The sequence below is a fragment of the Candidatus Allofontibacter sp. genome (genome assembly GCF_040404065.1).
In the GTDB taxonomy this organism is placed as follows: Bacteria; Pseudomonadota; Alphaproteobacteria; order Pelagibacterales; family Pelagibacteraceae; genus Fontibacterium.
Map to the genome: position 1 here is coordinate 573,138 of NZ_JBBAJM010000001.1, position 57,671 is coordinate 630,808.

59 protein-coding genes (2 of these 59 cut by a window edge) are annotated in these 57,671 nt (G+C 28.0%); 32 read left to right on the forward strand and 27 right to left on the reverse strand.

From position 1 onward, the window contains the following. Positions 1-306, reverse strand: partial view of an enolase C-terminal domain-like protein gene (locus tag AC8IG9_RS03020; protein WP_507425345.1) — the beginning only. It extends 690 nt beyond the left edge of the window; 306 of the gene's 996 nt are visible here — the first part of the coding sequence; its start codon is at positions 304-306; its stop codon lies beyond the left edge, outside the window. 36 nt (positions 307-342) lie between these two features. Here AC8IG9_RS03020 and AC8IG9_RS03025 point away from each other — a divergent pair, with 36 nt between their 5' ends. Next, complete coding sequence (locus tag AC8IG9_RS03025) at positions 343-663, forward strand: 2Fe-2S iron-sulfur cluster-binding protein (RefSeq protein ID WP_507425346.1); 321 nt, start codon at positions 343-345, stop codon at positions 661-663. Position 664: 1 nt separating this feature from the next. Then, positions 665-1,684 carry an NAD(P)/FAD-dependent oxidoreductase gene (locus AC8IG9_RS03030; protein WP_507425347.1) on the forward strand — a complete coding sequence of 340 codons (1,020 nt, stop codon included), beginning with the start codon at positions 665-667 and terminating at the stop codon, positions 1,682-1,684. On the opposite strand, the gene AC8IG9_RS03035 is transcribed toward AC8IG9_RS03030, so the two are convergent. Both AC8IG9_RS03035 and AC8IG9_RS03040 read right to left on the reverse strand, forming a co-directional pair. After that, complete coding sequence (locus AC8IG9_RS03035; RefSeq protein WP_507425348.1) at positions 1,677-2,507, reverse strand: glycosyltransferase; 831 nt, start codon at positions 2,505-2,507, stop codon at positions 1,677-1,679. The genes AC8IG9_RS03030 and AC8IG9_RS03035 overlap by 8 nt on opposite strands. Before the next feature lie 4 nt (positions 2,508-2,511). Further along, complete coding sequence (locus AC8IG9_RS03040; RefSeq protein WP_507425349.1) at positions 2,512-3,921, reverse strand: glycosyltransferase family 39 protein; 1,410 nt, start codon at positions 3,919-3,921, stop codon at positions 2,512-2,514. A 32-nt stretch (positions 3,922-3,953) separates the two neighbouring features. Here AC8IG9_RS03040 and dksA point away from each other — a divergent pair, with 32 nt between their 5' ends. Then, entirely contained in the window at positions 3,954-4,370 is a 417-nt protein-coding gene (dksA, locus tag AC8IG9_RS03045) for an RNA polymerase-binding protein DksA (RefSeq protein WP_017971965.1), read from the forward strand. Here dksA and AC8IG9_RS03050 read toward each other — a convergent pair. Continuing rightward, positions 4,367-4,993 carry a glutathione S-transferase family protein gene (locus AC8IG9_RS03050; RefSeq protein ID WP_507425350.1) on the reverse strand — a complete coding sequence of 209 codons (627 nt, stop codon included), beginning with the start codon at positions 4,991-4,993 and terminating at the stop codon, positions 4,367-4,369. The genes dksA and AC8IG9_RS03050 overlap by 4 nt on opposite strands. Positions 4,994-5,034: 41 nt before the next feature. Between AC8IG9_RS03050 and AC8IG9_RS03055 the strand changes: the two genes are divergently transcribed. From AC8IG9_RS03055 to alaS, 5 genes are all read left to right on the forward strand, one after another. Beyond that, the gene (locus AC8IG9_RS03055) at positions 5,035-5,631 is read left to right on the forward strand and encodes a 2-hydroxychromene-2-carboxylate isomerase (RefSeq protein ID WP_507425351.1); all 597 of its coding nucleotides are present in this window, start codon (positions 5,035-5,037) and stop codon (positions 5,629-5,631) included. Between the two features lie 12 nt (positions 5,632-5,643). Beyond that, on the forward strand, positions 5,644-6,546 hold the full coding sequence (locus tag AC8IG9_RS03060; protein ID WP_507425352.1) for a P-loop NTPase fold protein: 903 nt from the start codon (positions 5,644-5,646) through the stop codon (positions 6,544-6,546). Continuing rightward, positions 6,546-7,895 (forward strand): TolC family protein, encoded by a 1,350-nt coding sequence (locus AC8IG9_RS03065; protein WP_507425353.1) that lies wholly within the window; start codon positions 6,546-6,548, stop codon positions 7,893-7,895. Before AC8IG9_RS03060 ends, AC8IG9_RS03065 begins: the two co-directional genes overlap by 1 nt. Before the next feature lie 111 nt (positions 7,896-8,006). After that, on the forward strand, positions 8,007-9,104 hold the full coding sequence (gene recA, locus AC8IG9_RS03070; RefSeq protein WP_507425354.1) for a recombinase RecA: 1,098 nt from the start codon (positions 8,007-8,009) through the stop codon (positions 9,102-9,104). Between the two features lie 100 nt (positions 9,105-9,204). Further along, positions 9,205-11,883 carry an alanine--tRNA ligase gene (gene alaS, locus AC8IG9_RS03075; RefSeq protein WP_507425355.1) on the forward strand — a complete coding sequence of 893 codons (2,679 nt, stop codon included), beginning with the start codon at positions 9,205-9,207 and terminating at the stop codon, positions 11,881-11,883. On the opposite strand, the gene AC8IG9_RS03080 is transcribed toward alaS, so the two are convergent. After that, positions 11,880-13,094, reverse strand: a complete 1,215-nt coding sequence (locus AC8IG9_RS03080) for an NADP-dependent isocitrate dehydrogenase (RefSeq protein WP_507425356.1) — start codon at positions 13,092-13,094, stop codon at positions 11,880-11,882. The genes alaS and AC8IG9_RS03080 overlap by 4 nt on opposite strands. Positions 13,095-13,157: 63 nt before the next feature. On the opposite strand from AC8IG9_RS03080, the gene AC8IG9_RS03085 reads away from it, so the two are divergent. From AC8IG9_RS03085 to AC8IG9_RS03135, 11 genes are read left to right on the forward strand one after another with little or no spacing between them, the layout of a single operon-like run. After that, entirely contained in the window at positions 13,158-13,808 is a 651-nt protein-coding gene (locus AC8IG9_RS03085) for a phosphatidylserine decarboxylase (RefSeq protein WP_507425357.1), read from the forward strand. 17 nt (positions 13,809-13,825) lie between these two features. Further along, positions 13,826-14,584 (forward strand): CDP-diacylglycerol--serine O-phosphatidyltransferase, encoded by a 759-nt coding sequence (gene pssA, locus AC8IG9_RS03090; RefSeq protein ID WP_507425358.1) that lies wholly within the window; start codon positions 13,826-13,828, stop codon positions 14,582-14,584. Next, the gene (locus tag AC8IG9_RS03095) at positions 14,581-15,480 is read left to right on the forward strand and encodes a glycosyltransferase (protein WP_507425359.1); all 900 of its coding nucleotides are present in this window, start codon (positions 14,581-14,583) and stop codon (positions 15,478-15,480) included. The genes pssA and AC8IG9_RS03095 overlap by 4 nt, the downstream gene beginning before the upstream one ends. Positions 15,481-15,482: 2 nt before the next feature. Then, on the forward strand, positions 15,483-16,121 hold the full coding sequence (locus AC8IG9_RS03100) for an RlmE family RNA methyltransferase (RefSeq protein WP_507425360.1): 639 nt from the start codon (positions 15,483-15,485) through the stop codon (positions 16,119-16,121). 30 nt (positions 16,122-16,151) lie between these two features. Beyond that, complete coding sequence (guaB, locus tag AC8IG9_RS03105) at positions 16,152-17,606, forward strand: IMP dehydrogenase (protein ID WP_507425361.1); 1,455 nt, start codon at positions 16,152-16,154, stop codon at positions 17,604-17,606. Positions 17,607-17,608: 2 nt separating this feature from the next. Further along, on the forward strand, positions 17,609-18,034 hold the full coding sequence (locus AC8IG9_RS03110; protein WP_507425362.1) for a tetratricopeptide repeat protein: 426 nt from the start codon (positions 17,609-17,611) through the stop codon (positions 18,032-18,034). After that, the gene (gene guaA, locus AC8IG9_RS03115; RefSeq protein ID WP_507425363.1) at positions 18,034-19,596 is read left to right on the forward strand and encodes a glutamine-hydrolyzing GMP synthase; all 1,563 of its coding nucleotides are present in this window, start codon (positions 18,034-18,036) and stop codon (positions 19,594-19,596) included. Before AC8IG9_RS03110 ends, guaA begins: the two co-directional genes overlap by 1 nt. Then, entirely contained in the window at positions 19,587-20,393 is an 807-nt protein-coding gene (panB, locus tag AC8IG9_RS03120; protein WP_507425364.1) for a 3-methyl-2-oxobutanoate hydroxymethyltransferase, read from the forward strand. Before guaA ends, panB begins: the two co-directional genes overlap by 10 nt. Before the next feature lie 5 nt (positions 20,394-20,398). After that, on the forward strand, positions 20,399-21,034 hold the full coding sequence (locus AC8IG9_RS03125) for a tetratricopeptide repeat protein (protein WP_507425365.1): 636 nt from the start codon (positions 20,399-20,401) through the stop codon (positions 21,032-21,034). Then, positions 21,031-22,329: an outer membrane protein assembly factor BamB family protein gene (locus tag AC8IG9_RS03130; RefSeq protein WP_507425366.1), complete on the forward strand. Its 1,299-nt coding sequence runs from the start codon at positions 21,031-21,033 to the stop codon at positions 22,327-22,329. The genes AC8IG9_RS03125 and AC8IG9_RS03130 overlap by 4 nt, the downstream gene beginning before the upstream one ends. 8 nt (positions 22,330-22,337) lie before the next feature. Then, a complete protein-coding gene (locus AC8IG9_RS03135) occupies positions 22,338-23,165 on the forward strand; it encodes a GTPase (protein WP_507425367.1) in 828 nt (275 codons plus the stop codon). Between the two features lie 2 nt (positions 23,166-23,167). On the opposite strand, the gene purF is transcribed toward AC8IG9_RS03135, so the two are convergent. From purF to rpsF, 8 genes are all read right to left on the reverse strand, one after another. After that, positions 23,168-24,619: an amidophosphoribosyltransferase gene (gene purF / locus AC8IG9_RS03140; RefSeq protein ID WP_507425368.1), complete on the reverse strand. Its 1,452-nt coding sequence runs from the start codon at positions 24,617-24,619 to the stop codon at positions 23,168-23,170. A gap of 6 nt (positions 24,620-24,625) precedes the next feature. Further along, positions 24,626-25,174 (reverse strand): CvpA family protein, encoded by a 549-nt coding sequence (locus AC8IG9_RS03145; protein ID WP_507425369.1) that lies wholly within the window; start codon positions 25,172-25,174, stop codon positions 24,626-24,628. Continuing rightward, complete coding sequence (locus tag AC8IG9_RS03150) at positions 25,167-27,620, reverse strand: efflux RND transporter permease subunit (RefSeq protein ID WP_507425370.1); 2,454 nt, start codon at positions 27,618-27,620, stop codon at positions 25,167-25,169. Before AC8IG9_RS03150 ends, AC8IG9_RS03145 begins: the two co-directional genes overlap by 8 nt. Before the next feature lie 2 nt (positions 27,621-27,622). After that, entirely contained in the window at positions 27,623-28,705 is a 1,083-nt protein-coding gene (alr, locus tag AC8IG9_RS03155) for an alanine racemase (RefSeq protein WP_507425371.1), read from the reverse strand. A gap of 6 nt (positions 28,706-28,711) precedes the next feature. After that, positions 28,712-30,151: a replicative DNA helicase gene (locus tag AC8IG9_RS03160; protein ID WP_507425372.1), complete on the reverse strand. Its 1,440-nt coding sequence runs from the start codon at positions 30,149-30,151 to the stop codon at positions 28,712-28,714. 91 nt (positions 30,152-30,242) lie between these two features. Then, positions 30,243-30,701, reverse strand: a complete 459-nt coding sequence (gene rplI, locus AC8IG9_RS03165; protein ID WP_507425373.1) for a 50S ribosomal protein L9 — start codon at positions 30,699-30,701, stop codon at positions 30,243-30,245. A gap of 2 nt (positions 30,702-30,703) precedes the next feature. Beyond that, positions 30,704-30,934 carry a 30S ribosomal protein S18 gene (gene rpsR, locus AC8IG9_RS03170; protein WP_507425900.1) on the reverse strand — a complete coding sequence of 77 codons (231 nt, stop codon included), beginning with the start codon at positions 30,932-30,934 and terminating at the stop codon, positions 30,704-30,706. 50 nt (positions 30,935-30,984) lie between these two features. Further along, positions 30,985-31,317, reverse strand: coding sequence for a 30S ribosomal protein S6 (rpsF, locus tag AC8IG9_RS03175; RefSeq protein ID WP_507425374.1), 333 nt, complete (start codon positions 31,315-31,317; stop codon positions 30,985-30,987). 124 nt (positions 31,318-31,441) lie between these two features. On the opposite strand from rpsF, the gene fabD reads away from it, so the two are divergent. From fabD to gmk, 4 genes are read left to right on the forward strand one after another with little or no spacing between them, the layout of a single operon-like run. After that, positions 31,442-32,371 (forward strand): ACP S-malonyltransferase, encoded by a 930-nt coding sequence (gene fabD, locus AC8IG9_RS03180; protein WP_507425375.1) that lies wholly within the window; start codon positions 31,442-31,444, stop codon positions 32,369-32,371. Further along, positions 32,358-33,098: a 3-oxoacyl-ACP reductase FabG gene (gene fabG, locus AC8IG9_RS03185; RefSeq protein WP_507425376.1), complete on the forward strand. Its 741-nt coding sequence runs from the start codon at positions 32,358-32,360 to the stop codon at positions 33,096-33,098. Before fabD ends, fabG begins: the two co-directional genes overlap by 14 nt. Positions 33,099-33,154: 56 nt before the next feature. After that, the gene (locus tag AC8IG9_RS03190; RefSeq protein ID WP_507425377.1) at positions 33,155-33,394 is read left to right on the forward strand and encodes an acyl carrier protein; all 240 of its coding nucleotides are present in this window, start codon (positions 33,155-33,157) and stop codon (positions 33,392-33,394) included. Positions 33,395-33,399: 5 nt separating this feature from the next. Continuing rightward, positions 33,400-33,999 (forward strand): guanylate kinase, encoded by a 600-nt coding sequence (gene gmk, locus AC8IG9_RS03195; RefSeq protein WP_507425378.1) that lies wholly within the window; start codon positions 33,400-33,402, stop codon positions 33,997-33,999. On the opposite strand, the gene rsmA is transcribed toward gmk, so the two are convergent. Genes rsmA through AC8IG9_RS03225 form a run of 6 tightly spaced genes read right to left on the reverse strand, consistent with a single transcriptional unit; the run spans position 33,973 to position 40,864 of the window. After that, a complete protein-coding gene (rsmA, locus tag AC8IG9_RS03200; protein WP_507425379.1) occupies positions 33,973-34,767 on the reverse strand; it encodes a 16S rRNA (adenine(1518)-N(6)/adenine(1519)-N(6))-dimethyltransferase RsmA in 795 nt (264 codons plus the stop codon). The two genes, gmk and rsmA, sit on opposite strands and share 27 nt — an antisense overlap. After that, a complete protein-coding gene (locus AC8IG9_RS03205; protein WP_507425380.1) occupies positions 34,754-35,728 on the reverse strand; it encodes a PdxA family dehydrogenase in 975 nt (324 codons plus the stop codon). The genes rsmA and AC8IG9_RS03205 overlap by 14 nt, the downstream gene beginning before the upstream one ends. Continuing rightward, positions 35,725-36,342: a SurA N-terminal domain-containing protein gene (locus AC8IG9_RS03210; protein WP_507425381.1), complete on the reverse strand. Its 618-nt coding sequence runs from the start codon at positions 36,340-36,342 to the stop codon at positions 35,725-35,727. Before AC8IG9_RS03210 ends, AC8IG9_RS03205 begins: the two co-directional genes overlap by 4 nt. Before the next feature lie 10 nt (positions 36,343-36,352). Then, positions 36,353-38,683, reverse strand: coding sequence for an LPS-assembly protein LptD (locus tag AC8IG9_RS03215; RefSeq protein WP_507425382.1), 2,331 nt, complete (start codon positions 38,681-38,683; stop codon positions 36,353-36,355). Continuing rightward, positions 38,673-39,773, reverse strand: a complete 1,101-nt coding sequence (locus AC8IG9_RS03220) for an LptF/LptG family permease (RefSeq protein ID WP_507425383.1) — start codon at positions 39,771-39,773, stop codon at positions 38,673-38,675. The genes AC8IG9_RS03215 and AC8IG9_RS03220 overlap by 11 nt, the downstream gene beginning before the upstream one ends. Then, entirely contained in the window at positions 39,773-40,864 is a 1,092-nt protein-coding gene (locus tag AC8IG9_RS03225) for an LptF/LptG family permease (protein ID WP_507425384.1), read from the reverse strand. The genes AC8IG9_RS03220 and AC8IG9_RS03225 overlap by 1 nt, the downstream gene beginning before the upstream one ends. Positions 40,865-40,893: 29 nt before the next feature. Here AC8IG9_RS03225 and AC8IG9_RS03230 point away from each other — a divergent pair, with 29 nt between their 5' ends. Both AC8IG9_RS03230 and ndk read left to right on the forward strand, forming a co-directional pair. Further along, complete coding sequence (locus tag AC8IG9_RS03230) at positions 40,894-42,357, forward strand: leucyl aminopeptidase (RefSeq protein ID WP_507425385.1); 1,464 nt, start codon at positions 40,894-40,896, stop codon at positions 42,355-42,357. Next, a complete protein-coding gene (ndk, locus tag AC8IG9_RS03235) occupies positions 42,357-42,758 on the forward strand; it encodes a nucleoside-diphosphate kinase (RefSeq protein WP_507425386.1) in 402 nt (133 codons plus the stop codon). Before AC8IG9_RS03230 ends, ndk begins: the two co-directional genes overlap by 1 nt. 5 nt (positions 42,759-42,763) lie before the next feature. Here the strand turns inward: ndk and purN are convergent, their stop codons facing one another. After that, entirely contained in the window at positions 42,764-43,342 is a 579-nt protein-coding gene (purN, locus tag AC8IG9_RS03240; protein ID WP_507425387.1) for a phosphoribosylglycinamide formyltransferase, read from the reverse strand. Next, on the reverse strand, positions 43,317-44,369 hold the full coding sequence (purM, locus tag AC8IG9_RS03245; protein ID WP_507425388.1) for a phosphoribosylformylglycinamidine cyclo-ligase: 1,053 nt from the start codon (positions 44,367-44,369) through the stop codon (positions 43,317-43,319). The genes purN and purM overlap by 26 nt, the downstream gene beginning before the upstream one ends. Positions 44,370-44,469: 100 nt before the next feature. Here purM and AC8IG9_RS03250 point away from each other — a divergent pair, with 100 nt between their 5' ends. Next, positions 44,470-45,132: a P-loop NTPase family protein gene (locus AC8IG9_RS03250; RefSeq protein WP_507425389.1), complete on the forward strand. Its 663-nt coding sequence runs from the start codon at positions 44,470-44,472 to the stop codon at positions 45,130-45,132. On the opposite strand, the gene AC8IG9_RS03255 is transcribed toward AC8IG9_RS03250, so the two are convergent. Continuing rightward, positions 45,125-45,988, reverse strand: a complete 864-nt coding sequence (locus tag AC8IG9_RS03255; protein WP_507425390.1) for a ribonuclease D — start codon at positions 45,986-45,988, stop codon at positions 45,125-45,127. The genes AC8IG9_RS03250 and AC8IG9_RS03255 overlap by 8 nt on opposite strands. A 39-nt stretch (positions 45,989-46,027) precedes the next feature. Here AC8IG9_RS03255 and aspS point away from each other — a divergent pair, with 39 nt between their 5' ends. After that, the gene (gene aspS, locus AC8IG9_RS03260; protein ID WP_507425391.1) at positions 46,028-47,818 is read left to right on the forward strand and encodes an aspartate--tRNA ligase; all 1,791 of its coding nucleotides are present in this window, start codon (positions 46,028-46,030) and stop codon (positions 47,816-47,818) included. Here aspS and AC8IG9_RS03265 read toward each other — a convergent pair. Further along, positions 47,815-48,651, reverse strand: coding sequence for a TSCPD domain-containing protein (locus AC8IG9_RS03265; protein WP_507425392.1), 837 nt, complete (start codon positions 48,649-48,651; stop codon positions 47,815-47,817). The genes aspS and AC8IG9_RS03265 overlap by 4 nt on opposite strands. Positions 48,652-48,777: 126 nt before the next feature. Between AC8IG9_RS03265 and AC8IG9_RS03270 the strand changes: the two genes are divergently transcribed. Next, positions 48,778-49,137, forward strand: a complete 360-nt coding sequence (locus AC8IG9_RS03270; protein ID WP_507425393.1) for an NADH:ubiquinone oxidoreductase subunit NDUFA12 — start codon at positions 48,778-48,780, stop codon at positions 49,135-49,137. Here the strand turns inward: AC8IG9_RS03270 and accC are convergent, their stop codons facing one another. From accC to aroQ, 3 genes are read right to left on the reverse strand one after another with little or no spacing between them, the layout of a single operon-like run. Next, on the reverse strand, positions 49,138-50,478 hold the full coding sequence (gene accC / locus AC8IG9_RS03275; RefSeq protein ID WP_507425394.1) for an acetyl-CoA carboxylase biotin carboxylase subunit: 1,341 nt from the start codon (positions 50,476-50,478) through the stop codon (positions 49,138-49,140). Beyond that, complete coding sequence (locus AC8IG9_RS03280; RefSeq protein WP_507425395.1) at positions 50,479-50,916, reverse strand: acetyl-CoA carboxylase biotin carboxyl carrier protein; 438 nt, start codon at positions 50,914-50,916, stop codon at positions 50,479-50,481. Beyond that, positions 50,913-51,356, reverse strand: a complete 444-nt coding sequence (gene aroQ / locus AC8IG9_RS03285) for a type II 3-dehydroquinate dehydratase (protein ID WP_507425396.1) — start codon at positions 51,354-51,356, stop codon at positions 50,913-50,915. Before aroQ ends, AC8IG9_RS03280 begins: the two co-directional genes overlap by 4 nt. A 45-nt stretch (positions 51,357-51,401) precedes the next feature. On the opposite strand from aroQ, the gene thiS reads away from it, so the two are divergent. Both thiS and AC8IG9_RS03295 read left to right on the forward strand, forming a co-directional pair. After that, on the forward strand, positions 51,402-51,605 hold the full coding sequence (thiS, locus tag AC8IG9_RS03290) for a sulfur carrier protein ThiS (RefSeq protein ID WP_507425397.1): 204 nt from the start codon (positions 51,402-51,404) through the stop codon (positions 51,603-51,605). Next, positions 51,606-52,376, forward strand: a complete 771-nt coding sequence (locus AC8IG9_RS03295; protein WP_507425398.1) for a thiazole synthase — start codon at positions 51,606-51,608, stop codon at positions 52,374-52,376. Here AC8IG9_RS03295 and AC8IG9_RS03300 read toward each other — a convergent pair whose 3' ends face one another. Beyond that, positions 52,377-54,281 (reverse strand): Rne/Rng family ribonuclease, encoded by a 1,905-nt coding sequence (locus tag AC8IG9_RS03300; RefSeq protein WP_507425399.1) that lies wholly within the window; start codon positions 54,279-54,281, stop codon positions 52,377-52,379. 174 nt (positions 54,282-54,455) lie between these two features. Here AC8IG9_RS03300 and prfB point away from each other — a divergent pair. Both prfB and AC8IG9_RS03310 read left to right on the forward strand, forming a co-directional pair. Beyond that, a protein-coding gene (gene prfB / locus AC8IG9_RS03305; protein WP_507425400.1) for a peptide chain release factor 2 occupies positions 54,456-55,551 on the forward strand; the annotation gives its coding sequence in 2 pieces (ribosomal slippage) (positions 54,456-54,521 and positions 54,523-55,551; 1,095 coding nt in all). Continuing rightward, positions 55,551-57,671 carry the 5' portion of an AsmA-like C-terminal domain-containing protein gene (locus tag AC8IG9_RS03310; protein ID WP_507425401.1) on the forward strand. Its footprint extends 180 nt past the window's final position, so 2,121 of the gene's 2,301 nt are visible here — the first part of the coding sequence; it begins with the start codon at positions 55,551-55,553; the stop codon falls past the right edge of the window. The genes prfB and AC8IG9_RS03310 overlap by 1 nt, the downstream gene beginning before the upstream one ends.

Below are 57,671 nucleotides of genomic sequence, written 5' to 3' on the forward strand. Positions count from 1 at the left end.
ATTTTTTGAGTGAAGTTGCGTAAAAGCCAATTGTAATGCTGACCTAAGTGATAAATATTTAATTTCTTCAAATTTTTCTTGTCTTATTAGTTGTGTAATTTCAAAATTTTTTTCTAGTAGGTAATTAAATATTTTTAACTGACTCTCACCATATCTTTTATAGGGGATGCATTCTGCAAAACCACTTCTATAACCTTGTGATAACTTTATTATTATTGCTTTTACAATTGTTTTACTGTCTCTGGATATTTTAAAAGAATCTTTTAAAAAGAATTTTTTTTTAACAAATTGTAATTTCAAAAACATTAATTCACTGTTATATAACTCTTAGTTTTTAATTTAATGCCAAAAATCATTTATATAGAATTCAGTGGAAAAGAGCATCACATAGAAATGCCTGTTGGTTATTCAATTATGGAAGGCGCCGTAAAGAATTCTATTCCGGGCATTGATGCGGATTGCGGAGGATCCTGCGCATGTGCAACATGTCATGTTTATGTTGATGAAAAATTTATAGACAAAATACCAAAGGCTCAGGAATCCGAACAAGATATGATAGACTTTGTTGTAAATCCAAAAAACAATAGCAGACTAAGTTGTCAGCTTATGATTACGGATGAACTTGATGGTATAGTTGTTAGAATGCCAGAAAAACAAAGTTAATATGACTATAAAAACAGATACAGTCGTTATCGGCGCAGGACCTGTTGGATTATTTTCTATTTTTGAACTCGGTATTTTAGGCCTTAATGCACACGTTATTGATAACTTGGATAAAATAGGAGGCCAATGCATAGAACTTTATCCCGATAAACCAATCTATGATATTCCAGGAATTCCAAACTGCACTGGGGAGAGTTTAATTAAAAACTTATTAGATCAAATAGAACCTTTTAAAGCACAATTCCATCTTAATCAGCGAGTAAATGAAATAAAAAAAAATAATAAATTATGGCAGGTTATAACAAGCGATAATGAAATTTTTGAAACACCAAATATTATTATTGCAGGTGGAGTCGGTTCTTTTGAGCCAAGGAAATTAGATCTTAAAGATATTGAAAAGTTTGAGGGAAAAGGTTTTTATTATTCAGTTAAAGACAAATCTAAATTTAAAGATCAGACGATTGCTATATTTGGCGGAGGTGACTCAGCTTTAGATTGGACTTTAGAATTATCAAATATTGCCAAAAAAGTTTATTTAATTCACAGAAGAGATGATTTTAAAGGAGCACCTCATACATTAAATAAAATTAAAGAGATTTCAAAATCTGGTAAAATTGAAATTAAAACTTTTTATCAACTTAAAGGAGTTAATGGAGATAAAAAATTAGAAAGTATTGATATACAAAAAAATAGCGATGCAATCGAAAATCTAAAAATAGATTCTGCTATTGCTTTTTTTGGACTTAAAATGGAATTAGGCCCAATTGCTAATTGGGGTCTGAATCTAGACAATAAATGCATTTCAGTTAATACAAAAAATTTTCAAACAAATGAAGAAGGTATTTTTGCTGTGGGTGATATTTGTACATATCCAGGAAAGCTTAAGCTAATCCTTTCAGGATTTCATGAGGGGGCTTTAGCAGCAAGAGAGTGTTTTTCTAGAGCAAGACCGAATGAAAATTTTGTATTTCAATACACCACTTCTTCAACGCAGATACATAAGCGTCTAGGGGTTAAATAGTGTTTTTTTGGTATAGATAAAAAGTAGTAAAAATAATTAATATATTAATTACTGCAATAGGGATCATAAGTACTAAAAAAATATTTTTAGTATAAAGAAAAGAAAAAATACCGAATAGAAACATAAGTAATGACGATCTAAGCAAAACTTCATATTTAAAAACAGATAAAATTAATAAAGAGTGCCTAACAAGTTTTAAAAAACTCATTTTGGTAGGACCGTGATATCTAATTCCTCGTATTGAAGGAATCTGTTGCTTGTCTTTTATAAATTTAGAAATAGTTCCTGAAAAACTTACAAAAAGATTCTGGTTGGATGATAGTGAACTTAATTCTTTTTTAGGAATGCACATAAAATTTCCAAATTTTATTGAGTGACCTGTTAATACTAAGGTTAAAATTTTGTGCAAAATATAGAAAAATTTAAATAAAATACCCTCGGAGCGTTTAATTCGATTTGCGGTAATGGTTGATAATGGAAAAGCAATAGACTTTAATATTAACTGTTTTATTTCTTCTGGACGATCTTCGCCATCGCCATCCATAACAATTAAGTAATCAAAATCACTTTTATTGCTTAGATATTGTATTCCATTAGCAATACTTTTTCCATGTCCAATATTTTTAGCATTCTTAATTATTTCAATATCATTAAATGAATTAAAGTTAATTTTTTTATTTAATATTTCTGTCGAGCAATCATCGATTACTAAAATTTTAATATTGCCGAATGCATTAAGTTTAAGATCATCAATATTGCTTAAAAGAGTCGATAAAGATTCCCAGTCATTGAATACAGGAATTAATATTCTATAAGTTTTCATCTATTTAAAAAATAAAGCATACATCATGATCGCTTATTTTTTTATACATAATATTTTTAATATTAATATTTTTCTTATTACATAAGTTTGGTCCAATATCTTTTGAAATAATGACAGCAGTTTTTTTATAAAAATCATCTTTTTCTTCTAAAAAAACCTTCGGCCTATTACTCAAATGATAAGATAAATTTCCAGCATACCATTCTGAAAATCCTACATTGGAAATATTATCTCTAGATACTAGCTTCCATTCTTTCTCAATTTGAGCTGCTATTTTCTTTCCTTCATATCCTGTTCTGCTGTCAAAATATATTGATCTTAAGGAGTATAAAGTTGGAGATAAAATTAAAAATAAAATTAACAATATATTAAAATTTCTTACTTTTTTAAAATTAATTTGATTTTGAAATAAATATATAAAGAATATTCCACTCATAGAATAAAACGGAATCATCCACATAGTTTTTATTTTAGACCCTGTAATAAGCGAGGTTACTAAAATTAATATAAACGGTAGTAAAAAAGTGAATATTAAAAAAATAAACTTTTCATCCTTTAAAAAAAATTTTAATTTTAATCTTTCTACTAACGAATAAATTAACAATAAAAATGGGATGAGTATTGTTAATTGACTTGTTATAAATTTAACGGGATTTAATAAATGATTGTAAATATTAAAATCATTTAAACCTCCTCTTTTAAGTGCGTATTGAATAGTTACAAAATCGTTTTGTTTTAACCATTGCAAATGTGGAGTTATTAATAAAATAAAAATTAATAATGCATACAAACAATTTAAATTAAATTTATTTTTTTTATAAAAAATAAAAATTAAATAAGCAAATAATGATAATAATAAATATGCAAATATATATTTTGTTAAAAATCCTAGTGCAGAAAATATACCTAAAAAAATCCAATCGGTCATTTTGTTATTTTTTGTGCACTTCCAAAAAAAATATATTGTAATTATCCATAAAGGTATCTGGCAAATGTTCACGTTAAATTGAGGAGTTTCAAAACTGAAAAAAGCAATCCCCTCTAAAGAAATTACAGATAAAAGTATTTCAGTTTTTTTCTTTAAGAAAATTGATGAAACCTTCCATAAAAATATAAAAGAAATAACAATAAATAACTGGCTTAATAAATAATAAACCCAATCTTTATTAGCAAAAATTTTAAAAAGCAGACCTGGTATCCAAGCACTTAATGGCGGATGTTTATTGTAGCCTAAATCAAAATCTTGTCCCCAAGCCAACGCTTCAATAATATCTAGTGGTAAATTTTTATTCGAAAAATAGGGAACTATCGTCCAAAGAATCAGATGGTAAAGACATAATAGATAAAAAATTTTTTTTTCTTTACTAGGTTGTATCATTAATGATGATTTAATTGATTCAATGCAACTTGACACTATAAAAAAGGCTCTTATATTCCCCCATCCTGATGGCTACAAAGTTACCAAAGAACTACACACCTAGCGCTAAAGAAAAGTACATGTGCGCAAAACATAAAGAATATTTTAGAAGAGTTCTTGAGGATTGGAAAAAAGAATTAACCCTTCAGAATGATAAAATACTTTTTAATGAATTAGATGATAACGATACGTCTGCTGATGTTGTGGATCAAGCAACTTCACAAACAGGAAAAGCCATTGAGATGAGAACTGTAAATAGAAATAAAAAACTTATTTCTAAGATAGATAAAGCCGTTAAAAAAATTAAAGATGATACTTATGGTTATTGCGAAGAGACTGGAGAGGAAATAGGATTAAAGAGACTTATGGCTAGACCAATTGCAACTTTAACTGTTGAAGCCCAAGAAAGACACGAAAGAGAAGAGAAAATTTTCGCTGACAGTTAACTAATAAGTGGTATTTTTTCTCCCAAATTTTCAGGATCATAACCTTTAATAACAGCTTTTCTTTTAGAAATATCTTCATACCATCTTGATAGGTTTTTATATTTTTTAATACCCACATCATGCCATTCGTGGCGACACAACCAAGGGAATGTGGCGATGTCTGCAATAGTATATTCATTACAAGCTAAATATTTATTTTTTTCAAGTTGCTTATCTAAATATTCGTAGATTTTTTTTGCAAGATCTAAAAATCTATTTTCAGCAAATTCACTCTTGCCTTTATTGAATTTATGAAAAAAATGAAGCTGTCCTAGCATAGGACCTACAAAACTAACTTGAACCATTAACCATTCGTTAATTTTTTTTTCATATTGAAGAGGATAAAATTTAAAATTATTTTTTTTTGATAAATAAATTAATATTGCTCCCGATTCGAACACAGTTTCACCGCTATCAATAATTAATGGTATTTTATTTAAAGGACTGATTTTTGAAAATTTATCTGAAAATTGTTCATTTTTAGTTATGTCAATTTTTGTCAGTTTGTATTTTAATTCTAGCTCTTCTAGCAAAATAGAGATCTTTCTTCCATTTGGTGTGGGGTAATAAAATAATTCAATCATAAGAACTACAGGTTTTATTTAAATAGTTTATACAAGTACATATGAAAAAAATTTTATATTTTTACAGCGTTGTATCTCCCTATTCTTATTTAGGAACAAAAAAATTGTTAGAGATTTCAAAAAAATATTCAGCTGAAATAATAGAAAAACCAGTTAATTTGGCAGAAAAAGTTTTTCCAGCAACAGGAGGAGTTCCTGTACCGCAAAGGCATATATCTCGTCAGCTTTATAGAAATGTAGAGCTTGATAGGTGGAGTTCGCATTTGAATATTAAATTTAATAAAAAACCAAAGTTCTGGCCACCGAAAGATCCTCATACTCCAGCACTTTTTCTTATAGCAAGTATTGAAATGGGAAAAAAAATGGATTTTGGATTTAAAGTATTGGAACATATCTGGGCTAAAGAGAGCGATATTTCCAATTTGGATACAATGAAGTTAATAGCAAATAATTTAGAAATTAATTTTGATGATTTAAAAAAATTAGCAATGTCTGAAAAAATTAAAAAGATTTATGAAGATAACACTCAAGAAGCAATTAATCTAAATGTGTTTGGTGTTCCTACTTATATTTATAAAAATGAAATGTTTTGGGGTCAGGATAGATTAAGTTTTTTAGAAAATTCATTGAAAAACTAAAGTTAGTTAATAATGAATCAAGAATTAATTTTAGAATTTAATGAATTAAAAAAAAAACTTTTTATAAAGGAAAACTTAAATAAAATTTTTAAAAATATATACTTAAAATTAGCAGAAATTATTTTTTTAAAAAAAATAAATTTAAATAAACCAATTATTATAGGCCTTTCAGGAGCGCAAGGGTCTGGCAAATCTACATTTTCTCAATTTTTAAAATTAATTTTAGAAAAAAAATACAATTTAAAAACAACCGTTGTCTCTATCGATGATGTTTATAAGACTAAAAAAGAAAGAATTAGAATATCAAAAAAAATTAACAAACTTTTTATAACGCGGGGTGTCCCAGGAACGCATGATATTAATTTTTTAGTTAATTTTTTTAAACATTTTATCAAAAAAGATAATAATACTTTTTTAATTCCAAAATTTGATAAATCATTTGATGATCGTTTTTCTAAAAAGTTTTGGTATAAGATCAAAAATAATAATGATGTATTTATTTTAGAAGGCTGGTGTGTTGGTGCTAGACCTGAAAATATTTTTCAAAATTTAAAAAAACCAATTAATAAATTAGAAGCTTTAGAAGACAAAAAGTTTACATGGAGAAAAAAAGTTAACGAACATTTAAATAAAGATTATAAATATCTATTTTCTTTTATTGATTTAATGATTTATTTAAAAATCCCTAATTTTAAAAAAGTTTTAGACTGGAGAACTTTGCAAGAAAATAAGATAAAATATTCAATACAAAAAAGATCTAGTAAGCTTAAAATAATGACTGTTAATGAAATAAAAAGATTTATAATGTTTTATGAGCGGATAACTAAAAAAATGCTCATAGATATGCCTAAATTTGCTGATATAATCGTGCCTATTAAACCAAATCATCAACCTAAGAAAATTATATTAAATTAATGGTTATTTTTATAAAATTTTTATTCTTATTTATTTTTTTATTAAGCAACAATGTTTATGCTGAAGAAAATATTGTTAAATCTCTAAGTTCTGCTTATTTAAAGAATCCAAAATTAAACGCTGAACGAGAAAGAGCCAAAGCAGTCGACGAAAATTTAGTGCAAGCTTCTAGTGCTTTTAAGCCAACCATAACTATTTCTGCCTATAAAAGTGATACTGATAATCAAGGAATCACAACAGCATCCGGAGTAAGCTCTCCATCAACTAACGCACAGACAACGGGAAAATCTCTTACTATAGAGCAAAAGATATTTAATTTTAATGACATGTATAATTATGAAAGAGAAAAGAGCTCAGTTCAAATAGCTAGATATAATTTACAAAAAATTGAACAGGATGTTTTATTAGAGTCTGCAGATGCTTATTTAGGAACGTTATTAGCTCAAAATAAAGTTGATATTTTTAAAGATATTTTAAATTTATCAGAAAAACAAGTTGAGTTGGACAAAAGTAGATTAGATAGAGGAATTATTACTATAGCTGATTTAGCTCAATCAGAAAGTGCACTTGCAGCAGTTCAGTCTTATTTGTTAAGTGCTGAAAATGATTCTTTAATTATTAAAAAAATTTTTAAGAATGCAATAGGTTACGAGCCTGTAGACTTAAAAGAAGTTGAAAACTTAACTTTAAATTTACCTAAGTCTTTAGAGGAGACAGTTAATTATTTGCAAAAAGATAATCCTATTTTAAAGATTGCGGAGTTTTCTCTTAAAAAAGCAGAAAGCGATTATAAGTCATCTGTTGCTGAACTTTCTCCTACTTTTAGTCTTTCTTATAATATTACAGATTATGATGGTTACACCACATCTCTTGATAAAACAAAACAACAAGTAGCAAAAGCACAAGCGTCAATTCCTCTTTATCAAGGAGGAAAACAAACTTCAGTTATTTCACAAAAAAGAGCTTTATTAGATGGAGCTGATCTGGATTTGCAAACAACAAAAAATACAGTTGATAAAGATGCGTATGCAGCATGGTCTAGTTATAAGTTAGCATTAAGTAATTTTGAGTTATCAAAATTAAGACTCAAAGCATCAGAAATGGCTTATGAAGGAATTTCTCAAGAATACGAATCTGGATCAAGATCAAGTTTAGAAGTAATTACATCACGAGCAGCGCTTCTAGATTCTAGAATAAATTTTGCAACTGCTGATAAAGAAAGAATTATTTCTCAATTTAGATTGTTAACTTCAGTTGGAATTTTAACCGCTAAAAATTTATCTTTAGAAGGTAAATTGTATGATGCTGATGGATATTCAAAAAGCAGCTGGATAAGACACTTATTTTAGTAAAAAATACATATATTTCATATACTTATCAATATAATTGAATAAAAGAACAAAATGTGTACATTGGTTTTATTGAGTCGTTATAAAAAAAACTAATTAAAAAGGAATAAAATGACAAAAAATACTCTTAAAGTTGTTAATACAGAAAAAACTGAAGATAAAAAAGAAAAGCAAAAAGCATTAGATGCTGCAATAAGTCAAATAGATCAAAATTACGGAAAAGGTTCTGTAATGAGATTAGGGCAGTCCCGAGTTCTTGATATAGAGTCTATATCGACGGGATCTTTAGGGTTAGATCTTGCACTTGGTATTGGAGGTCTCCCAAAAAGTAGAATTATAGAAATTTACGGGCCAGAGTCATCTGGCAAAACAACACTGTCATTACAAGTTATCGCAGAAGCACAAAAAAAGGGTGGAATTTGTGCATTTATTGATGCCGAACATGCTCTTGATCCTGTTTATGCAAAAAAATTAGGAGTTAATACAACTGAATTACTAATCTCACAACCTGATACAGGGGAGCAAGCACTTGAGATTGCTGATACTTTAGTAAGATCTGGATCTATATCTGTTTTAGTTGTGGATTCTGTAGCAGCTTTAACCCCAAGAGCAGAGTTAGAAGGCGAAATGGGAGATCATCATATGGGTTTACAAGCAAGACTAATGAGTCAGGCTTTAAGAAAATTAACCGGATCAGTTTCTAAAACAAACACCATGATTATTTTTATAAATCAAATAAGAATGAAAATAGGAGTTATGTTTGGTAGCCCGGAAACTACAGCCGGAGGAAATGCTCTTAAATTTTATTCATCTGTTAGATTGGACATTAGAAGAATAGGAGCTATTAAAGACAAAGAAGAGATAATAGGAAATCAAACAAGAGTAAAAGTTGTAAAAAATAAAGTAGCACCTCCATTCAAAGTTGTTGAGTTTGATATTATGTATGGAGAAGGCATTAGCAAAATGGGCGAGCTTGTTGATCTTGCTGCCAAGGCAAATATTATTGAAAAATCAGGTGCCTGGTATGCTTACAAAGGCGAAAAAATAGGTCAAGGTAGAGATAATGCTAGACAATACCTTAAGCTAAATCCAAAAATTGCAGCTGAAATTGAAATGGCAGTTAGAACAAATGCTAAAATAATTTCAGAAAAATTAAGCGACCATTCAGTAGAAGAAGAAAAAGAAGTTAATACTCCTGAAGAAAAGTAAGCTTAATAAATTATAATATTCCCAATACGTTAATTTAAGGCGCCTTTAAAGGCGCCTTTACCATTCTAGACATATATAAAAAAAGTTGTATCTATAAGTAATGGGTACAAAAACACTAACTGAATGCAGAAGTGCATTTAAGGAATTCTTTTTAAAAAACTCACATCAGGTTTTAGATTCTAGCCCTCTGGTTCCTCAAAATGATCCAACATTAATGTTTACCAATTCTGGAATGGTTCAATTTAAAAATGTTTTTACTGGTTTAGAAAAGCTACCCTTTAATAGAGCAACTACCTCACAAAAATGCGTAAGAGCGGGAGGAAAACATAATGATTTAGAAAACGTTGGTTATACACCAAGGCATCATACTTTTTTTGAGATGCTAGGAAATTTTTCTTTTGGAGATTATTTTAAAGAATCGGCAATACAATATGCCTGGGAATTAATTACTAAAGAATACGGAATATCAAAAGACAAGATAACAGTAACAGTTTTTCATGAGGATGATGAGGCGTTCAATCTTTGGAAAAAAATATCAGGTTTGCATGACAGTAAAATTATAAGAATTAAAACAAATGATAATTTTTGGTCTATGGGCGACACTGGACCTTGTGGACCTTGTTCGGAAATATTTTACGACCACGGAGATCATATTAAAGGCGGCCCTCCTGGCTCAATAGATCAAGACGGGAATAGATTTGTAGAAATTTGGAATTTAGTTTTCATGCAATTTGAACAAGTTTCTAAAGATAAAAGAATAAATTTACCTAAACCTTCAGTAGACACAGGAATGGGCCTAGAAAGAATTGCAGCAGTCCTACAGGGCACCTATGATAATTATCAAATAGATTTATTTAGAAACATAATTAAATCTGCAGAAAATTTTATTAACGTAAAAATTTCAAAAAAAAATATACCCAGCTATAGAGTTATTGCAGACCATCTTAGAGCAACTGCTTTTTTAATAGCAGATGGAGTATTACCTTCAAATGAGGGCAGAGGTTACGTCCTAAGAAGAATAATGCGTAGAGCTATGAGGCATGCTTTTACTTTAGGTTCTGACTTACCAATTCTTTATAAAATATTACCAACACTTGTTTCAGAAATGAGCTCTGAATATCCAGAACTCAAAAGAGCAAATTCTTTAATAACTGAAAATTTAAAATTAGAAGAAGAAAGATTTTCTTTAATGCTTAAAACTGGAATGAAAATTTTAAATACAGAGATTACTGGTATAAAAAATAAAAAACTTTCAGGAGAAGTTGCTTTTAAATTATATGATACATATGGATTTCCATTAGATCTTACGCAGGATTTTTTAAAAGATAAAAAAATTTCAGTTGATGAAGATCAATTTAATAATTTAATGTTAGTAAGTAAGAAAATTGCACGAGCGTCATGGAAAGGGTCTGGATCTGACAAAACATCAAAAATATGGTTTGAACTTAAAGAAAAATATGGCTCAACTGAGTTTTTAGGATACAATTCAGACACTTCTCAAGGAGTTATTTTATCAATAGTTGATAATGAAAAAGAAGTTAACAATTCAAAAGAAAATTCTGAAGTAGCAATCATTTTAAATCAAACAACATTTTATGGAGAGTCTGGAGGTCAGGTAGGTGACAAAGGTTATATTTATAATAATAATTTTAAATTTGAAGTAACGGATACAAAAAAAATGTTTGGCGATTTTTATATTCATTATGGAAAAGTTGTTTCAGGAGAAGTTAAAAAGGGGGATCAGGCTGATCTTAAAATTGATGTAGCCAAAAGACAGAATATAAGAGCTTACCACTCAGCAACGCATTTGCTTCATGAGGCTTTAAGAAGAACGCTAGGTAGCCATGTTGCACAAAAGGGTTCATATGTTGGACCAGATAGGTTGAGATTTGATTTTAGTCACAACAAACCTATTTCAGATGAAGAAATTTATAAAATTAATGAATGTGTAAAAAAAATTGTTGAACAGAAGTCAGACGTGCAGACACGACTTATGACACCAAAAGCTGCTGTGGCAGAAGGAGCACTGGCATTGTTTGGTGAGAAATATGGAGAAGAAGTAAGGGTATTAACAATGGGTATTGATGGTAATAAGCCTTTTTCCATAGAATTATGCGGAGGAACCCATGTAAGAAATACCTCTGAGATAGGAGAATTCTCAGTCATCGGCCAATCTCCTGTGGCAGCAGGAATAAGAAGAGTGGAAGCTTTAAGAGACCTTCAATTAAATGAATATTTAAAAAATAAAGGCCGCGAACAACAAGAGGTTAATCAAAGCAAAATAAAACAAGTAAATGAGTTAGAAAAACGAATAAAAGATTTAGGAGGAAGTATTAATGAAATTAAAGAAAGTGAGCCTTTAACCAGAACTGGTCTTTTAAAGAAAGTTTTAGAAGATTTAGAAATTAAACAAATCTTATCAGATAAGAATAAAAACGTAACGAAGGATGTTAATCATAATAAAATTAGTATTAGATTTCAAAAATTAACAGATTATCCAGTCAAAAGAATTCAGAACTTTATTGAAGAGCAAAAGAAACAACTAAATAAAAAAATGATTATTTTATATTGCTTGAATGAAGAAAAAGTCACTATTGCGGTTGGAATTACTAATGATTTAATTAATGAATATGATGCTTCTAAAATAGCTAAAGAAATTGGAATAATTTTAGGAGGAAAAGGCGGCGGCGGAAGAAAAGATTTTGCTCAAGCAAGCGGTGGATCAAATAGCTCTAAAATCGAATTTTCTTTTGAAGAAATTTTAAAAAAAATTAATTAATTTAACTCTTTTTTAAGGTTGGAATTTATAGTTTCCAAGAAATCAGTCGTAGTTTGATATTTGGCATCTTTATTAATTAAAATAGATAAATCTTTTGTCATGTAACCTTTTTCTACACTCGTGACACATACTTTTTCTAAAGTATTAGAAAATTTTATTAGTTCATCATTACCATCTAATTTTCCTCTATGAGCCAAACCTCTAGTCCATGCAAATATTGATGCGATAGGATTAGTAGAGGTTTGCTTTCCTTTTTGATGCTCTCGGTAATGTCTTGTTACAGTTCCGTGAGCGGCTTCCGCTTCAACAGTTTTTCCATCTGGCGTCATTAGTACGCTAGTCATTAGTCCCAAAGATCCAAATCCTTGAGCAACTGTATCTGACTGGACGTCACCGTCATAGTTTTTGCAAGCCCAAACATATTTTCCGCTCCACTTCATAGCACAAGCAACCATATCATCTATTAATCGATGCTCGTAAGTAATTCCTATTTCATTAAATTTATTCTTAAATTCTTTTTTAAAAATTTCTTGAAACAAATCTTTAAATCTACCGTCGTAAGCTTTAAGAATTGTGTTTTTTGTAGATAAGTAAACAGGCCATTTTCTTAAAATTCCATAATTCATACACGCTCTTGCAAAATCTCTTATAGAGTCATCAAGGTTATACATTGCAAGCGCAACCCCTGGACTTTTAAAATCAAATACTTCATGTTCAATTTTTTGCTGACCGTCTTCTGAAGTCCATTGAATTTTAAGTTTTCCTTTACCAGGGATTTTAAAGTCAGTAGCTTTATATTGATCTCCAAATGAGTGTCTTCCAATAACGATAGGATCAGTCCAGGAAGGGACTAGTTTTGGAATATTCTTACAAATTATTGGTTCTCTAAATATAGTCCCACCTAATATGTTTCTGATAGTACCGTTTGGAGATTTCCACATTTGTTTAAGGTTAAATTCTTTAACTCGAGCTTCATCGGGAGTGATTGTCGCACACTTAACGCCAACACCATATTTTTTGATAGCATTAGCAGAATCAATTGTAATTTGATCGTTAGTTTTGTCACGGCTTTCCATGCCTAAATCAAAATATTTTAAATCTATATCAAGGTAGGGAAGAATAAGTTTTTGTTTGATAAAATCCCAAATTATCCTTGTCATTTCGTCGCCATCAAGCTCAACAACAGGATTTTTGACTTTAATTTTTGACATAGTTTTTTTTGATATTAATAAAAAATATTTTTATATAGTATGTTTTTAACTAATTAAATAATTATGTTAGATATTATTTTTCCACCACTGCATAGAGAAGGTTACAGAATGTTAGCTATAGCTGTAATAATTACCATGCTGCTAATGTTAATTAATAAAGCTTTGGGCGTTGCAGGATTTGTGCTTACAGTATGGGTGTATTATTTTTTTAGAGATCCTGAGAGATACCCAATTAACGACGATAGCTATTTAGTTAGTCCAGCAGATGGAATTGTTAGTTTAATTTCCACAGTTAGAGGACCAAAAGAATTAAACATGGAAAATAATGAATACCAAAGAGTAAGTGTTTTCATGAACGTTTTTAATTGTCACGTTAACAGAGTGCCTGTTTCTGGAAAAATAGATGAAATATTTTATAAACCAGGAAAATTTATTGATGCTTCTTTAGATAAAGCCAGCGAAGACAACGAAAGAAATTTAATAAAGTATTCTAATAATTCAGGAAAAAATTTTGCAATTGTTCAAATAGCAGGTTTGGTTGCTAGGAGAATTATATGTGAAGTTAAACAGGGGCAGAATTTAAATCAGGGAGATAGAATTGGGATAATAAGATTTGGAAGCAGAGTAGATTTGTATTTTGACAATGACTATAAGTTATTAGTGAGAGAAGGTCAGACAGTGGTTGCGGGAGAAAGCTTGCTTGCAAAAATTTAAGCTATATTTTTTTTAAAATGATTCATCCAAGATATGTAGTCCCAAGTGTTATTAGCATCCTAGGTTTGTGCATTGGACTTAGTTCAATTAAATTTTCTTTAAACTCCCAATTTGAGTATGCTGTAATAGCAATCACAATAGCTTCAATTATTGATACAATAGATGGAAGAATTGCAAGATTGATAAAAGGAACTTCTAAATTTGGAGCTGAACTAGATTCTTTGATTGATTTTATTAATTTTGGAGTGGCCCCTGCAATTACTGTTTATATTTGGGTGTTAAAAGATTTAGGAAATATTGGTTGGTTATTAGTTTTATTCCATTCGGTGGCCTGCTGTTTAAGGTTAGCTAGATTCAATTTAAATATAGAAAACAAGAATGAAAAATGGAAAGAAAAATTTTTTACAGGAGTTCCATCCCCTGCGGGAGCTGGAATCTTATTGTTACCTTTAATTTTGTCATTAAGTGATTTTAATTCTAACTATAGTTATAAAAAATTAGCTATAATTTTTATAATAGCCTCAACATTTTTAATGATTAGTAAAATTCCAACATATTCTTTAAAGGGAATTAAAGTGGGAAGACCATTTTTAATATTTTTGTTATTATTAATTTCAGCTTATTTTGGTTTTTTAATAAACTACGCATTTAATACGCTCTTAATAACAGGGGCCTTTTATATATTTCTTATTCCAGTTAGCTTTATTCATTTTAAAACTATAAAAAAAAGATCTTCAAAAGAGACTAAAAGCCTTATTTCTGAAGATTTTATATGAACAATAGAGCAATAGTATCTCTAGCCGATTCTAAATATTTTGAATTATTAAATGAATTAGTTGATTCAATTTTAAGATTTAAAGAAAGCAAAGAAGTAAAAGTATGTATTTTGGATGCTGGACTTGAAACCTATCAAATAAAAATTTTAGAAAATAAGGTATATAAAATTGTTAAAGCAAAATGGGATATTCAAGTTCCGGAATATAAAGTACGTGGTAGAGAATGGTTAAAGAGTCAGGTGTCTAGAGCGTTTTTACCAGATTATTTTCCAGGTTTTGAAAAATATTTATGGATAGACGCAGATGCGTGGGTAAATGATTGGAGTTGTTTAGAAATGTATTTTAAAGGTAGTGACAACAATACCCTTTCAATTTCATCTTCAGCAGATAGATCTTACGGTAGAGTTTTAAAAGCTGACTGGATTTTTTCTAATATTGCTTTTATTAGATCGCAAAATTATAAACATGCTAAGAGTTCTGGATTTTCAAATAAAATAGCTAGAGAAGTTGCATTGAAACCCCATTTAAATATTGGTGTTTTCTGTTTAGAAAAAGATTCACTACATTGGGAAGTTTGGCAAAAAAATTTACAGGAAGCTTTAAAAAAAGGAAGAATTTTTGGTTCAGAGCAAATCGCAATGAACATAACAATTTATTGTGATAATATGAAAGTTGAAATTCTGCCAGCGTATTGCAATTGGTTTTTAATAGATAATTTAAAATACGATCAAAACAATTCTACCTTTGTAGAACCTTATCTTCCAAATCATAAAATTGGTATTATTCATTTAGCTGGAAAGACAGCTGATAAATATAGATTTGATAAGAATAATTTAATAGAGGTTAAAACCTTGGACAATCAAACTGTTAAGAAGAATATTAGGTTTATTAATTAATTTTGGAAAAGTTTAAAAACAAAAATTTAAGAGCAAGTTCTAAAAATTGGATTTCTAGACAGTCCTCAGATCCATATGCAAGGCTAGCAAAAAAAGAAGGCTATAGATCAAGATCTGCATTTAAATTGATAGATATTAATAAAAAATTTAGTTTTTTAAAAAATAATTTAAATATAATAGATTTAGGAAGTTCTCCTGGAGGATGGTCACAAGTTATAAGTAAAGTTAATAAAAATGGAAAAAATTTGTCTGTTGATATTTTACAAATGGAAAAAATAAATAATATTTCTTTCTTTAAAAAAGATTTTAACGATAGTGATTTCTTAAAATTTGCTGATGATTTTTTTAATAATTCTAAAGTAGATTTGGTTCTTTCTGATATGGCTGTAAACACAACTGGAAATCGTGATCTAGATGCATTTAAAACAAATTCCTTAGCTTTGGAGGTCGTTAGTTTGTCCAAAAATGTTTTAAAGAATAAGTCTTTTTTACTTTTAAAATTTTTTACTGGGAGAGATGACGATTTATTAATTAAAGGAGTTAAAGATTTTTTTGAAAAAATTATTAGAATAAAACCAGATTCCAGCAGAAAAGATTCAAGAGAAATGTACTTATTATGCAAAAATCTAAAAACAGTTTGACTTTAGTTTTTTTATATAATATTTTTGTACATGGAAATCCCTGAAGCTTTAACTTTCGATGATGTCTTACTAGAACCAAGACAGTCTAGTGTTTTGCCTAAAGAAGCTATTGTATCTACACAAATAACATCTTCTATTACCCTTGGAATACCTCTTATTGCTTCGGCAATGGATACCGTATCTGAATATAAATTAGCTATTGCTGTGGCTCAATCAGGAGGAATGGCATGTATCCATAAAAATATGAAAATAGAAGATCAGGTTAACCAAATTAAAATGGTTAAAAGATTTGAATCAGGAATGGTAATTGATCCAATCACAATAGACTCGGAAGCCAGCCTATTTGAGGCAACCGAATTAATGAAAAATAATAAAATTTCCGGAATCTTGGTTGTCAATAAAGGTCATAAGCTAGTTGGAATTTTAACCAATAGAGACGTTAGATTTGTGACTGATAGAAAAATTAAAGTTAGAGAATTAATGACAAAAAATTTAATTACAGCAAAAGTAGGTACGACTTTATCAGAGGCAAAAAAGATTTTATTTAAAAACAAAATAGAAAAATTAATCATTGTTGATAATAGCTTTAAATGCAAAGGACTAATCACTGTAAAAGATATTCAGAAATCTCAAATTTACCCGGAGGCAGCAAAAGACAAAAAAGGATCACTAATAGTCGCTGCAGCAGTGGGAGCTGGTGATGAAGGCATAGACAGGGCAATTAAGTTGTCAGAAGCTGGAGCTGATACGATTGTTCTAGATACAGCTCATGGTCATTCGTTGTCAGTATTAAAAACATTAGAAAAAATTAAAAAAAATATTAAAGCTTCAGTAATTGCCGGCAATGTTGCCACTGCTGATGGAGCCAAGGCCTTAGTTGATTATGGTGCTGATGCTATCAAAGTAGGAATAGGACCAGGATCAATTTGTACAACAAGAATTGTTGCAGGTGTCGGAGTTCCTCAGTTTTCCGCGATATACAATGTTGCAAAAGCAGTAAAAAATAAAAAAATTAAAATTATTGCCGATGGAGGAATTAGGTATTCAGGAGATATTGCTAAAGCAATAGGAGCGGGAGCAGATGCTGTTATGATAGGATCTTTGTTTGCAGGCACAGAAGAAAGTCCAGGCGATGTTTTTTATTATCAGGGCAGAAGTTATAAATCTTATAGGGGAATGGGATCAATAGGAGCTATGTCTAGAGGTTCAGCTGATAGATATTTTCAAGAAGAGATTAGCGATTCACTAAAATTAGTACCTGAGGGAATTGAAGGAAGAGTGCCTTATAAAGGTCCAGTAAGAACAGTTATTCATCAGCTCATAGGAGGACTAAAAGCTTCGATGGGTTATATTGGTGCAAAAAATATTTCTGAATTAAAAAGTAGGGCAAAATTTGTTAAAATTACAAACTCGGGGTTAAAAGAAAGCCATGTACATGATATACAAATTACAAAGCAATCTCCTAATTATCCCTTTGAAAGTTAATTATGAAAAAAATTAGTCGATTTATAATATTAGTATATTTTATAAGTTTAGATTTTTCAGTTAAAGCTGCAAATACTGATTATTATAATCAGGGTATAAATTTTTTTAATTTGAATAATTATAAGGAAGCAAAATTTTATTTTGAAAAAGACATTGTATTTAATATTAAAAATGAAAAGTCTTACTTATACTTGTCTAAAATAGCTTTAATTGAAAAAGATAAAGTTCAGGAAAAAAACTATTTAGATACAGTATTAGTTATCAATCCAAAAAATGAAGAAGCACTATATTTGAAAATTTTATTAAATGTTGATGAAGGCGATTTTAAAAAAGCACAAGAATCAAATTTAATTTTTGGGAAAGTATGTAAAGATTTATGTTCAAAGAAAAGCGATTTATCGAAAATGATTATTGTCGATAAAAAATAATGAAGGATATTTCCAGTTTAAATAAAATAATTATTGTAGATTTTGGATCGCAAACCACTCAACTAATAGCAAGAAGAGTACGAGAATTAGGAGTCTACTGCGAGATTATTAGTTGTTATAAAACTAAAAATTTAACTAATGAAGATAATTTAAAAGGAATTATTTTATCTGGTGGTCCTTTATCTATTACAAAAAATTTATATTTAGGAATTCCAAAACAAATATTAGCTTTTAACAAACCTATATTAGGTATTTGTTATGGACATCAGTTATTAGCAAGAGAGTTTGGTGGAGTTGTTAAGAATCAGAAAAAAAGTGAATTTGGAAGATGTTATGTTTTTAAGAATAAGCCTTCAGAACTTACAAAAAATTTTTTTGATAAAAAAAACACAACACAAGTATGGATGAATCATACAGACGTAGTTAAAAAATTGCCAAAAGGTTTTGAGGGTATCGCTTCTAGCGATAATTATAAGTATACAATAATTCAAAATTTAAAAAAAAATATATACGGAGTTCAATTTCATCCGGAAGTTATACACACTATTAAAGGCTCTATTTTATTTAAGAATTTTTTATTTAATATTTGTAAATTAAAAAAAAATTGGAATTCAAGAAATCAGATTAGTTATTTAATTAAAAATATAAGATCAGAAGTAAAAAATGAAAATGTTCTATGTGCATTATCAGGTGGGGTGGATAGCAGTGTTTTGGCTGCTTTATTATATAAAGCAATAGGAAAAAGACTTCATTGTTTTTTTATAAACACTGGATTGTTAAGAAAAAATGAAGCGCTAGAAGTTATTAACGTATTTAAAAAGAATTATAAAATTAAGTTGAATTATGTTGATGCATCTAAAGATTTTCTAAATGCATTGCATAATGTTTCAGACCCAGAAACAAAAAGAAAGATTATAGGAAGAGTTTTTATTAGAATCTTTGAAAAAGAATCAAAAAAATTTAAAAATATTAAATATTTAGCACAAGGAACTTTATATCCTGATGTAATAGAAAGTCAGAGTCATCATGGAGGACCATCATCAGTAATAAAATCTCATCATAATGTTGGGGGACTTCCAAAAAAAATGAAATTTACTTTAGTTGAACCATTTAGAGAACTATTTAAAGATGAAGTTAGAAACATTGGAATTAATTTAAAATTATCTAAAGAAATTATTTTCAGACATCCGTTCCCAGGTCCCGGGTTAGCAATTAGAATTCCTGGGAAAATTGATAAAGTTAAAATTAAAATTTTACAAGAAGCTGATAATATTTTCATTAGTGAGCTGAAAAAAAGAAATCTCTATAATAAAATTTGGCAAGCTTTTACCGTTCTTTTGCCTATTAAGACAGTAGGTGTCATGGGTGATTTTAAGACATATGATTTTGTATGTTCTTTGAGAGCAGTAACATCCCTGGATGGAATGACCGCGGACTTTTATCACTTTAAAAATAAAGACTTAGGTGAAATTTCTAATAAAATTATTAATAATGTAAAAGGTATCAATAGAGTTGTTTATGATATCACTTCCAAGCCACCTGCTACAATTGAGTGGGAATAAAATTTATGAAGAAGAAGTTAAGTATAAACAATATCAAACTTAAAAAATTCAAGAAACCACTAATTTGCTTAACTGCCTATACAGCACCAGTTGCAAAAATATTGGACAAATATTGCGATGTAATTTTAGTTGGAGATTCTGTTGGAATGGTTTTGCATGGCATGAAGTCAACTAGAGATGTTAATCTAGAAATGATGATCATGCATGGAAAAGCAGTCAAAAGATCTATCAAGAATAGTTTATTAGTTATTGATATGCCTTTAGGAACATATGAAAAGAATCCAAAAATCGCCTTATTAAATGCAAAAAAAATTATGAAAGAAACAAGATGTGATGCCGTTAAACTTGAGGGCGGAGATAGAATTTATAAAACTATAAATTATTTAGTTAAAAATAATATTCCAGTAATGGGCCATGTTGGTCTACTACCTCAAAGTGTAAAAAAGGAATCCGATTACAGAGTTCAAGGGAGAGATTATTTAAGTTTTAACCAGATTATAAATGATGCAATAAAAATACAGCAGGCAGGAGCCTTTTCTATCGTAATAGAGTGTGTACCTAAAAAACTTGCTGATAAGATTTGTAATGCTGTTAAAATACCTACTATAGGTATAGGAGCTTCAGAAAAGTGCGACGGGCAAGTACTAGTTACTGAGGACATTTTAGGTTTTTCTGAGAAAACAGCTAGATTTGTCAAAGTATACGATGATTTTAAATCTAGAATAGATCTTTGTGTAAGAAAATTTGTAAAAGATTTAAAAACTAATAATTTTCCAAATTCCAAAAACTTATACTAAATATTATGAATGAAATTATTAATGAAATTAATGATGATTTAAAAAAAAATAAATTTTTAAATTTATTTAAGAAATACAAATATAAAATTACTATTTTTTTAATTTTATTTTTTTTTATAATATTTTTTTTTGTAGGAAAAAATATTTTATTTGAAAGCAGAGCTAAAAAAGCTACACAAGAATATGTATTTATATTAAATCTTATTTCTGAAAAAAAGAATGACGAAGCGAAAAAAAGATTAGAAGATTTAAAAAATTCAAAAATTAATATTTATAAAGTTTTAGCAATATCAAAATTATTAGAATTGTCTAAAAATGATAAAAATAAGCAGATTTCATTACTAGATGAGGCTATTTCAGGAAACATTGACAGAAATGATAAAGATTTATTTAAAATAAAAAAAGCTATACTTATTTTTGAATCGTCAGACGAGAATAATTTTTTTAATTTATTAAATCCTAGTGATTTTAAACATTCTCCTTGGAAGATTTTATCTCTAGAAATGCTTGGAGATTTTTATTTAGATAGAGTACAAAAAAATAAAGCTAAAGATATTTATAATCAAGTTTTAAAAATAGAAAATATTCCTGAACTTTTTAAAAAAGAATTAGAAAAAAAAGTAAAGGCCTTAATTAAATGAGATTAATTTTATTATTTGTTATCTTTTTTATTTACTCATGTTCATCTGATAAAGATAATAAAGTTGACCTTGAAACTTTTAAAAAGCAAGGTGAAAAAATAAACGTTTTTGAGTCAAATAATTTATTTGATAAAGAAATAGATTCCAAAAGTATCTTGCAATTTAATCAACCTCAGTTAAATAAAAAATGGAACTATGAGCATTTTTCATCAAATAATTTTTATGAACATTTTGTTTTTGATGGAAAGTTTGATGACATTTTTAAAAAAGATATTGGAGATTATGTTAACAAAAATAATGATGATGGATCGTTAGTAGTCTCTGAAAACTTTATTTTCTTTGCAGATGAGAAAGGAAAAATATATAAATTTGATTTAGTAAATCGTAAGATTGTTTGGGAATTAAAAATATACGATAGTTCTTACAATAATTATCCTAAAAATATTACCATGCTTTTAAATGGAGAATTTTTATATGTTGCGGATAATTTAGGATTTGTTTATTCAGTTAATACTGAAACTGGAAAGACGTTGTGGCAGCAAAATTATGGAATTCCATTTTCTTCTCATCTTAATTATTACAAGAATGTTCTGTACGTAGTAAATCAGAACAGTAGACTTTATGCATTTGATCCTGTGGATGGTCAAAAAATATGGAGTTTTGAATCTTTGTCTGGGTTAATAAAGCCAGCTAAATCAAGTAGCATTTCTATTTACGATAACAAACTACTCTTTTCTAATGATGTGGGAGATGTAACGGCAATCGATTTAGAGAAACAAGTTATTTTGTGGAATAGAAATATTTTATCTCAAAATAATATCTCTACTAATTTAGTTTTTAAAATATCTAATATTTTAATTGATAAAAAGGATGTTTATGTTTCTTCTAATAGTGGTGATTTATTAAATCTTAATATTCAAACAGGTGAAATAAAGTGGTCATATAAATTATCCTCTGTTCAAAATCATATTATTAACGAGAAATATTTGTTTGTTTTAACTGAAAATGGATTTGTAGTAGCTTTTAATAAAAACAACGGAACCATTTTGTGGTCTTTAAACTTAAACAAAATTATTAAAGATCTTAAAGATCCAGTTGAGTATTACGGGTTAATATTAGCATCTAATAATTTACACTTAACATCATCCAATGGAAATATTTTTAAAATAACAGCAGTAGATGGAAAATACGTTATGCATAAAAGAATTAACAGTGAACTATCAAGAGGTCCTATCATAGTTGATAACAATATATTAATTCTTAATCATTCTTCAGAGTTAATTTTAGTTAAATGATGAATAGCATGTCTTCAGGAGTAATTACACTTGCAATAGTGGGCAAACCTAATGTCGGAAAATCTACTTTTTTTAATAAAATAATAAAAAAAGAATTATCACCAGTTAGCGAAGTACCAGGAACAACAAAAGATTTATTTGTTGAGGACATTACATATAAAAATCGAATTTTTAAGATTATAGATTCTGGAGGATTAAAAAGAAAAGGAAAATCAAAATCAGATGAACAGCAGTATATTACTCAAGAAAGTTTAAAAGCTATTTATCAGGCAGATATTGTTTTATTTATGATTGAAGCTGATAAAGAGTTTACAAAAACAGATAAGCAAATTTGTAGAATGGTATTAGATAAAGGTAAAGGATTAATATTTTTAATCAATAAAATTGATTTAGTAGATGAATTAAAAAAAATTAAAAATGAATATGTTTATTATATTAAAAATTTATTTTCTGATGCTTCTATTGCTGATCCAATTAGTATTTGTTCTTTAAAATTAGAATTTCCTAAAAAAATATTTGATGAAGCTATAAATATTCATTATCGTTTAAGAAAGAGTTTTGAGACCAAAGAATTAAATACAGCTTTAAATGCACTTATAGATAAAAATAAAATTCCTATATATTCAAGATTTCGCCCAAAAATAAAATATATTAAGCAAGTAAGTAGCAGACCAATAATATTTAAAATTTTTGGCAATCAAGTTAATAAGATTTCTTCAGATTATCAAAAGTATTTAGCAAAAGGCTTAATTAAGAAATTCAATATAAAAGGATTTAAGATTTTTTTAAAATTTGTTAGTTCGGAGAATCCTTTTGGTTTAAAAGGAAAAAAATAAGATTATCTAATATTACTTAACAAGGACAATTGATTATCTTTTCTATCTCTTATTGTTTGATCTAAAGGCACTACCGGGTAATCGCCCGTGAAGTAATGATCAGTAAATTCTGGGGCTAAATTGTTACGTTTTGAGAAGCCCATAGCTATGTAAATCCCGTCTATTGATAGGAAACCCAAGGTTTTTACACCAATATATTTAGTCATTTCTTCTAGAGACATATTTGAAGCTAGAAGTTGATCTTTATCAGGAGTGTCTATTCCGTAATAGTCTGGGTATAGAATAGGAGGACAAGCTATTCTCATATGAACTTCTTTTGCTCCAGCTTCATACATCATTTGAACTATTTTTTTTGAAGTAGTTCCTCTTACTATTGAATCATCTATTAAAATTATTCTTTTATTTTTAATTAGAGATCTATTAGGGTTATGTTTTAATTTGACGCCTAACTGCCTTATTTGCTGGGTTGGCTCAATAAATGTTCTGCCAACATAATGATTTCTAATTAAGCCTAATTCAAAAGGGATTTTTGATTGAACAGAATAGCCAATTGCAGCTGGAATACCAGAATCAGGTACTGCTGATACTAGATCGGAATCTATATACGTCTCTTTAGCTAGCTGTTCTCCAAAATTTTTTCTAAATTCATAAACACTTTTTCCAGACATAATACTGTCAGGTCTTGCAAAATAAATATATTCAAAAATGCAAGGACGGGCTTTTATTTTTGGAAAAGGTTTAATACTTTCCACACCTGCACTTGTAATGACTACGATTTCACCATTTTCTATTTCACGTACGAAAGTTGCTCCGATTATATCTAAAGCACACGTTTCAGAAGCAAGCACATAAGATTTTTCTAATTTTCCAAGAACTAAAGGTCTTATACCGTAAGGATCTCTTACACCAATTAACTTCTTGTTTGTAAGCATAACAAGAGCGTACCCACCCTGTATTTGAAACAAAGAATCTATAATTTTATCAATTGTTTTTAATCGTTTAGAACGTGCAATCAGTTGCACTATTGTTTCGGTATCAGAAGTGGTTTGAAATATAGCTCCATCTTTTATCATTTTTTCTCTTAATATAATTGAATTAGTAAGATTTCCATTATGAGCAATACTAATACCCCCGGTATACAAATCTGCAAAAAATGGCTGCACATTTCTTAGTACGGGAGCACCTGTAGTTGAGTAACGATTATGTCCTATTGCAAAATTGCCAGGTAATTTTTGTATTGTCGTTTCTTTTGTAAAATTATCCCCAACTAAACCAAGTCTTCTTTCCGAAAAATAATTTTTACCATCATATGAAACAATACCGCATGATTCCTGTCCTCTGTGTTGTAAGGCATGAAGACCTAAGGCAGCCAAAGCAGAGGCGTCCGGATGATCGAAGATACCAAAAACTCCACACTCTTCTTTTAATTTATCAGCGTTGAGATCTAGTTTCATAAAAATTTATTTACTTAACTTTTTCTTTGTTTCATCTGTATATTCGCTGCTAAATAAAATCTTTTCATCAAAAATTTTTCTTCCGTATTCAATGGTATTATATGAAGACCCAGTTTTGAGAACGATAGTCCATTTATCATATGTATAAATATAATTGGATAGACTCAGAATTATAACACAATAAAAGTAACCCGTAATCCCTCCAAATATAAAACCGAACAATTTATCAATGCCACCCAAACCATCCCATTTTAAAGAGCTTCCAATAACTTTTCCTATGATTATCAAAAAGAATAAACTTAATAAAAACACAATTACCCCAGCAAAAGTTTTTGCTGAGGATTCATTTTCTATTATTTTATTAACGTAGGGAAAAAAATAAGGAATAGAAAATTTTGCAATTAAAAAAGCAATTACCCACTTAAATAAATGAATTAGACTTAATACAAAACCTCTTTTTGTTGAGGTGATGATGTTAAGCAAAACTATAATAGCAGCAATAATATCAAATAAGTTTAATTTGTCCGTTTGAAAAAAATTTAGAAAACTATCCATTCTTAAATGGTTTAGTTATTAAAAGAAGAAGAGGCATAATAGTTAAAGAAAGAATTAAAGCAGCAAATATAGCAATTCCAATTAAAATACCAAAATTGATCGTTGGATTAAAATTAGACAGCACCAATATTGAAAACCCAAATATAATTGTAAGTGCAGCTATCACAATAGATCTGCCAACAGTTTCATGACAAGCTATAATAGTTTTTTTATAATCTTTGTGGATAGCAAATTCTGATTTGAAACGATTTATATAATAAATACCTGCTCTTGTTCCAATGCCCATCACTATCGTAGCAATAGTTATTGTCATCATATCTAAAGGTATTTTTAAAAAACCGAGACTTCCTAATATTAACATAGAAGCCACCATGTCAGGAGCCGAAGCAATTAAACTTAATTTCCAAGATCTAAATAATATAAATAAGGCAAGAAGAATTCCAAAATAACTGAAACTCAATGTTTGAATTTGAGATTTATATAAACTTTGCAATTGGTTATTAAATAAAACAAAAACACCAGTAACTTTAAAATCGTCTTTTGATAATTTAAGATTTTCTTCTAGGTGTTTTTGTATTTTTTTTAAAAGCTCTTTTCTATTTAAGTTCGGGTTAGAATCCACAACTCTTACTGAAAATCTCGCTTCATTATTTTCAATTGAAATATAAGGAGAAACTATATTCTTTTTTATATCGTCTGGTAATTTACTATAGAGAATGGCCATCTCCAACGAACCAAGTTTTTTATTGTCATTAATCTTTTCACCCATCTGAATTACTGAATAGAAAGAAAGAACCTTGCCAATTTCAGGTAAACTTTCTAAATATTTATGTACATTTGTGATTGTTCCAGTTCTAAAATTTGTAAACCAGTAACTATCTTTAAATTCATCTGAGCTAGAAGTTTCAAAAAAGTCATCACTAGAATCTTTTTTAGAAGAGCTATCTTTAAATTTAACAATAATTTCTAAAGGTGTTGTGCCACCTAATTTTTCGTCAATTAGTTTCATACCTTTATAAATTTCAGTGTCTTTATTGAAATAATTTATAAAACTATTTTCAACGGTAATTTTAGAAGAACCGTAAAAGCTAGCCACCAATATTGCTGCTGAAGAAAATATAATTAATAATTTTTGGTTAATTGCAAAATTAGCTAAATTTTTAAAAAATTTAGAATCTTTTACCTTATCTAACTTGGTAATTTTTGGTTTAAATTGAATTATTAAAGTAGGCAACAAAATCATAGTAACTAACATTGAGATGATAAGACCAACACTCATCATATAACCAAAATCTATTACAGGTCTTATGTCGCAAAAAATGAACGACAAGAAACCTATGATAGTAATGAAAACACCGTAAAGTATAGATTGAAAAATTCCGTTTGCCGTTAATTCAGTAAGCTCAGTTTCTTTTTTTTTCGGATATAGATTCTGAAACTGTTTATATCTTTGAATGTAGTGAATATTAATTTCCATAGTAAGAACTAACATTATGGAAATAAAGTTCGATGATATGACTGTCACTTTCCAATTGAGATATCCAAGAGTTCCGATCATGAGAGCAATAGATACTAAGCAACTTAAAAGTGGAAAGATGACCCATTTAATATCCCTGAAAATAATCCAAAGAGTGATAAGCATAAATATAAAAACTCCAGATCCAAAAATTACGATATCTTTTTTAACGTAATTAATTAGATCCTCAACGATCATCGGTATGCCAGATAAATTTATGCCAGCTTTAGATTTGTAATTTGCAATATGAGATCTTATTTCTGCATTGTAATCTTCATATTCTTTATTTCTTTGTTTTTTTAATTTCTCTAAATAAATTGAATGTTTTTCGATTTGAATCTTATCTTCAGTCGTTAGTTGATTTTTTTGCTTCTTGTCTAAGAAGTTTTTATTTAACTTTAGAGCTGATAAATATTCTTGATTATCTTTAATATAAACAACTATTCCAAAAACAGATGCGTCGTCATTAATAATTAATTTTTTATATACTGGACTATTTTTTAACTCTCGAAGAGCTTTGTTAAAATCAACGTCCTTACTAGTGATATATTCAATATCTTTAATTTTTTCTATTAAAGGTTTATCGGAACTTTCAAAGAGAGGACTATTAAGTACACTAATAGTCTTACTTACCCATTTAAAATTATTAATTTCATCAACAAATTTTTTAAATTCTTTAATATTACTTTTATTAAGTGGCTGTTTGGGAGAGTAGGTGACAACAAAAAAATCTTCAGAAGCGTAACGTTCATTAACAGATCTTAAATAATTAAGATCTGGGTCATTTTCTATTAAAAGAGTATCAGCAGAGGCATCTAATTGAAATTTTTTACTTTGGAAAAAAGCTATGGATAATAAAATTAATAAAAAAATAAGTATTAGCTTAGGTTGTTCTAATATTTTTTTATAAATTGAGCTGATGAATTCCATTTTTAATTAACGTAAACTTTTTCGCATCTATCGGAAATAGAGGTAATAATGTCGTAAGGAGAAGTATCAGATATTCTTGCAAAATCATCCAAAGATATATTTTTGCCAAACACCTCTAAATAATCACCAATTTTTATTTTATTTTTAACTTTAGTAATATCAATAATCATTAAATCCATTGAGATTCTGCCTATCATAGGAAGTTTAGTATTTTTATAAAATACATGACCGATGTTAGATATTTTGATTTTAACACCATCTGCGTATCCAAGCGGTATTGTTGCTGTAACCGTATCTTTTTTGGCTTTGTAGGTTTGGTTATAGCCAGCTGTTTCTCCTTTTTTTAAAGAATTAATTTGAATCACTGGCGATATCAAAGAAACTACATTTTTTAGTTTCTTGTTAAAGAATAATTTTCCACCATATAAGGCAATTCCAGGTCTCACTATATCAAAATGATAATCTTTCCCCAAAAATATTCCTCCCGAAGCAGCTAGACTAAATTTACAGTTTTGAAAATGAAACATTGATTTAATTTTCAAAAATTTATTTTTTTGAACAGCATTATATTTGCTCTTTTTTTCATCAGCGCTTGCAAGGTGAGTTGTTATTAAAACTTCTTTAAATTTTTTAAGTGTAGATCGATCATTAAGTACTTTTAGAATGTCTTCACTTTGCATGCCAGATCTACACATTCCAGTATCAACTTGAATAGCTAATTTTTTAAAATATTTTTTTTTATTTAAAAAGCTTGTCCATTTTTTAAACTGTTCATACGTATTGAGCACAGGTATAAATTTATTTTTAAAAAATATTTCTTCTTCATTCTTATTTAGTCCATTAGCTACATAAATGTTAATATCAGAAATATTTTTTTTAATCTTTAAAGCCTCAATAATGTTTGCAACCCAAAAATCTTTACATTTATTCCTGACTAAAAATTTTGCTATGGGAATATCTCCAAGGCCATAAGCGTTTGCTTTAATTACAGGACAAATATCTTTTTTAGAAAATTTTTTTACGATATTAAGGTTGTTCTTAATATTTTTTAAATTAACAATTACTTTTGAATGCGAATATTGCATTCATGATTAATTATCAAATTTTATATTATTTGCATCTTTAAACTTAGTATAAGCGCTCTCGAATTCTAAGTAGATTATACCTGTAGGGCCATGTCTCTGTTTACCGATTATTACTTGGGCTTGATTATGAACTTGGCTCATTTTTTCTTGCCAAGTTATATGCTCAGCTGTTCCAGCTTGAGGTTCACTTTTTTCCAAATAATATTCTGGTCTGTAGACAAACATAACAACATCAGCGTCTTGTTCTATTGATCCAGATTCTCTAAGATCAGATAATTGGGGTTTTTTATCATCTCTCTGCTCAACAGCTCGAGACAATTGAGACAATGCCAATACAGGAACACTTAATTCTTTGGCGAGCGCTTTTAGCCCCTGAGTTATTTCTCCTATTTCCTGCACTCTACCTTCATACTTAAAATTTCCAGTGGTCATTAATTGTATATAGTCCACCACAATTAAATCCAATCCGTGAAGTCTTTTAATTCTTCTTGCTCTATTTGCTAATGTTGAAATTTTAATAGCTGGAGTTTCATCTATATAAAGTGGTAGGTCATTAATATTTTTCGACGCTTCAATAAATTTTTCTAGATCCTCTTGGGTAATTTTTCCTCTTCTTATATCATTAGATCTAATCCTTGATTGCTCAGCTAGTATTCTGGTTGATAATTGTTCTGAAGACATTTCCAAAGAAAAGAAAGCAACAGAAGATTTTCCTTCTTTATTTTCCATAATTTTTTTTGCCGCATGAAAGGCAATATTGGTTGCAAGGGCAGTTTTGCCCATAGAAGGTCTACCAGCGATAATTACTAAATCTCCTTTGTGCATTCCACCAAGTCTTTCATCTAGATCCCGAAGACCCGTTGGAACACCCACAATGCCATCATCATTTTTAAAGGCACGCATGGCCATATCAACAGTTTCTCCAAGTGCTTTTTCAAAGGACATATACGATCTGTCAAATTTTCCTCTTTCAGCAAGATCAAAAAGTTTTTTTTCTGTTCCTTCAATTAATTGTTCGGCAGTAGTTTCTAGATTCTTATTATTAGCTTCCGTTAATGTATTTTCGGATAACTCAATAAGTTTTCTTCTTAAATGAAGATCGTAAATTACTTTCGCATAATCTTTCGCTTGAAAAGCTGACGTAGATAATCTTGTAAGTTTTGCAATATATTCATTGCCACCTAATTCTTTTAGCGATTGATCGTTTTCTAGGTAATTTTTTAAAGTAATAGGACTTGCAAGCAATCCTTTGCTTATTAATTTATTTAAATAATGAAAGATTTTTTGATGAATTGGATCAAAGAAAATATTTTCATTAACAATAATAGAAATTTCATCAAAAATTTCATTATTTACCAAGATTGAACCTAATATTATTTGTTCAGCTTCTATATTATTAGGTAATTCTTTTGCGGTATTTAAAATTCTAATATTTTCTGCGCTCACAGAAATATTTAATTTTATTTATAAGATGAGTATAGAATAATTTTTTATTCTATTAGGATAGATTAATGTGGATAAGTTAATAACTCTAGGGCTAAACGATTTTTTCAACTGATACAACTTTAACTTTTATTAAAGCCTGAACATCTGCGTGTAAATTTATTATTACTGTATAGTCTCCTATTTTTTTAATCTGTTCTTTTAGCTCAATCATATTTGGTAAAATATTTTTAAAGTTATGAGTTTCTAAATTTTGTATAATTTCTTTTATAGTTAAAGAGCCATATAGAGCACCACCTTCCATAGCATTTTTAGTAATTTTAAGTTCAAATTTATCAATTTCTTTTTGAATTTTTGAAGCCTCATTTTTTAATTCATTATTTTTCTTATTTAATTCTTCTTTTCTTTTTTCAAATATTTCTAAATTTTCTTTTGATGCTATTAAAGCTTTATTGTTTCTTAGAAGATAGTTTCTGGCAAAGCCATTAGCAACTTTTACTTTACTTCCAATCTTTCCTAATTTTTTAATATTTTCTAAAAGTATAACTTCCATAATTAATCCGCCACAAATGGTAATAAAGCTAATATTCTAGCTTTTTTAATTTCATTAGATAATTCTTTTTGCTTTGCGTAACAAACAGATGTTATTCTACTAGGTAACATTTTTCCTGTTTCTGAAATATATTTTTGAAGTAACTTTAAGTTTTTATAATTTATAGCAGGCGCGTCTTTAACGCTTAAAGGACAATCTCTTGTAAATTTAGTTGTCGCTTTTTGAAAAAGCATTAAATTTGAATTAGTATTTTTTTTAGTTTTTTTAATATTTTTTCTTTTCATTACTTGACCTCTTCTTTTTGCATTAGTTCTGAATTTTCTTCTGGTATATTTTTTATTCTAATAGTCATAAATCTTAAAATATTTGATTCTATTCTTTCTATTTTTTCCAACTCTTGAACAATGCTAGGTTCTCCAGAAAAATAAAGGTTAGTATAATATCCTTTTTTAAAATTCTTAATTGGATAAGCTAATTGTCTAAGTCCCCAATTCTCTTTCTTTTCAACTTTCCCTTTATTTTTTTTTATAATGTCTTCAATTTTTTGATTTAGGTCGGAAAGGTCTTTATTATTTAAGCTTTGAGAAGCTATGTATGTATGTTCGTAATAATTCATTTTAACTTATGGTTGCTTTAGTTAGCATCCCAACCCTAATATTAAAGTCGAGAAAGATAGGGCAATATATAATTTTTTTTTTTTAATACAACAGTATTAATTTTGTTATAATTAGTGATTAATTATGAAAGCACTTGTATTTCCAGGTCAGGGTTCACAGTATGTAGGAATGGGAAAAGATTTTTATGAGAGTTTTAGAGAAGTAAAAGAAGTTTTTCATGAAGTTGATGATGCGCTAGGTATTAAATTATCCAATATTATTTTAAATGGACCTAAAGAAGAATTAGATCTTACAGAAAATACTCAACCAGCCATAATGACTGTAGGAGTGTCAATTTATCGAATTTTTAAAAAACATAAAATTAAAGATTTAAAAGAATATCTTTTTTTTGCAGGTCACTCTTTAGGTGAGTATACATCTTTAGTTTGCTCAGACTCCTTGACTTTAAAAGATGGAGCTAGAATTCTTAAAGCTAGAGGCAAATCTATGCAGGATGCTGTGCCTGTAAATGTAGGGGCTATGGCAGCTGTGTTAGGAGCTGAATTGGATTTGATAAATGAAGTTATTAAGAAACATAGTTCTAATGAAGGAATAGCTGAAATTTCCAATGACAATTGCCCAGGTCAAATTGTTATTAGTGGTAGCAAAGATAAAATTAATAAAATAGTTGATGATTTAAAAAGTAATTATAGTAAAAAAGCAATTTTATTGCCTGTCAGCGCTCCATTCCATTGTTCTTTAATGAAACCTTCAGCAGATAAAATGAATGAAATTTTAACAAAAACAGAATTCAAAAAACCGCTGATCAATATAGTCTCTAATGTTACAGCTAAAACAATTGATAATTTCAAGGAAATACCTTTATTACTTACAAAACAAATAACTCACCACGTAAGATGGAGAGAATCTGTAGATTTTATGAGTAAGAATGGTGTAAAACATTTTATTGAAATAGGTCCGGGAAAAGCTTTGACAGGAATGATAAAAAGAATAGGAAAAGAACTTACAACAACTACAATAGATAACATAACTCAATTTAATGAATTTAATTAATTTAAAAAATAAAAAAGTTTTTATAACTGGAGGTACAGCAGGAATTGGACTTTCAATTTTAGAATCTTTTTACAATTTAGAAGCAGATATATTTACTATTGGCACAAATGTTGAAAATCTTAAAATTATTCAAAATAAATTTCCTAAGATAAAAACTTCTAATTTTAATCTAGAAGATCATAAAAAAATTGAAGAACTAGTTAAAGAAGCCAAAGACAAATTAGGGGGTTTGGATATTGTTATAAATAATGCCGGAATAACAAAAGATAATTTAGCTATTAGAATGTCTGATGAAGAGTGGAATAAAGTAATTAATATAAACTTAACTGCTGTTTTTTTAATTTGCAAACATTCTATTAAAGTTATGATGAAACAAAATTCTGGATCAATTATTAATATTAGTTCAATTGTTGGACATACCGGAAATCCAGGCCAGGCTAATTATTCAAGTGCTAAAGCCGGTATAATTGCAATGTCTAAAAGCTTAGCAAAAGAATACGCCAAAAAGAATATTAGAATCAACTGCATTTCACCTGGATTTATTGATACTAAAATGACTAAAGCTATTAATGAAGAGTTTAAAAAAAAAATAATAGAAAATATACCCATGGCAAGATTAGGCACTGGAAATGATATAGCTAATTCAGCTATTTTTTTAGCCTCTGATCTTTCAAGTTATATTACAGGTGAAACTATCCACGTTAATGGTGGCATGTATATGGCTTGATTTATTTAAGTTATTCATTTATTGAAAGAATCATTAATAATTAGGGAGTTTAAAAAATGAGTGATGTTGCAGCTAAAGTTAAGAAAATTATTGTAGAGCATTTAGGAGTTGATGAGGCAAAAGTTACCGAAGACGCAAGTTTCATTGATGATTTAGGAGCCGACAGCTTAGACACAGTAGAGTTAGTAATGGCGTTTGAAGAAGAATTTGGCTCTGAAATATCAGATTCAGAAGCAGAAAAAATATTAACAGTTGGCGACGCTGTAAGATTTATCGAAAATAATCCCGCTAAGTAGTTTTTTTGGTTTCAAAATCAAGAAAAGGTTTAATTTTAATATTATCTTCCCCATCTGGGGCAGGAAAAACTACACTTGCAAAAAAGATAGCAGATAAAGATAGTAATTTTAAAATATCAGTTTCCTACACAACAAGAACTCCGAGACCAAATGAGGTTAATGGGGTTGATTATAATTTTGTAAGCATTGATGATTTTCAAGATTTATCCAGTCAGAATAAATTTTTAGAACAAGCTAAAGTTTTTGGTAATTATTACGGAACTTTAAAAGGCCCAATAGAAAAAGATTTAGCAAAGGGAGTGGATTATTTGTTTGATATTGATTGGCAAGGTACAGAACAGGTAAAAAAATTAATGCCGCTAGATATTGTTCCTATATTTATTCTACCACCAAGCATTGAACATTTGGAAGATAGACTTAAAAAAAGAGAAGAGCAAAATCAAGAATTAGTAAAACAAAGAATGAAAATGGCAAAAGGAGAGATTACTCATTGGAAGGATTATAAATATATTGTTGTAAATGAAGATATTGAAAATTGTTTTAGTCAAATAAATCAAATTATCAAAGTTGAAAGAGATTTAAGGGCGTCTTTTAACAATATCTAATAATTTGTAATAAAAATCAGAATCTAAATTTTCTGGTCTTAAATTTTTAATTTTATCAAAATTTATTATTTCTAGTTCTTTCTCACTAAAATTTTTTTTTAGAACTTTAGCAATCATTTTTCTTTTATTGTTAAATATAGTTTTTGTTAATACGGATAAAATATTTAAATCTTTTAAAGTAAATTTAGATTTTTGTTTTGGATAAAAGGATAAAACTGAAGAATCTACTTTAGGCTGAGGATTAAATTCAATTTTTGAGACATTAAAATGAAATTTTACATCAAGTCTTGTATTGGTTAGTATAGATATTCTTCCGTATTTTTTTTGATTGCAATTTGCAATAATCCTATCAGCAACTTCCTTTTGAAACATAAGGATCATTTGGTCATAAAAAGGTGGCCAAGGATCTGAATAAATCCATTTTATTAGTAATTTTAATGAAATGTTATAAGGAAGGTTTCCATAAATTATTACATTATTTTTATAAATTTTTTTTTCATTTACTGTTAAAGCATCACTAATTTCATAACTAAAATTATTATGATCTTTTTTTATTTCATCTAACGAGTTTATTAAATCTTTATCATATTCAATGGCATGTATATTTTTAGGATTTTTTTTTAATAGTTCTCTAGTTAAAGAACCAGTTCCAGGGCCAATTTCAATTATATTAGATTCTTTTGTTATTGTTGCTATATCGGCAATTTTTTTAATTATTTCTTTGTTGATTAAAAAGTTCTGTCCAAGACTTTTTTTATGCCTGAACATTATATTTTGATAAAAAATTTATAGCTTTAATAAAGCTTTCTGGATTTGCAATATTTTTACCAATAATGCCAGTGCCTGTTCCATGATCTGGAGATATTCTAATAAACGGAAGCCCTATAGTTATATTAATAGCATTCATATCAAATATATTTTTGAAAGTTGTTAAGACCTGATCATGATAGTGACCAATTAAAACATCAATCTTCATTTTTTTTCTTTGCAAGAAACTAGTATCTGGAGAAATAGGGCCAAAAACAGGATATTTCTTTTTTAATTTATTAATTGCAGGAATTATTATTCTCTTTTCTTCATAGCCAATATAACCGTTTTCCCCATTATGAGGATTTAATCCTAGTATTCCAATTTTAAATTTTTTCTTTTTAAGAATTTTTTTATAAAAATAACTAATATTTTTACAGGCATGATTAATTTTTTTAAATGAGATATTATTTGGGACCTTCTTTAAAGCAATGTGTGTTGTTAAAGGTAGTACAGAGAATTCTTCATTAAATAATAGCATGTTTTGTTTTCCCTTATTGTCTGTTTTATCTGCAATATATTCTGTAATTCCGTTGTATTTATTTTTAGTAAACTTAGATTTATCTATGGGAAAGTTTATTAATCCGTTTGCAATTTTATTTTTTAATAAATTAATACCGCATTCAAAGCATTCATTAATGTAATTACTTGATTTATTTATTTTTAAATCAAAAGATTTTTTTTGGTAATAATCAATATTAAAAAAATTAAATTTATTATTTTGTAATTGATTATGATCCTGATTAAAAAAATTAAAATTTATTTTATAACCTAAAAATTTTGCTTGTTTTTTTAATAAAGAAAAATTTCCAATAATTGCAAAATTTAATTTAGATTTTTTTAGGCTATTTAACGATTTTAAAAAAATTTCAGAAGATGTACTATTAGGTTCCCCTAAAATAATTATAATAATTTTTTTCACAATATTTTAATTAAATATTTTTTTTTACTTTTTTCTAAATGAGATGCTGCAATTTTGTTAAGTAATACATTTCTTTCTGAAAATATAAGTTCATTTTTTAATTTTTCATTATCCGAAGAATTGCCAGATTCTTTAGATATTTCTTTATCAATTTCTGTTAAATTTACATTCACTCTATTAGCGTATGTATTTTGTATTAATTTTGACCATCTCATATCGGTCTTTATTATATTTTTTAGATAATCATCTTCTATTTCATTCTGTTTAAAGAAAACATTGAGTTCTTCAGCGCTTACTTTTTTACTAGTTAAATAATTATATAAATTAATTTCAACTTCTTGTTCTGTTACTTCAATTTTAAGATTGTCAGATTCTATATTTTTTATTTTTCTATCAATTAGAGTTTGAAGACTTTGAGTTTTTAAAGAATCTAACTTAGAGTTATTTTGAGCTTTTGTAATAAATTTGATAAAATTAATTTCTTTATTAATGTCTAGATCAGTTATTATAGAATTATCAATAGATGCAATAACGTTATTAGATAATTCTTTTGATTTTACGTTATTTAGTAATATGCAAAATATTGCTATAAAAAAAAGAATATTTTTTTTCATTCAATATATTTTATCTTCCAAGAGAAGGTATTAAGTTACTGCTTGTAAAATTTTCCCCAAATGGCAATAAAGTTATTCCAAAAAAGATACTCGTAGTTGGTTTTACATCTTGATTGGTTGAGTATGTTCTTTGAAGATAAAAACCATATCTAATACATTCATTTTCATTTTCTATAGACAATTTATGAGCGTTTGACATGTTGGTTTTAAGATTTCGATCAGTTTCAATCTTTAGCTTTGTATTATCTGTTAAGTTAGAAACCAAGTTTGCCTTTGCGTACCTTTCGCTTCCAATATATTTAGCTTTTTCATAATAATTAAGATTAATTTCTGAGGAATTGTTAATAAATTTTTTTACATTTAAATCAGAGTAGTTAATATTTGATTTACCATCTATGTCATTTTTAAGCGTTACATCAAAATTCTTAGGCACCGTATAATTAATCTTAGTCACAAAATCTGAAGTTTTATTTTGTAGAGATGAAGTAGTTGGCATATTATTATCTGTATTAAATTTTATTACTTGACCAATTGATATTCCAGCTTTTGCTGGTTGTTGGTTATTTCCTCCTGGCTCTTTACTTGGAATAAATTTTTCTTGCCATAACCAGTCAAAGCCTAAATTGAATGTTAAGTCTTTTTCAATCAATTCGTCACTATTCATTCTATTTAATGAAAATAAATTATCCGTTGTTAACATAGTAGTATTAGTTGTTGAATTTGACATGTTGCCCGGAGAATAACGAGTCAGTATTCTTGGTATTAAATATTGCTCACTTTCCTTTGAAAGTTTTGCGAATGGTAAAGCGGTATCAAATCCAAATATAGGATTTATTTCATTATTTAAGTTTTCTTTTGGAGCGCCATAATCTGAATAGTAGTTGATGTTGTTAATTCGCGTTAAAAATTTATAACTAACTCCTAAATCATTGTTGTAAGCTTCATTAGTTGAGTAATCTAAGTTGTTTATGAATCGTGACTTATTTTGGTTAGTATTATTGTTCTGAGCGTCAAATTTAGAATTAAAACTAAGGTTATTTTCGTCAAATAATTTATATTTTGAGTATGTTATTTCAGGAAGCAAATATTGATATTGATTACTTTTTTGAGCTAAACTAATGTTTTGGTAGGCCGCACCTTTAAAATTTAATGTTTCATTTTTACCAAATGAATTAAAATACACTTCATTAACAAGTTGAGTGTCATCTTCTTTTACTAGAATTCTTTTAAATCCATCGCTTGTTGAGTTTATCTTATTTACTTTCAAGTAAGTAGGGTTACTAACATTTTGAAATTTGGTATTAAATTCACTTTTATCTAAAATTTTATCATCGTAATTAAGACGCAAGTTTCCATACAGATGATGTCTTGAACCATCAGTTTGAGTTGCGTTTACATCTCTGTAACCTTTAGTGAATCCACCCTCTAAAGACAGATCTCCATTTTTAAACGCTTCTCTATATTCGCCTAAAAAAAGAGGATTTTGTTTAAAATAATATACAGGACTAATTGTGAAATCTTTTGAGTCGGAAATTGGATAAAAGATTGGAGCTTTGATAGTTGAACCCAAACTAGTTCCTAAAGATGCAAAACTAGGTGCTAAAAATCCCGCTTCTCTTGATACTGATGGATCGGGATGAGAAAAATATGGAGTGTATAAAATAGGAACATTATTTAAATCTAAAGTTGCATTTTTATAAATAATTTCTTTAGCTTCTTTATCATGAATAATTTGTGAGGCATTCAAATCCCATGAGTCACAACCTTCTTTTTCATTACTTCTTTTGCAGGATGTAAATTTTCCATCTTTAATTATTGCTATATTTCCTTTTATACTCGCCTCTCTTCCAGATAGTCTTGGTTCAACAAATTCATTAAATTTATCTCTAGATTTAAATTTCTCTTTATTAAGATTAGAGTCTAGATCATAACCAATAATTTCATTAAATTTATCATCCGCAACTATTTTTGAAAAATAATATAAATTTTTTCGGTTGTCAGAAAATTTTACTTTATTTTGAGCTATTATTATTTTTTTTTCTAAATCGTATTCAAAATTTTCAGCAAACAAAGCGTTATTTTTTGAATCTAAAAATCTTGAATTGCCAAAAGTTTTTAATAATTGATTAGCTTTGTTGTATATAAGTCTATCAGTAAAGATTTGGTTGCCATCCTGATTCTTTGCAGACACATTACCTGTAGCTTCAATAATATTATTATCTTGAGCGTATGTTATTTTGTCAGCAGAAAAATTATAAATATCTTTTTGTTGAGCTTTTAAAGATTTTGTAGAAAAAAAAATAAATACAATGAATAGAGCTATTAAGAATTTATTTTGCATTAACTTGAGTTATTCCAACTAAATTTATTAAAATTATGAGAAATATAGGTATCCAGACCGAAAAATCTACAGATATTATTCCTGATTTTGCAATTGTGATTGATAAATCATTTAAAAAATAAATTATTATACTGATAATAACACCATAGACTCCATATTTAAGATAATTCGAGGTTTTTCCAAGATTGATAATCATTAGCCCAGATAGAATAGACATCGCCAATAGGTAAATTGGAAATGATATTAATTTTTGATATCTAATTCTTAGATCAATAGAAGAGTATCCTTTATCTTCTAATAGTAAAATTTCTTTCTTTATATCAAATAATGATGCCGTTTCAGTATTTTTATAAATATTTTTAATTGAATTAATATTTAGTTTTGTTTCGTATTTAAAACTTTTTAAAAAATTTTCGTTATTTTTCTTTTTATTAGCATTAATTATATAAACTTTGTTTAATTCCCAAATTTGATTATTTATAGTTCCTTCATCAGCATCAATTCTTCTAATAAAATCATTATTATTATTGTAATTATAAATAGTAATTTTCTCAAATTTGGAAAAATCCTTATTAATTTTTTCTATTCTAATTATATTTTTTTCTTTTTCTCCCTTGTCTAAAATCCATATTCCTGTTTCGTTTAGAAATACTAAGTTTTTTGTTTCATTATACTCGCTTTTAAATTCTTCATAATATCTTAAAAATGAAGAGGAAAATGGAACGATTAAAAAAACAATTAAATAACCCAAAACAAAAGATGTTAAAGCAGGAATTAGTATAATTTGTATATTCGAGTAACCGGCAACTCTTAAAGATATCACTTCGTTATGATTATAAATCTTTAGATAAAAAACTATTCCTCCAAACAGCACTATAAATGGAAATAAATTAACCAAGACGTTTGGTATTCTCAAAACAGAAAGCATTATAAAGTAGATAAATTTTAATTCTTTCTTAGTTTTAAAAAAATTAAATTCATCTAAAAGGTTCATTAGAACAATTATGGAAAGCATTACTGCAATTACTACAAGCAAACTTTTTAAATATTCCTGAATGATGTACTTATTTATGGATTTTAAATTAAGCATTATGATTTAATATTTTCTTTATTTAGAAATCTATTAAGGACCATCCAGCAAATAAAAAAAAAGATTAGTGGTGTTATGTAGAGTGCAAAACTGAAATTTAATTTTTTTGATGATAAATCCAAAAGCACCTCAGATAAAATTAGCGTTCCAAAACCTAAAATAGATATTATTACCTTAAGCAAATTGTAGTTCACTATGTCTTTATTTGTAATAATTAAAAAGCAAGCCAATATTATTAGAAAAGGAATAAATAACGGCATTATTATTCTGTCATTTAATTCTCCAATTGCATTTGTTCTCTGGGTATTTTTTTCATCTAAAGCTAATTTAATTAAATCAACTACAAACATTTCATTGAACTTATAATAATCAATTGTTTTTTTATTGTATTGGCTTAGGTCTAATGTTGTTTTATCAAAATCTAAAATAGATATTTTTCTATCTTTTCTTTCCTCCTGTATGCTACCGTCCACAAGAACGAGTAAGTTTTTATTATTATCATTAATAGCTACTCCAGATTTAGCTATAATTGTTTTTTTTACCTCTGGAGTGTCTTCAAAAAGAATAATTTCCTCTAATTCATTGATTTTATTTTTTTTACCAACATAAATTGTTAATTTTTTTAAAGGATTATTAAAATTGTTTTGTTTTAGCAAAGGACCTATCGAGCCAACTCCAGAATTCAGAAGTAAATACCTCGAGCTATTGGTGAAATAAGGAATTATAAAAGTTCTAATAATTATAAGTATTAGAACTAGTAGTATTGATGATTTTAATAAAAAAAGTATAAAATGCTTTTTGTCAAAACCAGATAACCACAAAGCCTTTAGTTCATTATGATCTTCAAATTTAATGATTGTGACTATGAAACAAATAAAAAAAATTATTAATAAAATTCGTGAAAAAAATTTTGGTAATATTAACGCAATGTATCGAAAGTAAGTAAAAACTGAATTACCTTCTTCTCCTATTAAATCTAATAACCTGACAGCTTGGGTAATCCAAATAATAAGTCCAAAAGCGAGAAGGATAGAGAGATAGTTCTTTAAAAACTCTTTAATAAAGTAGTATCCTAACTTGTTTTTTTTCATTTAGATATATATATGATGATCATATCATTATGTTAGATTTTAAGATAATTCCAAATATAAATAATAACGCAGATTCATATATTTTCTTTTGTGATAAGAATTTTTCACTTAGCAAAAAAAAATTATCTTTCATCGATATAAATCATAACGAAATTATCTCTATTTTATCTAAAAATAAAGATGATGACTATCATGTGTTTAATTATTACAGTTCAAAACCTAGAAAAATTATTTTCATAAATTATAAAGCTAAAACTGATTCTGAAATTCAAAATATTGGTGGCAAAGTTATTAGTGAAATAAAATCTACAAAAGAAGTAAATGTTATTTTTTCTAATGATTCAAAGTCATTAGAAGATTATTATTTTAATTTTTTTTTAGGATGTTCACTTAAAAAATATTCATTTACAAAATATAAAACAATTTTTAAAAAAAATGATCACTCAAAAGAAAGCTTAATTTTTTCATTAGTTTCTTCAAACAAAAGTTTTTTTAATAACATTATAGATAATATAAAAAATATTATTGGCGGAGTTTTTTTAACTAGAGATTTAGTGTCTGAACCGCCTAATTATTTAAATCCTGAGAAATTCGTAAGTGAAATTCAAAAACTTTCTAAATTAGGTCTTAAAGTTGAAATCTTTGATCATTCCAAAATGAAAAAAATGGGCATGAATGCCCTGTTAGGAGTTGCTCAAGGAAGTAAAAACTTACCTTATTTTGCTGTAATTACCTGGAAACCAAATAATTCCAAAAATAAGAAACCAATTTCATTTATTGGTAAGGGAGTATGTTTTGATACTGGAGGCATCTCTTTAAAGCCAGCTAAGTTCATGGAGGATATGAAATATGATATGGCAGGCGCTGGAGCTGTAGTTGGGGTAATGAAGACTCTTGCTCTTAGAAAATCTAAATCTTACGTAATAGGAGCCGTTGCACTAGTTGAGAATATGCCTGGTGGATCCGCTCAAAGACCAGGCGATATCGTTAAATCTTACTCAGGCAAAACAATTGAAGTCTTAAACACCGATGCAGAAGGTAGATTAATTCTTGCTGATGCAATTTACTATATTGATGAAACTTATAATCCAGAATTGATAGTAGATCTCGCAACTTTAACAGGCGCAATTGTTATTGCATTGGGAAATGAATATGCGGGATTATTTTCTAATAATGACAAACTTTCAGAAAAATTAATGAAAGCGGGCGAGATTGAAAATGAAAAACTTTGGAGATTTCCATTGCATAAAAACTACGACAAATTAATGGACTCAAAAATTGCAGATGTGCAAAATATTAATTATTCTGGTGGAGCAGGATCAACTACAGCCGCTCAGTTTTTGCAGAGATTTTTAAAAAACAATACTCCTTGGGCTCATTTAGATATCGCGGGCATGGCTTGGACTAAAAAAGATTTAGATGTTATACCAACAGGGGCAACAGGATATGGAGTTAAACTTCTTAACAAATTTATTGAGGAAAATTACGAATAATGGAAAAAACTTTATCAATAATTAAACCTGACGCAGTTGAAAGAAATCTTATTGGACAAATTATTACTATTTTTGAAAAAAATTCTTTAAAAATTCATTCAATTAAAAAAATTCACTTAACAAAAAAAATGGCTGAAAATTTTTATTTTATCCATAAAGAAAGACCCTTTTTTAATGATCTTTGTTCTTACATGTCTTCTTCTCCAGTCGTTGTTATGGTTTTAGAAGGTAAAGATGCGGTTTCTAAAAATAGAGAAATAATGGGTGCAACAAATCCAAAAGATGCAGCAAAAGGAACAATAAGAAATTTATATGCAATTTCTTTAGATAAAAATTCAGTTCATGGATCAGATAGTCAAGAAAACGCTAAAATTGAAATAGATTTTTTCTTTAAGGAATAATTAAGTTAAGTCAATTTACTACACACAAGATCTAAGGCTTTCGGATAGATCTTATGTTCAATTTTAAGAACTCTTTTTGCCAAAGTTGCAGGTGAGTCTTTTTTTAATATTTTAATTTTTCTTTGAATAATTATTTTTCCAGAATCAAGTTTAGCATTTACGTAATGAACTGTTGATCCAGCATATTTATCTTTAGCCTCAATTGCTCTTTTATGTGTGTCTAGGCCTTTATATTTTGGCAACAAAGAAGGATGTATATTAATAATTTTAAATTTACATTTATCAATAAAACTTTTTGAAAGAATTTTCATAAATCCTGCTAAGCATAAAAGTTGAGTTTTGTTTTTATTTAAATAATTTATTGCCTTTTTTTCAAAGGCTTCTTTCTTTTTTTCAATTGCGTAATATAGAATCTTATTTTTTTTTGCGAACAACAAGCCTTTTGCACTTTTTTTATTTGAAATAACTAATTTTATCTTCCAATCAGTATTATTTTTTTTTGAATACTTTATTAGTTCTTTAAGATTAGAACCTCTACCAGAAATAAAAACACCAACATTAATATTTCCAGTTAATTTTTTCATTTAATAAGATCTTTTTATTACTATTGGCTTTAGTAACGTGCCCAATTTCATATGGTTTGAATTTTTTATTAAAAACTTCTTGTATTTTTTTTGAATTTTTTTTATCTGTTATAATACAAAAGCCAACTCCACAGTTGAATGTTTTTAACATTTCTTCATCATTAACACCTTTTGATTTAATCCATTTTATTACTTTGTTAGGCTTAATTTTTGAAAGATCTATTTTGGCACAAAAATTATCTGGAATAACTCTTGGTAAATTTTCAACAAGACCTCCTCCTGTAATATGAGCGCATCCTTTAATTAATTTCATACTATGTAGTTTCAATATTTCTTTAACGTAAATCTGTGTAGGAGTTAAAAGATTTTTATATAAATTTTTGTTGTCTTTAACTTTAATTTTTTTATCTCTTAAAATTTTTCTTATTAAAGAATAACCGTTCGAATGAGCGCCAGATGAAGGCACTCCCAATATAACATCGCCGTGTTTAATATTATTTCCAGTGATTACATTTTTTTTTCCAACAATTCCAACTGCAAACCCAGCTAAATCAAATGAGTCACCAGAATAAATTCCCGGCATTTCTGCTGTTTCGCCACCAGACAATGAACAACCAGCAATTCTACATCCTGCTGCTATTCCAGATAATATTTGTTTGTATTTTTTCTCAATAACTTTTGGAATAGCTATGTAGTCTAAAAAAATTACAGGTTTTGCACCTTGTACAATCAGGTCATTCACACACATTGCGACAAGATCAATTCCTATAGTTCTGAAGTCATTAAGATGATTAGCAATTTCTAGCTTAGTTCCAACACCGTCAGTTGAAGTTACTATTAATGGGTTTTTTATTTTATATTGCCCTAAATCAAATAAAGATCCAAAGCCTCCAATATTTTTGAAATTTTTTACTTCGCTTCCTTTAATTTTCGTTGATTTAGATAGCTTAGATATAAATTTTACTAAATTTGTGGTTTTTTTTATATCAACGCCACTTTTGAGATAGGTAAAATTAGAATTATTCATTAATAAATATTAACACTTCAGCAATACACTTGTTTTGTTATTTTACAAACAGTTTTTAAATAAGATTTTTTAGAAATATAATGTAGTTTTATGTTTTTTTATGAAAGATCAAATAATTTTTAAATTTCCAGAAAATAGTTTTTATTATGCTGAGGATTTTTGCGTTGGTGAAAATAATTATGAGGCCTACAAACTAATACAACAGTGGCCTAATTGGGATTTTAAAGCAATCAATATTTACGGCCCCAATAAGTCTGGAAAATCTTATTTAACAAAAATATTTTCAGACAAGACTGATTCTAAAATTTTTAGAGCAAAAGATGTTAGTAAAAATAATCTAGATTCTATACTAAACCAAAAAATATTAATTATTGAAGATATAGAGTTATTTAGTGATGAAGTTCTTTTTCAAACCGTACTTAATGATTTTATAAGTAAAAATAAATTTATATATTTAACCTCAAAAATTCCTGCAGGAAAAATTCCATTTAAGTTAAAAGATTTAATATCAAGACTTAATTCGACTGCTGCGGTTGCCATATCTAATCCTTCTGATGATTTATTTTATCAAATCTTAACCAAAATGCTTTCCGATAAACAAATTAATATCACTGCAAAAGAAATTAATTTTATTCTAAAAAATATTGAAAGAACTTATGAAGCGGCATCACGTTTTGTTAAAGCATTGGATGAGTTATCTTTGCTGTATAAAAAAAAAATAAATACGAAAATTATTACCCAAGCATTTAGTGATATTAATTAATTTTAGCAGAAATATTTTTTTTTAAATTCTCAATTAATCCAGTTAAAATTTTAATTTCATTATTTTTTAAATGTTTTGGCGTAATAAATATTTTTTTACTCTTAATGTTTTTTAAAATATATTTATCTGATAAGACCCAATTTTTAGGTAAATTTAATTTTTGAGCAATCTTTTCTCTGAAACTTATAAGTTTTATAAATTTTTTATTAGCATAAATTTTTTCACCTAGTTTTTTTTTATAAATAATAGGATAATTCTCATAAGAAAGTTTGTAAATTTCTTTTTTTGTTAATTTATAAAATAAGTTTATTTTTTTCTTTTTGATTAAATCTCTTTTTAATTTTTCAAAAATAATCTTTAAATAATAAACATCGTTAATTAAATAATTAGTTTGCTCAATTGTTATAGGCCTTTCTAACCAATTTTTTTTTTGTAATGACTTATCCAATTCAACGCCACAAAAATCTAAGACTAATTTTTTATAAGAAGGCCTCTCTTTATAGCCATTAATTAAAGCAGCTATTTGGGTATCAAATACTGAAAATAAGATTTTTTTATTAATAGATAAAAATATTTCAAGATCTTGTCTATGTGAATGAATAACTAAAGTATTTTTTTTCTGATTTAAAAAATTATATACCTTTTTAAATTGATTTTTTCTTTCTAGACAGTCTATTATTCCAATATTTTTTCCATCATAAATAACAACAAAGGAAATAATCGCTTTATAGGTGGATCTTCTTTCAAATTCTGTATCTAAAAAAAAAATTTTTTTGTTTTTAATTTTTTCAATAAATTCATTTAGTTCTTTGTTGTTTTGAATAAATGAGAAATTATGATTGTTTTTTTTGAACATTAACTGTATTTCAATTTATTACTAAAAGGCTTGGTTAATTTGAATAAATATAGAACACATAATTGCGCTGAACTTACAATTAATAATATTGGTAAGCAAATAATTCTGTCAGGATGGATTCATAAAAAAAGAGACCATGGAAATCTTTTATTTATCGATTTAAGAGATCATTATGGAATGACTCAGTGTGTTGTTGATAATAAAAATAAATATTTTTCAACTTTGGAAAAAATCAGACTAGAAACAGTTATATGTGTTCATGGCAATGTAGTTGCAAGAACCCCTGAGACTGTTAATAAAGATCTTGCAACCGGTTCTATAGAAGTTTTTCTTGAAAGTTTTGAAACTCTAGGATCGACCAAAGAACTTCCTTTACCAGTATTTAGCGATCAAGAATATTCAGAAGAAATAAGATTAAAATATCGTTATTTAGATTTAAGAAGAAAAAAAATACATCAAAATATTATCCTAAGATCAAATGTAATTTCTTTTATCAGAAAAAAAATGGAGAGTTTAGGTTTCCTAGAATATCAAACGCCAATTCTAACTTCATCAAGTCCGGAAGGAGCTAGAGATTTTTTGGTTCCAAGTAGATTAAATCCTGGAAAATTTTATGCTCTACCACAAGCCCCGCAACAATTTAAACAATTAATTATGGTTTCGGGTTTTGATAGATATTTTCAAATCGCTCCATGCTTTAGAGATGAGGACGCAAGAGCAGACAGAAGTCCTGGAGAATTTTACCAATTAGATATTGAGATGTCTTTTGTTGAGCAAGAAGATGTATTTCAAGTTGTTGAACCATTATTGCATGAAGTTTTTACAAAATTTAGCAAAGGTTATTCAATCAGCAAAACCCCATTCAAGAGATTTAAATATAAAGACGCAATGTTAAAATTTGGAACTGATAAACCGGATTTAAGAAACCCAATTGAAATTAATGATGTTACTGAAATTTTTGAAAGAGAAGATGTTAAATTAGAGATATTTAAAAGATTAATACAAAAAAAATCAGTGGTTAGATGCATTGTAGCAAAAAATGTATCTACTAAATCTAGAAGTTTTTTTGATAACTTGGACAAAGGTGCGAAAGCAGAAGGGGCTTCAGGACTTGGTTATATTATTCTTGAAGAAAATAATGGAAAATTAGAGGGGAAAGGCCCTATTGCTAAATTTTTCTCAGAAGATGCAATCAATACTTTATGTAATAAAATTAATGCAAAAGCCGGTGATGCTATATTTTTTGTTTGCGACATTAAAAAGAATGCTGAAAAATTTTCAGCTTGGGCAAGAACAGAGGTTGCAAAAAATTTAGAACTAATAAAAGATAATGTATTTGAATTTTGTTGGGTGACAGATTATCCAATGTTTGAATATAACGACATCGATAAGAAAATTGACTTTAGTCACAATCCTTTCTCTATGCCTCAAACTTCATTAGATTTAATAGATAAAACAGATCCATTGAATTTATTAGCTTACCAATACGACATTGTTTGCAATGGTATTGAATTATCTTCAGGCGCAATCAGAAATCATGTTCCTGAACTTATGTATAAATTATTTAATATTGCAGGCTACTCTAAGGAAGAAGTGGACAATAAATTTAGCGGAATGATTAACGCTTTATCATACGGGGCTCCACCGCATGGTGGGATTGCCCCAGGAATAGACAGGATTATTATGTTATTAGCTGGAGAGAAAAACATAAGAGAAGTTACTATGTTTCCATTAAATCAAAATGCTCAAGATTTAATGATGAATGCGCCCTCAGAGGTTTCTGAAAAACAATTAAAAGAATTGAATATTAAATTAGTTAAAAAAGATTAGTTAACTTTTTTGCTTTTAATATTTAGTCTAATATTACTTAAATCTACAAGCTTCTCTTTATATTGATTTCGTAAAAATCCTTTGCTTGTAATATTTTTAAGAACATCAATTAGTTGAGCATTTTCTTCAGTATCATCAGCTTGATCTAATTTTTTAATTGAAGGAGTGTGAGCAAGATCTTCTCTTCCTAAATATGAAATCGCAAGTTCCCTAAATAAATAATCTAAAATTGAACTAGCTGATAAAATTCTGTCATTACCCTTAACTTTTCCTGATGGTTCAAACTTAGTATTTATAAAGGCATCAACATATTCTTCTAATGGAACTCCGTATTGCAATCCAAGTGAGATAGCTATTGCAAAATTATTCATCAAGGATCTTACAAGTTCACCTTCTTTATTAGTATCAATAAAAATTTCTCCAACTCTACCATCGTCATACTCTCCAATGTGCAAATAGACTTTGTGATCGCCAATCATTGCTTTTTGAATATAACCTTTTCTGCGGTCAGGCATTTTTCTTCTATCGCTAAAAGCTTTATTTTCAATAGTTATGTTTTTGTCTTGAGTATTATTAAAAATCGCCGAAGTTAAACTTTCACTTATCTTCTGATTTGAAATTTCTTTAACTTCTAGTTCTTTGCTTATTGCTTTATTTACTTGAATTTCAGCTAATGATTTTGTTTTTCTTTTGTTAAATTTGACGTCTAAAACTTCAACTTTTCCATCTTTTCTTGTATCGAGTTCCTGAATAGCTTCGTTAGTTAATTCTTGTAAATTATGCGTTATTTTGAACAAACAAGTGTAAAAACTTTCAGCGATGTATTTAGACATTTTTGATTCTTAAAAATTAAATGATTTTAAATCACTATTTTAATCTGTAATAAGTGTCTAGTTAAAAAATAGACAACTTGAAATAGAAATTTTTGTGGATATCTTAAAAAAATATAAAATTTTATAATGATTAATTTTTTAAAAATTATTTTTACTTGGTGGAACGGGCAAACAATAGGAACGTTTTTAAACACTTTATTTTTCGGAAAGCTTGTAGGTATGGATGATTCTAAAAATAAATATTATGTCGATAAAAATGATAAAAGATGGGTTATTTTTAATACTGAAGTTGAGGCAACAAAGATACCACCAGAATGGCATGCTTGGATTCATCATTTAATCAAAGAAGTTCCAAATAAAATAGAATTTCAGAAATACGATTGGCAAAAAAATCATACTGAAAATAAGACTGGCACAGAAGACGCTTATAATCCTAACAAATACAAACCACAGACGAAATCAGACTATGAAAGTTGGCGTCCTTAATTAATAGAATTTATTTTTTGAAAGCCAATTAACATCGTACTTTGAGTTAATAAAATCCTCATTTCTTAGGATCTTTTTATGAAGATCAATTGTTGTTTTAACTCCATCTATAACAAATTCATCTAACGCTCTTTTTAGTCTTGCAATTGCAGAAGAACGATCTTTGCCATGACAGATAAGTTTCGCTACTAAGCTATCGTAGTAAGGTGGAATTTTACATCCTTGAAATACACAACTATCAACTCTTGTACCAGGTCCAGAAGGTTGGTTATAAATTTTGATAGTTCCAGCGCTTGGAAGAAAATCTTTGCTTGGATCTTCAGCATTTATTCTACATTCTATAGCATGACCAAAGAATACAATGTCTTTTTGAGTTAAATTTAGTTTTCCAGTTGCGGCTATTTCAATTTGTCTTTTAACAAGATCAACCCCTGTAACTTCTTCAGTGACAGGATGTTCAACTTGTAATCTTGTGTTCATCTCTAAAAAATAGAATTTCCCTTTATCGTAAATAAATTCAAGTGTTCCGGCGCCTTCGTAACCCATTTTTGAAATTGCATTAACAGAAACATCAAGTAGATATTTTCTTTGCTCATCATTAATTACTGGGCAAGGACTTTCTTCTATTATTTTTTGATATCTTCTTTGTACCGAACAGTCTCTTTCTCCTAAATGAACAGTATTATTTTTTCCATCTGATAAAATTTGAACTTCTATATGCCTTGGATTTTCAAAAAACTTTTCAATAAATACCTCTTCATTATTAAAGAATTTTTTAGCCTCAGATTGTGCAATTTTGATATTTTCTTCTAATTTGTCTTCAGAATGAACAATTCTCATTCCCTTACCACCACCTCCACCAGCAGCTTTAATTAGGACTGGAAAACCAACTTGTTTTGCTATTATTTTTGCTTCATTGATATCTTTTATTCCAGTCTCTGAACCAGCAACTATAGGCAGACCTAAACTTTTTGCTATTTTCTTAGCTTCAATTTTATCACCCATTTTTCTGATGAGTTCTGAGCTAGGACCTATAAATTTAATTTTATGCTGTTCTAAAATTTCCGCAAATTTGTAATTTTCAGATAAAAACCCGTAACCAGGATGGACAGCATCTGCTCCTGTAATTTCTATTGCCGATATTAATGACGCAACATTTAAATAACTATCCTGAGCTTTTTGTGAGCCTATGCAAATACTTTCATCAGCTAATCTAACGTGCATTGATTCATTATCAGCAGTTGAATGTACAGCAACAGTTTGAATATCAAGTTCTTTGCAAGCTCGAATTACACGAACGGCTATTTCGCCTCTGTTAGCTATAAGTATTTTTTTAATCATCTATTCGACTAGGATTAAGTCCTGATCAAATTCTACGGCTTCACCGTCAGTTATAAATATTTTTTTAACAACACCGTCTTTTGTAGAAGGAACATGGTTCATTGTTTTCATTGCTTCTATAATAATAATAGTTTGACCTTTTTTGATGTTAGCACCAATAGTTATAAAAGGTTTCGCACTTGGTTCTGGAGCTAAGTAAGCCGTACCAACCATAGGTGATTTTACAATATCAGCTTTGTCTATATTTTCTAATACAGGAGTAGTACCTGATTTAGATGGTACCACATTTGTAGAGGAAACAACTCTTTCATAAGAAGCTCCTTTACCAGACTTGCTTACTTTATATTTAATATTATTTTCAGAGTATTCAATCTCAGTTAGGTTAAATTCATCTAAATAATCAGAAAGTTCTTTGATAATTTTTTTATCTATTTTCATTTTTTATTATCTTTAATTATTTTTTTGATTGCGTCTATTGCCAAAATATAACCAAAAGAACCCAATCCACATATTAGTCCATTAACGGCACTGCTAATTAATGATTTGTGACGAAATTCTTCCCTGTGATAAATATTAGAAATATGAACTTCAATCTTAGGTATTTTGACAAGATTCAAAGCATCTAATATAGCAACAGATGTATGAGTAAAAGCTGCAGCATTAATAATTAAACCATCAAATTTTTCTCTAGATTTTTGAATTTTAGTTACGATCTCTCCCTCAATATTAGACTGAAAAAATTCTAACTTTATTTTATTTTTTTTAGAATGCTCTTTGCAGCTCTTTTCAATCGATTTAAGAGTTTCTTTGCCATAAATTTTTGGCTCTCTTTCACCGAGAAGATTAAGGTTAGGACCGTTTATTATAATTATATTCATATAAAAGAATGATATGTTATAATTGAAAATTAGCTTAAATCAAAGATGATACAAATCATTTTGAACGGAAAATCTCATAATATAAAAGAAAAAACTAACGTAACTTCTTTGTTAGAGACCTTATCTCTTTCTGAAAAAAAAGTTGCTGTGGAAATTAATGAAGAGGTGTTGCCGAGAGACAATTATGATAAAAAAATTCTTTCAGCAAAAGATCGGGTTGAAATTGTTCATTTTATTGGAGGTGGTTAATTGGAAGATTTAATTATTTCAGGAAAAAAATATAAATCGCGTCTTATTCTTGGAACTGGTAAATATAAAAGTTTTGAAGAAACTGCAAATGCTATCAAGGCTGCAGAAGTTGAGATTGTTACAGTCGCAGTTAGAAGAATAAATGTCACAAATACAAAAGAACCGATGTTGATTGATTTTTTAGATCCTAAAAAGATTACTTATCTTCCAAATACAGCTGGTTGTTACAATGCTGAAGAAGCCTTAAGAACTTTAAGATTAGCCAGAGATGCAGGCGGGTGGAATCTTGTAAAATTAGAAGTGCTTGGAGATAAAGAAACTTTATATCCGAATATGATAGAAACTATTGCTGCTTTAAAAGTATTAAAAAAGGAGAATTTTGATGTAATGGTCTATTCATCTGATGATCCTATTTTATGTAAACAATTAGAAGATATGGGTGCTGCAGCAATCATGCCATTAGGTTCTTTAATAGGGTCGGGCAGAGGAATTCAAAACAAATTTAATATTTCAATAATTAAAAATCAATCTAAAGTACCAGTTATTGTTGATGCCGGAATTGGCTGCGCATCTGACGCTGCCATCGCAATGGAATTAGGTTGCGATGGAGTTTTAATTAACACAGCTGTAGCAGAAGCTAAAAATCCTATTCTTATGGCTGAGGCGATGAAAGATGCGGTCATTGCTGGACACAAATCATTTATTGCAGGTAGAATTAAGAAAAAAGTTACCGCAAATCCATCAAGCCCGTTCGAAGGGCTTATTGAATAATTAAGCTATTTCTTTAGTTGGTCCAGATTCTTTTGAAGGTTTTTTATTATTTTTAAATCTATTTTTATTAAAGAATTTTTTTCTTTTTTTTTTATACGTATTATCTTTTTTTTCCTCAACAACCTCTTCTTTAACTTCCTTTTCAGGATTTTTTTCTTCAACTTCTTCTTTTGAAGAGTTAGGCAAAACTTCTGAGCCATTAAATTCACTAATTAATTTTTTCTTATGATCATAAAAAGCAAATAAGAATTCTTGACTTAAAAATTCAGGGTTGGATAATAATTCAATTTTAAATTTATATTTTTCTTTAAAGAAATTAAGTTCTGTAGAATAAGAATTGTTTAAAATATCTATTATTTTTTTAGACAGGCTAACTTCAATAATTTTAATTTTATCATCGCTAAACGCTTTTTCTTCTAACAGTTTAATTATTTTAAGAGCAAAAGATTCAGTTGTTAATTGGACTTCCCATTTAATCGAACCTTCTCGTAGTCTTTGTCTAGTCATTTCAAGCAGTCCAAAATTACTAATCCTTCCAAACTGAATTCTTGCTTTATCATTTTTTAATGACTCTCTTAGTTTCCTCTCAACTAATCGCTTGTTTGAATAATTTTCCATATCAATAAAGTCGATCACAATTAAACCCGCTAAATCTCTCAACTTAACTTGTCTTGCGATTTCTTCCGCAGCTTCTAAATTGTTTGTTAATGCAGTTTTTTCGATATTTCTTTCCCTAGTAGATCTTCCTGAATTGATGTCGATTGAAACTAGAGCTTCAGTTGGACTGATGATTAGATATCCTCCAGATTTTAATTCTATTCTGGGTTCAAAAATGGAGTTTAAATATTTTTCGATATTATAGTGGTGAAATATTGGAATTTTACCTTTGTATTTTTTAATATTTTTTACATGAGCAGGAGAGATTTGTTTTGCATATTTTTTTGCTGTCTCAAAAGCTACATCTCCGTCGACAACGATACTTTCGATATCCTTGCTATAATAATCTCTAATGGCTCTACCTATTAAGTCTTCTTCTTCATAAATTGTACTTGGTGCAATAGATTTTAAGGTGTTGTGTCTTATTTCTTCCCAGATACTTAATAAATTTTTTAAATCATCCTTGATTTCATTTTGAGTTTTATTTGCTCCAGCGGTTCTGACAATTAATCCCATTGTTTTAGGAAGTTCCAAGTCGTTAATAATGTCTTTTATTTTTTTTCGATCACTAGAACTATAAATTTTTCTAGAGATTCCACCGCCTTTTGCAGTGTTAGGCATCAATACAATATATTTTCCAGCTAAAGATATAAAAGTTGTAAGAGCAGCTCCTTTTTTACCTCGCTCTTCTTTTACAATTTGAATTAGAACTATCTGACCTGGCTTTATTACTTCTTGAATTCGATATCTTTTAAATTTTTGAAAACTTTTAATGTTCTTTGGTTTTTCTTCAAAGTTATTTTCTTCATTTGAATTTATTTCTTCTTCGGATGTTTTGTTGCCAATATTCTCTTCCTCAGAATAGTTATCAGAATTATTTTTATCGGCTAAATCAATATCTTGAACTTGTTCGCTATGCTCAATAATCTCTTTATCAGTCTCCTCTAAAAGCTTAGCTCTAATTTCTTCTTCTTCTTTTTTTATTCTGTCCTTATCTGCTTGAGGAATTTGATAGTAATCAGATTGAATATCGTTAAACGCTAAAAAACCATGTCTTTCGTTTCCGAAATCAACAAACGCTGCTTGTAAAGATGGCTCTATTCTACTTACTTTTCCTAAGTAGATATTTCCTTTTAGATTTTTGCGATGAATATTTTCATATTCATATTCTTCAATTCCATTATCGGATTTGATAGCAATTCTAGTTTCTTCTGGATGCGAAGCATCGATAAGTAATTCTTTTGGCATGTTATTAAATTCCTAAATTTTTGATTAATTTTTAAAGACATAAAATTCATATGTTTACTTGGTAATAATAAACATGTTTGTTAAAATTATCTATTTAAATCTTAATAATTTTAACAAATCGATGTAGAAGATGATTAGTTGCTAAGTAAATAAATCAATAAAACCCATTTTAATATGATCGAAGTTAAAAACATTGCAGAAAAGATAAGAAAATCCTTAGATAACATAAGGGGGTATCTTTGATAAAAATCACGTTGATAAAAAGATTGCTGAATTAACATCATCAACGGAACTTCCTGATTTTTGGAGTAATCAAAAGAACGCTGAAAAAGTAATTAAAGATAGAAATTTTTTATTGGAAATAAGAAATAATTACGATCTCATCTCTAAAGAGCATATAGACAACAAAGATCTCTTAGATATCGTTATTAAAGAAAATGATGAAATTTTAGCTAAAGATTTAAATAAATCTTTTCACAATAATTTTGAAAAATTAAAAAAAATTGAACTTCTTTGTTTTTTATCAAATGAAAATGACGTTCTTGATGCTTATGTTGAAATTCACGCAGGAGCTGGTGGAACAGAAAGTCAGGATTGGGCAGAAATGTTAAGAAGAATGTATTCAAGATGGGCAGAGAAAAATAATTTTAAAGTCGAGCTTATTCATGAAAGCAGAGGAGAAGAAGCTGGGATCAAATCATCAACAATCAAGATATCAGGACAATTTGTTTATGGTTGGCTAAAAGGAGAGTCGGGAGTGCATCGCTTAGTTAGAATTTCTCCATTTGATTCAGGCGCAAGAAGACACACTAGCTTTGCAAGTGCATGGGTATATCCTGTAGTTAATGAAGATATAAATATTGAAATTTTAGAAAAAGATATTCGGATAGACACCTACAGATCTAGTGGCGCAGGAGGGCAGCATGTTAATACTACAGACAGCGCAGTTAGAATAACTCATATATCAACTGGCATAGTAGTTCAGTGTCAAAATGAAAGATCACAACATAAAAATAAAGAAACTGCCATGAACATGTTAAAAGCCAGACTTTACGAACTTGAACTACAAAAGAAAAAAAAGGATTCTGATAATTTAGAAAGTTCAAAAAAAGAAATTGGTTGGGGAAGTCAAATTAGAAATTATGTTTTGCAACCTTATCAATTAGTTAAAGACAATAGAACGAATATTGAAGTTACAAATCCAGAAAAAGTATTAGATGGAGATATCTCTGTATTTTTAGAGGCGTCCGTCTATCAAGGTATTAATTAATGTTAAAAAGATATAAAATTTTATTATTATCCGTTAGCGCATTTTCTCTACTTTTATTTATTTTAACAATTGGTTTTCAAACAGAAAATTTCAACAATTTAATTCAAAAAAGATTTAGCGATCAATATAAAAAAGTTAAGTTAGAATTTAAGAGTGCTCGAGTAAGTTTAGATCTTAAGAACTTCTCAGTTAAATTTCACCTAAATGACCCTAAGCTTTATCATAAAGGAGATTTGACTAATATCTACCAGACTGATTTTGGAATTGGGTTATTTTCAATTATTAAAGGTGATTATAATCCAAAATTTTTACAAATAAAATTTTCAGAAAATTCATTCGATAAAAGTATTGGTTTGCTTCGCGATGTCTTTTTAGAAGATAATCAAAAAAATTATTTTGATAATAAAATTAAGAAGGGAACCATCCAAGGAGAGCTTAAAATATATAATGATACTGCTATTAAAGTTGAGTTTTTAGGAAATATTAAAGACACTTACTTCCTTGTTTCAAATGATTTACCGCAATTTGAAAATGTAAGTGCTGAAATTAATTTAAAAGATCATCAATTAAACGTTAATATTTTATCAGGATCTACAGCGGGTCTAAACTTTGAAAAATCAAAAATCGTAGTTAACGAACTAGACAATAGCTACAAAGCAACTTTAGACATTAATCTAGCGGGAAAGTTTAGCTCTATTAAAGATTTTAAAAATTTAAAAATTGCAAGCTTAGATAACGTCACTCAAAATATTGAAAAACTTTCATTTGCAACTACCGCTAATAATAAAATTGAAATTGAGTTTGATAAAAAAGGAAACTTCTTAAATAACAATATAAAAGGAAAAGCAGAAATATCTAATTTAGATTTAGATTTATATCAGACCTCCTTTTCAAACGTACTAGATGAAAAAAATAGAAAGTTTAAAAATGGAAAATTAAAAATTGAATTTGATCGAAGCAATCTTTTTGTGAGTGGAGTTATATTTAATCAAAATGACGTATTAGATTTTAAGATTAATTCAGATCTTAATAAAAACGCATCAAAAATTAATATTATTTCAGAAGTTAATTTTTCTAATTGGCAAAAAGTTATTAAACCTGAGTATATTAAAGGTTCATCTAAATTTTATATCCAGTTAAATACTACAAAAGATCAAATGTTTTTTGAATCAAGAATTGATATCAAAAAAAGTTTAATTAATTTTTCACCCGTTAACTTTAATAAATTTTTGAATGATGACGGACAGATTAATTTAAAAGGAGAAATAAAAAAAAATCGTACCACTTTAGAGAAAGTTACAGTTAACTCTGGAAAAAATAATATTGAATTATTAGACTTAGATTTCGATGAAAATTTCTCACTCATCTCTCTTAATAGTATTAATGTTAATACGGATAAAAGTAATTTTAGAGTAGTCTCTACTAAAAAAAATAATATCAATAATATAGAAATCGAAGGTAAACGATTAGATGCTAAATTTATTATTGATAATTTAACAAGTTCCAAACCTTCCACTTTTATTTCAAAAAAATTTAATGGATTAGTCTCCGCAAAAATAGATTTAGTTGACACTGGAACAAACGACAATATTAGAGATTTTATTTTAACAGGTACCATTTCTAAAGGTAAATTTACCAAACTTGATGCTTCAGGAAAATTTTCAACTAATGAAAAAATTATTATAAAAATTAATACAAATAAAAATGGAAATCTTGCAACCTATTTGCTTTCAGACAGAGCAAGACCATTTATTGCAGGATATAGTTTTATAAAAGGATTTGAAAAAGGAAAATTAGAATTTAATTCTGAAGATATAAGCGCAACATCGTCCAAAGGGAAAATTGTGATGACCGATTTTAAAATTAAAGAAATTCCAGTATTAGCTCAGATTTTATCATTAGCATCAGTTACTGGTATCCTAGACACTTTAAAGGGAGACGGTATTCGATTTGATAATACTGTGATTGTTTTTGAAAATGATGAGAAATTTTTTACATTTAAAGACTTTTATGGAACAGGACCTGCAATTGGTTTTATTGTTGAGGGTAGAATTAATAACGAAGATGACTTTGTAAGCTTAGATGGAAATATTATTCCAGCTTATGAAGTAAACCGTTTG

Excerpts from the sequence above, each read along its gene's own strand:
- AC8IG9_RS03025 (WP_507425346.1), top strand. The coding sequence starts at position 343 with ATGCCAAAAATCATTTATATAGAATTCAGTGGAAAAGAGCATCACATA.
- AC8IG9_RS03030 (WP_507425347.1), top strand. The coding sequence starts at position 665 with ATGACTATAAAAACAGATACAGTCGTTATCGGCGCAGGACCTGTTGGA.
- AC8IG9_RS03035 (WP_507425348.1), bottom strand. The coding sequence starts at position 2,507 with ATGAAAACTTATAGAATATTAATTCCTGTATTCAATGACTGGGAATCT.
- dksA (WP_017971965.1), top strand. The coding sequence starts at position 3,954 with ATGGCTACAAAGTTACCAAAGAACTACACACCTAGCGCTAAAGAAAAG.
- AC8IG9_RS03050 (WP_507425350.1), bottom strand. The coding sequence starts at position 4,993 with ATGATTGAATTATTTTATTACCCCACACCAAATGGAAGAAAGATCTCT.
- AC8IG9_RS03055 (WP_507425351.1), top strand. The coding sequence starts at position 5,035 with ATGAAAAAAATTTTATATTTTTACAGCGTTGTATCTCCCTATTCTTAT.
- AC8IG9_RS03060 (WP_507425352.1), top strand. The coding sequence starts at position 5,644 with ATGAATCAAGAATTAATTTTAGAATTTAATGAATTAAAAAAAAAACTT.
- AC8IG9_RS03065 (WP_507425353.1), top strand. The coding sequence starts at position 6,546 with ATGGTTATTTTTATAAAATTTTTATTCTTATTTATTTTTTTATTAAGC.
- recA (WP_507425354.1), top strand. The coding sequence starts at position 8,007 with ATGACAAAAAATACTCTTAAAGTTGTTAATACAGAAAAAACTGAAGAT.
- alaS (WP_507425355.1), top strand. The coding sequence starts at position 9,205 with ATGGGTACAAAAACACTAACTGAATGCAGAAGTGCATTTAAGGAATTC.
- AC8IG9_RS03080 (WP_507425356.1), bottom strand. The coding sequence starts at position 13,094 with ATGTCAAAAATTAAAGTCAAAAATCCTGTTGTTGAGCTTGATGGCGAC.
- AC8IG9_RS03085 (WP_507425357.1), top strand. The coding sequence starts at position 13,158 with ATGTTAGATATTATTTTTCCACCACTGCATAGAGAAGGTTACAGAATG.
- pssA (WP_507425358.1), top strand. The coding sequence starts at position 13,826 with ATGATTCATCCAAGATATGTAGTCCCAAGTGTTATTAGCATCCTAGGT.
- AC8IG9_RS03095 (WP_507425359.1), top strand. The coding sequence starts at position 14,581 with ATGAACAATAGAGCAATAGTATCTCTAGCCGATTCTAAATATTTTGAA.
- guaB (WP_507425361.1), top strand. The coding sequence starts at position 16,152 with ATGGAAATCCCTGAAGCTTTAACTTTCGATGATGTCTTACTAGAACCA.
- AC8IG9_RS03110 (WP_507425362.1), top strand. The coding sequence starts at position 17,609 with ATGAAAAAAATTAGTCGATTTATAATATTAGTATATTTTATAAGTTTA.
- guaA (WP_507425363.1), top strand. The coding sequence starts at position 18,034 with ATGAAGGATATTTCCAGTTTAAATAAAATAATTATTGTAGATTTTGGA.
- AC8IG9_RS03125 (WP_507425365.1), top strand. The coding sequence starts at position 20,399 with ATGAATGAAATTATTAATGAAATTAATGATGATTTAAAAAAAAATAAA.
- AC8IG9_RS03130 (WP_507425366.1), top strand. The coding sequence starts at position 21,031 with ATGAGATTAATTTTATTATTTGTTATCTTTTTTATTTACTCATGTTCA.
- AC8IG9_RS03135 (WP_507425367.1), top strand. The coding sequence starts at position 22,338 with ATGTCTTCAGGAGTAATTACACTTGCAATAGTGGGCAAACCTAATGTC.
- purF (WP_507425368.1), bottom strand. The coding sequence starts at position 24,619 with ATGAAACTAGATCTCAACGCTGATAAATTAAAAGAAGAGTGTGGAGTT.
- AC8IG9_RS03145 (WP_507425369.1), bottom strand. The coding sequence starts at position 25,174 with ATGGATAGTTTTCTAAATTTTTTTCAAACGGACAAATTAAACTTATTT.
- AC8IG9_RS03150 (WP_507425370.1), bottom strand. The coding sequence starts at position 27,620 with ATGGAATTCATCAGCTCAATTTATAAAAAAATATTAGAACAACCTAAG.
- alr (WP_507425371.1), bottom strand. The coding sequence starts at position 28,705 with ATGCAATATTCGCATTCAAAAGTAATTGTTAATTTAAAAAATATTAAG.
- rplI (WP_507425373.1), bottom strand. The coding sequence starts at position 30,701 with ATGGAAGTTATACTTTTAGAAAATATTAAAAAATTAGGAAAGATTGGA.
- rpsR (WP_507425900.1), bottom strand. The coding sequence starts at position 30,934 with ATGCTTTTTCAAAAAGCGACAACTAAATTTACAAGAGATTGTCCTTTA.
- rpsF (WP_507425374.1), bottom strand. The coding sequence starts at position 31,317 with ATGAATTATTACGAACATACATACATAGCTTCTCAAAGCTTAAATAAT.
- fabD (WP_507425375.1), top strand. The coding sequence starts at position 31,442 with ATGAAAGCACTTGTATTTCCAGGTCAGGGTTCACAGTATGTAGGAATG.
- fabG (WP_507425376.1), top strand. The coding sequence starts at position 32,358 with ATGAATTTAATTAATTTAAAAAATAAAAAAGTTTTTATAACTGGAGGT.
- AC8IG9_RS03190 (WP_507425377.1), top strand. The coding sequence starts at position 33,155 with ATGAGTGATGTTGCAGCTAAAGTTAAGAAAATTATTGTAGAGCATTTA.
- rsmA (WP_507425379.1), bottom strand. The coding sequence starts at position 34,767 with ATGTTCAGGCATAAAAAAAGTCTTGGACAGAACTTTTTAATCAACAAA.
- AC8IG9_RS03210 (WP_507425381.1), bottom strand. The coding sequence starts at position 36,342 with ATGAAAAAAAATATTCTTTTTTTTATAGCAATATTTTGCATATTACTA.
- AC8IG9_RS03215 (WP_507425382.1), bottom strand. The coding sequence starts at position 38,683 with ATGCAAAATAAATTCTTAATAGCTCTATTCATTGTATTTATTTTTTTT.
- AC8IG9_RS03220 (WP_507425383.1), bottom strand. The coding sequence starts at position 39,773 with ATGCTTAATTTAAAATCCATAAATAAGTACATCATTCAGGAATATTTA.
- AC8IG9_RS03225 (WP_507425384.1), bottom strand. The coding sequence starts at position 40,864 with ATGAAAAAAAACAAGTTAGGATACTACTTTATTAAAGAGTTTTTAAAG.
- AC8IG9_RS03230 (WP_507425385.1), top strand. The coding sequence starts at position 40,894 with ATGTTAGATTTTAAGATAATTCCAAATATAAATAATAACGCAGATTCA.
- ndk (WP_507425386.1), top strand. The coding sequence starts at position 42,357 with ATGGAAAAAACTTTATCAATAATTAAACCTGACGCAGTTGAAAGAAAT.
- purN (WP_507425387.1), bottom strand. The coding sequence starts at position 43,342 with ATGAAAAAATTAACTGGAAATATTAATGTTGGTGTTTTTATTTCTGGT.
- purM (WP_507425388.1), bottom strand. The coding sequence starts at position 44,369 with ATGAATAATTCTAATTTTACCTATCTCAAAAGTGGCGTTGATATAAAA.
- AC8IG9_RS03250 (WP_507425389.1), top strand. The coding sequence starts at position 44,470 with ATGAAAGATCAAATAATTTTTAAATTTCCAGAAAATAGTTTTTATTAT.
- AC8IG9_RS03255 (WP_507425390.1), bottom strand. The coding sequence starts at position 45,988 with ATGTTCAAAAAAAACAATCATAATTTCTCATTTATTCAAAACAACAAA.
- AC8IG9_RS03265 (WP_507425392.1), bottom strand. The coding sequence starts at position 48,651 with ATGTCTAAATACATCGCTGAAAGTTTTTACACTTGTTTGTTCAAAATA.
- AC8IG9_RS03270 (WP_507425393.1), top strand. The coding sequence starts at position 48,778 with ATGATTAATTTTTTAAAAATTATTTTTACTTGGTGGAACGGGCAAACA.
- accC (WP_507425394.1), bottom strand. The coding sequence starts at position 50,478 with ATGATTAAAAAAATACTTATAGCTAACAGAGGCGAAATAGCCGTTCGT.
- AC8IG9_RS03280 (WP_507425395.1), bottom strand. The coding sequence starts at position 50,916 with ATGAAAATAGATAAAAAAATTATCAAAGAACTTTCTGATTATTTAGAT.
- aroQ (WP_507425396.1), bottom strand. The coding sequence starts at position 51,356 with ATGAATATAATTATAATAAACGGTCCTAACCTTAATCTTCTCGGTGAA.
- thiS (WP_507425397.1), top strand. The coding sequence starts at position 51,402 with ATGATACAAATCATTTTGAACGGAAAATCTCATAATATAAAAGAAAAA.
- AC8IG9_RS03300 (WP_507425399.1), bottom strand. The coding sequence starts at position 54,281 with ATGCCAAAAGAATTACTTATCGATGCTTCGCATCCAGAAGAAACTAGA.